This window comes from Dechloromonas sp. A34 (assembly GCF_026261605.1).
GTDB lineage: Bacteria > Pseudomonadota > Gammaproteobacteria > Burkholderiales > Rhodocyclaceae > Azonexus.
On sequence record NZ_CP102486.1, the window covers coordinates 392,892 to 449,501 of the forward strand.

General features: G+C 61.9%; 50 protein-coding genes, 4 tRNA genes and 3 pseudogenes (2 of these 57 running past the window's edge). 40 read left to right on the forward strand and 17 right to left on the reverse strand.

The window, feature by feature from the left end; all coding sequences use genetic code 11:
- A protein-coding gene (locus NQE15_RS01915; protein ID WP_265946031.1) for an NfeD family protein crosses the window boundary here: on the reverse strand, positions 1-259 show its 5' portion. The gene continues 182 nt to the left of window position 1, outside the view; 259 of the gene's 441 nt are visible here — the first part of the coding sequence; it begins with the start codon at positions 257-259; the stop codon falls past the left edge of the window.
- Between the two features lie 108 nt (positions 260-367).
- On the opposite strand from NQE15_RS01915, the gene NQE15_RS01920 reads away from it, so the two are divergent.
- Positions 368-1,264, forward strand: a complete 897-nt coding sequence (locus tag NQE15_RS01920; RefSeq protein WP_265946032.1) for an AEC family transporter — start codon at positions 368-370, stop codon at positions 1,262-1,264.
- Here NQE15_RS01920 and NQE15_RS01925 read toward each other — a convergent pair whose 3' ends face one another.
- A complete protein-coding gene (locus tag NQE15_RS01925) occupies positions 1,265-1,723 on the reverse strand; it encodes a PhaM family polyhydroxyalkanoate granule multifunctional regulatory protein (protein ID WP_265946033.1) in 459 nt (152 codons plus the stop codon).
- 182 nt (positions 1,724-1,905) lie between these two features.
- Between NQE15_RS01925 and NQE15_RS01930 the strand changes: the two genes are divergently transcribed.
- Positions 1,906-2,568 carry a response regulator transcription factor gene (locus NQE15_RS01930; RefSeq protein ID WP_265946034.1) on the forward strand — a complete coding sequence of 221 codons (663 nt, stop codon included), beginning with the start codon at positions 1,906-1,908 and terminating at the stop codon, positions 2,566-2,568.
- On the opposite strand, the gene NQE15_RS01935 is transcribed toward NQE15_RS01930, so the two are convergent.
- The 5 genes from NQE15_RS01935 to NQE15_RS01955 all read right to left on the reverse strand — a co-directional run bounded on the left by NQE15_RS01935 (position 2,538) and on the right by NQE15_RS01955 (position 11,682).
- Positions 2,538-4,628 carry an ATP-binding protein gene (locus NQE15_RS01935; RefSeq protein WP_265946035.1) on the reverse strand — a complete coding sequence of 697 codons (2,091 nt, stop codon included), beginning with the start codon at positions 4,626-4,628 and terminating at the stop codon, positions 2,538-2,540. The genes NQE15_RS01930 and NQE15_RS01935 overlap by 31 nt on opposite strands.
- A gap of 6 nt (positions 4,629-4,634) precedes the next feature.
- Positions 4,635-5,384, reverse strand: a complete 750-nt coding sequence (locus NQE15_RS01940; protein ID WP_265946036.1) for a class I SAM-dependent methyltransferase — start codon at positions 5,382-5,384, stop codon at positions 4,635-4,637.
- Positions 5,385-5,391: 7 nt separating this feature from the next.
- A complete protein-coding gene (locus tag NQE15_RS01945; RefSeq protein ID WP_265946037.1) occupies positions 5,392-8,841 on the reverse strand; it encodes an indolepyruvate ferredoxin oxidoreductase family protein in 3,450 nt (1,149 codons plus the stop codon).
- A 154-nt stretch (positions 8,842-8,995) separates the two neighbouring features.
- Positions 8,996-10,390, reverse strand: a complete 1,395-nt coding sequence (locus tag NQE15_RS01950) for an FAD-binding oxidoreductase (protein WP_265946038.1) — start codon at positions 10,388-10,390, stop codon at positions 8,996-8,998.
- Positions 10,387-11,682: a GNAT family N-acetyltransferase gene (locus tag NQE15_RS01955; protein WP_265946039.1), complete on the reverse strand. Its 1,296-nt coding sequence runs from the start codon at positions 11,680-11,682 to the stop codon at positions 10,387-10,389. The genes NQE15_RS01950 and NQE15_RS01955 overlap by 4 nt, the downstream gene beginning before the upstream one ends.
- A 121-nt stretch (positions 11,683-11,803) precedes the next feature.
- On the opposite strand from NQE15_RS01955, the gene NQE15_RS01960 reads away from it, so the two are divergent.
- The 6 genes from NQE15_RS01960 to NQE15_RS01985 all read left to right on the forward strand — a co-directional run bounded on the left by NQE15_RS01960 (position 11,804) and on the right by NQE15_RS01985 (position 17,378).
- A complete protein-coding gene (locus NQE15_RS01960) occupies positions 11,804-13,165 on the forward strand; it encodes a branched-chain amino acid ABC transporter substrate-binding protein (protein WP_265946040.1) in 1,362 nt (453 codons plus the stop codon).
- Positions 13,166-13,234: 69 nt separating this feature from the next.
- Positions 13,235-14,158 (forward strand): branched-chain amino acid ABC transporter permease, encoded by a 924-nt coding sequence (locus NQE15_RS01965; protein ID WP_265946041.1) that lies wholly within the window; start codon positions 13,235-13,237, stop codon positions 14,156-14,158.
- A complete protein-coding gene (locus NQE15_RS01970; protein WP_265946042.1) occupies positions 14,155-15,213 on the forward strand; it encodes an ABC transporter permease subunit in 1,059 nt (352 codons plus the stop codon). Before NQE15_RS01965 ends, NQE15_RS01970 begins: the two co-directional genes overlap by 4 nt.
- Entirely contained in the window at positions 15,213-15,974 is a 762-nt protein-coding gene (locus NQE15_RS01975; protein ID WP_265946043.1) for an ABC transporter ATP-binding protein, read from the forward strand. Before NQE15_RS01970 ends, NQE15_RS01975 begins: the two co-directional genes overlap by 1 nt.
- Entirely contained in the window at positions 15,967-16,671 is a 705-nt protein-coding gene (locus NQE15_RS01980; protein ID WP_265946044.1) for an ABC transporter ATP-binding protein, read from the forward strand. Before NQE15_RS01975 ends, NQE15_RS01980 begins: the two co-directional genes overlap by 8 nt.
- 86 nt (positions 16,672-16,757) lie before the next feature.
- Positions 16,758-17,378, forward strand: a complete 621-nt coding sequence (locus NQE15_RS01985) for a hypothetical protein (protein WP_265946045.1) — start codon at positions 16,758-16,760, stop codon at positions 17,376-17,378.
- Here NQE15_RS01985 and NQE15_RS01990 read toward each other — a convergent pair whose 3' ends face one another.
- Complete coding sequence (locus NQE15_RS01990; RefSeq protein WP_265946046.1) at positions 17,379-18,395, reverse strand: CDP-6-deoxy-delta-3,4-glucoseen reductase; 1,017 nt, start codon at positions 18,393-18,395, stop codon at positions 17,379-17,381.
- 34 nt (positions 18,396-18,429) lie between these two features.
- On the opposite strand from NQE15_RS01990, the gene NQE15_RS01995 reads away from it, so the two are divergent.
- From NQE15_RS01995 to NQE15_RS02020, 6 genes are all read left to right on the forward strand, one after another.
- Positions 18,430-19,323: an NAD-dependent epimerase/dehydratase family protein gene (locus NQE15_RS01995; RefSeq protein WP_265946047.1), complete on the forward strand. Its 894-nt coding sequence runs from the start codon at positions 18,430-18,432 to the stop codon at positions 19,321-19,323.
- Positions 19,311-19,727: a CopD family protein gene (locus tag NQE15_RS02000; RefSeq protein ID WP_265946048.1), complete on the forward strand. Its 417-nt coding sequence runs from the start codon at positions 19,311-19,313 to the stop codon at positions 19,725-19,727. The genes NQE15_RS01995 and NQE15_RS02000 overlap by 13 nt, the downstream gene beginning before the upstream one ends.
- Position 19,728: 1 nt before the next feature.
- Complete coding sequence (locus tag NQE15_RS02005; protein WP_265946049.1) at positions 19,729-20,871, forward strand: THUMP domain-containing class I SAM-dependent RNA methyltransferase; 1,143 nt, start codon at positions 19,729-19,731, stop codon at positions 20,869-20,871.
- Between the two features lie 105 nt (positions 20,872-20,976).
- A complete protein-coding gene (locus NQE15_RS02010) occupies positions 20,977-22,272 on the forward strand; it encodes an acetyl-CoA hydrolase/transferase family protein (RefSeq protein WP_265946050.1) in 1,296 nt (431 codons plus the stop codon).
- Positions 22,273-22,375: 103 nt separating this feature from the next.
- Positions 22,376-22,708: a hypothetical protein gene (locus tag NQE15_RS02015; RefSeq protein WP_265946051.1), complete on the forward strand. Its 333-nt coding sequence runs from the start codon at positions 22,376-22,378 to the stop codon at positions 22,706-22,708.
- A gap of 5 nt (positions 22,709-22,713) precedes the next feature.
- A complete protein-coding gene (locus tag NQE15_RS02020) occupies positions 22,714-23,307 on the forward strand; it encodes a YMGG-like glycine zipper-containing protein (protein ID WP_265946052.1) in 594 nt (197 codons plus the stop codon).
- Here NQE15_RS02020 and lipA read toward each other — a convergent pair.
- The 6 genes from lipA to NQE15_RS02050 are packed head-to-tail and all read right to left on the reverse strand — an operon-like array spanning position 23,260 to position 28,046.
- The gene (gene lipA, locus NQE15_RS02025) at positions 23,260-24,204 is read right to left on the reverse strand and encodes a lipoyl synthase (protein ID WP_265946053.1); all 945 of its coding nucleotides are present in this window, start codon (positions 24,202-24,204) and stop codon (positions 23,260-23,262) included. The genes NQE15_RS02020 and lipA overlap by 48 nt on opposite strands.
- Complete coding sequence (lipB, locus tag NQE15_RS02030) at positions 24,197-24,808, reverse strand: lipoyl(octanoyl) transferase LipB (RefSeq protein ID WP_416336524.1); 612 nt, start codon at positions 24,806-24,808, stop codon at positions 24,197-24,199. The genes lipA and lipB overlap by 8 nt, the downstream gene beginning before the upstream one ends.
- Positions 24,809-24,810: 2 nt before the next feature.
- On the reverse strand, positions 24,811-25,080 hold the full coding sequence (locus NQE15_RS02035) for a YbeD family protein (RefSeq protein WP_265946055.1): 270 nt from the start codon (positions 25,078-25,080) through the stop codon (positions 24,811-24,813).
- 1 nt (position 25,081) lies between these two features.
- Complete coding sequence (locus tag NQE15_RS02040; RefSeq protein ID WP_265946056.1) at positions 25,082-25,957, reverse strand: D-amino acid aminotransferase; 876 nt, start codon at positions 25,955-25,957, stop codon at positions 25,082-25,084.
- A gap of 5 nt (positions 25,958-25,962) precedes the next feature.
- The gene (locus NQE15_RS02045) at positions 25,963-27,102 is read right to left on the reverse strand and encodes a D-alanyl-D-alanine carboxypeptidase family protein (RefSeq protein WP_265946057.1); all 1,140 of its coding nucleotides are present in this window, start codon (positions 27,100-27,102) and stop codon (positions 25,963-25,965) included.
- Positions 27,103-27,137: 35 nt separating this feature from the next.
- On the reverse strand, positions 27,138-28,046 hold the full coding sequence (locus NQE15_RS02050; RefSeq protein ID WP_265946058.1) for a LysR family transcriptional regulator: 909 nt from the start codon (positions 28,044-28,046) through the stop codon (positions 27,138-27,140).
- Between the two features lie 106 nt (positions 28,047-28,152).
- Here NQE15_RS02050 and htpX point away from each other — a divergent pair, with 106 nt between their 5' ends.
- The 6 genes from htpX to NQE15_RS02080 all read left to right on the forward strand — a co-directional run bounded on the left by htpX (position 28,153) and on the right by NQE15_RS02080 (position 35,929).
- A complete protein-coding gene (htpX, locus tag NQE15_RS02055) occupies positions 28,153-29,031 on the forward strand; it encodes a protease HtpX (protein ID WP_265946060.1) in 879 nt (292 codons plus the stop codon).
- A gap of 75 nt (positions 29,032-29,106) precedes the next feature.
- Positions 29,107-30,306: a TolC family protein gene (locus NQE15_RS02060; protein WP_265946062.1), complete on the forward strand. Its 1,200-nt coding sequence runs from the start codon at positions 29,107-29,109 to the stop codon at positions 30,304-30,306.
- A complete protein-coding gene (locus NQE15_RS02065; RefSeq protein WP_265946064.1) occupies positions 30,303-31,442 on the forward strand; it encodes an efflux RND transporter periplasmic adaptor subunit in 1,140 nt (379 codons plus the stop codon). Before NQE15_RS02060 ends, NQE15_RS02065 begins: the two co-directional genes overlap by 4 nt.
- Positions 31,439-34,549 carry an efflux RND transporter permease subunit gene (locus tag NQE15_RS02070; protein ID WP_265946066.1) on the forward strand — a complete coding sequence of 1,037 codons (3,111 nt, stop codon included), beginning with the start codon at positions 31,439-31,441 and terminating at the stop codon, positions 34,547-34,549. The genes NQE15_RS02065 and NQE15_RS02070 overlap by 4 nt, the downstream gene beginning before the upstream one ends.
- Entirely contained in the window at positions 34,546-34,881 is a 336-nt protein-coding gene (locus NQE15_RS02075) for a P-II family nitrogen regulator (protein ID WP_265946068.1), read from the forward strand. Before NQE15_RS02070 ends, NQE15_RS02075 begins: the two co-directional genes overlap by 4 nt.
- Before the next feature lie 127 nt (positions 34,882-35,008).
- Positions 35,009-35,929 carry a GAF domain-containing protein gene (locus tag NQE15_RS02080; RefSeq protein ID WP_265946070.1) on the forward strand — a complete coding sequence of 307 codons (921 nt, stop codon included), beginning with the start codon at positions 35,009-35,011 and terminating at the stop codon, positions 35,927-35,929.
- Between the two features lie 23 nt (positions 35,930-35,952).
- Here NQE15_RS02080 and NQE15_RS02085 read toward each other — a convergent pair whose 3' ends face one another.
- The 3 genes and pseudogenes from NQE15_RS02085 to lgt form a co-directional block, all read right to left on the reverse strand.
- Positions 35,953-36,705 (reverse strand): hypothetical protein, encoded by a 753-nt coding sequence (locus NQE15_RS02085; RefSeq protein WP_265946073.1) that lies wholly within the window; start codon positions 36,703-36,705, stop codon positions 35,953-35,955.
- 7 nt (positions 36,706-36,712) lie between these two features.
- Complete coding sequence (locus NQE15_RS02090; protein WP_265946075.1) at positions 36,713-37,189, reverse strand: VOC family protein; 477 nt, start codon at positions 37,187-37,189, stop codon at positions 36,713-36,715.
- Positions 37,190-37,229: 40 nt separating this feature from the next.
- Positions 37,230-38,020, reverse strand: a pseudogene (lgt, locus tag NQE15_RS02095) (prolipoprotein diacylglyceryl transferase).
- A gap of 89 nt (positions 38,021-38,109) precedes the next feature.
- Between lgt and ilvD the strand changes: the two are divergent.
- The 20 genes and pseudogenes from ilvD to fusA form a co-directional block, all read left to right on the forward strand.
- Entirely contained in the window at positions 38,110-39,966 is a 1,857-nt protein-coding gene (gene ilvD / locus NQE15_RS02100; RefSeq protein WP_265946077.1) for a dihydroxy-acid dehydratase, read from the forward strand.
- On the forward strand, positions 39,963-40,319 hold the full coding sequence (locus NQE15_RS23765; RefSeq protein ID WP_323054941.1) for a LysE family transporter: 357 nt from the start codon (positions 39,963-39,965) through the stop codon (positions 40,317-40,319). Before ilvD ends, NQE15_RS23765 begins: the two co-directional genes overlap by 4 nt.
- Positions 40,232-40,582, forward strand: coding sequence for a LysE family transporter (locus NQE15_RS02105; RefSeq protein WP_323054942.1), 351 nt, complete (start codon positions 40,232-40,234; stop codon positions 40,580-40,582). Before NQE15_RS23765 ends, NQE15_RS02105 begins: the two co-directional genes overlap by 88 nt.
- Positions 40,583-40,744: 162 nt before the next feature.
- A pseudogene (locus tag NQE15_RS02110) lies at positions 40,745-41,052 on the forward strand (c-type cytochrome).
- Positions 41,053-41,148: 96 nt separating this feature from the next.
- A tRNA-Tyr gene (locus NQE15_RS02115) sits at positions 41,149-41,233 on the forward strand.
- A 40-nt stretch (positions 41,234-41,273) separates the two neighbouring features.
- A tRNA-Gly gene (locus tag NQE15_RS02120) sits at positions 41,274-41,347 on the forward strand.
- A 29-nt stretch (positions 41,348-41,376) separates the two neighbouring features.
- A tRNA-Thr gene (locus NQE15_RS02125) sits at positions 41,377-41,451 on the forward strand.
- 53 nt (positions 41,452-41,504) lie between these two features.
- The gene (tuf, locus tag NQE15_RS02130; RefSeq protein ID WP_265946079.1) at positions 41,505-42,695 is read left to right on the forward strand and encodes an elongation factor Tu; all 1,191 of its coding nucleotides are present in this window, start codon (positions 41,505-41,507) and stop codon (positions 42,693-42,695) included.
- A gap of 63 nt (positions 42,696-42,758) precedes the next feature.
- Positions 42,759-42,834, forward strand: a tRNA-Trp gene (locus NQE15_RS02135).
- A 24-nt stretch (positions 42,835-42,858) separates the two neighbouring features.
- Positions 42,859-43,212, forward strand: coding sequence for a preprotein translocase subunit SecE (secE, locus tag NQE15_RS02140; protein WP_265946081.1), 354 nt, complete (start codon positions 42,859-42,861; stop codon positions 43,210-43,212).
- A complete protein-coding gene (nusG, locus tag NQE15_RS02145) occupies positions 43,209-43,742 on the forward strand; it encodes a transcription termination/antitermination protein NusG (RefSeq protein WP_265946082.1) in 534 nt (177 codons plus the stop codon). The genes secE and nusG overlap by 4 nt, the downstream gene beginning before the upstream one ends.
- 109 nt (positions 43,743-43,851) lie before the next feature.
- Positions 43,852-44,283: a 50S ribosomal protein L11 gene (gene rplK, locus NQE15_RS02150; protein ID WP_265946083.1), complete on the forward strand. Its 432-nt coding sequence runs from the start codon at positions 43,852-43,854 to the stop codon at positions 44,281-44,283.
- Positions 44,284-44,285: 2 nt separating this feature from the next.
- Positions 44,286-44,981, forward strand: coding sequence for a 50S ribosomal protein L1 (gene rplA, locus NQE15_RS02155; RefSeq protein ID WP_265946084.1), 696 nt, complete (start codon positions 44,286-44,288; stop codon positions 44,979-44,981).
- A gap of 229 nt (positions 44,982-45,210) precedes the next feature.
- Complete coding sequence (gene rplJ, locus NQE15_RS02160) at positions 45,211-45,708, forward strand: 50S ribosomal protein L10 (protein ID WP_265946085.1); 498 nt, start codon at positions 45,211-45,213, stop codon at positions 45,706-45,708.
- Between the two features lie 37 nt (positions 45,709-45,745).
- Entirely contained in the window at positions 45,746-46,114 is a 369-nt protein-coding gene (rplL, locus tag NQE15_RS02165; RefSeq protein WP_265946087.1) for a 50S ribosomal protein L7/L12, read from the forward strand.
- A 206-nt stretch (positions 46,115-46,320) separates the two neighbouring features.
- Positions 46,321-50,604, forward strand: a complete 4,284-nt coding sequence (rpoB, locus tag NQE15_RS02170; RefSeq protein ID WP_265946089.1) for a DNA-directed RNA polymerase subunit beta — start codon at positions 46,321-46,323, stop codon at positions 50,602-50,604.
- A gap of 21 nt (positions 50,605-50,625) precedes the next feature.
- Positions 50,626-54,837, forward strand: coding sequence for a DNA-directed RNA polymerase subunit beta' (gene rpoC / locus NQE15_RS02175; protein WP_265946091.1), 4,212 nt, complete (start codon positions 50,626-50,628; stop codon positions 54,835-54,837).
- A gap of 156 nt (positions 54,838-54,993) precedes the next feature.
- Positions 54,994-55,370: pseudogene (gene rpsL, locus NQE15_RS02180) on the forward strand (30S ribosomal protein S12).
- Positions 55,371-55,480: 110 nt separating this feature from the next.
- Positions 55,481-55,951, forward strand: coding sequence for a 30S ribosomal protein S7 (rpsG, locus tag NQE15_RS02185; RefSeq protein ID WP_265946093.1), 471 nt, complete (start codon positions 55,481-55,483; stop codon positions 55,949-55,951).
- An 18-nt stretch (positions 55,952-55,969) separates the two neighbouring features.
- Positions 55,970-56,610 carry the start of an elongation factor G gene (gene fusA / locus NQE15_RS02190; RefSeq protein WP_265946095.1) on the forward strand. It continues 1,453 nt past the right edge of the window, so 641 of the gene's 2,094 nt are visible here — the first part of the coding sequence; its start codon is at positions 55,970-55,972; the stop codon falls past the right edge of the window.

Below are 56,610 nucleotides of genomic sequence, written 5' to 3' on the forward strand. Positions count from 1 at the left end.
TTACGTCGCCAGAGGCCGTGCCGGCCCGGGTCTTGATGAAACTCCGTTTGAAGACGCGGAACCAGAGCAGCACCATGGCCAGCGAAGTCAATGTCCAGGTCGCCAGCTGGGCGGTCAGCGAGAGTTCGAAGGCCAGGGCCAGCAAGCCGACCAGCAAGGCACCGAGTCCGAACCAGACGATGAAAAACGAGGGAATGAGCAGTTCGGCGAGAACCAGCACAATGCCGCCCACGATCCAGGCCCACCATTCGATATTCATACGTTTCTCCTTGTTGCGGCGAGTATTTCGAGTTTGCCGGTGGCGGTCAAGCCGGGCTGCGGTTTTCCACAGTTTGGCAGGGGTGGCAGCCGATCCTACAATGCGGCCATGAATACTGCATTGCTGCTGCTCCCAGATTTTGCGTTGATCCTGCTCGGTGCCGCTATCCGGCGCTGGATGCATCTCGGCGATCATTTCTGGAACGGGGTCGAGAAGCTGGTCTATTTCATTCTCTTCCCGGCGCTGCTGATCAATGCCATCGTCACGACCCGGCTCGATCTGGCGGCGGCGCTTCCGCTGCTCGCCACCGCTTTTGCCGTGATGGCCTGCGGCATGGTGCTCGGCATCGTTCCCAAGCTGTTAAGCCGGCTGCCGGCGTTGACCTACGCCTCAATGTTCCAGTGCGCCTACCGTTTCAATTCCTACATCGCGCTGGCAGTGGCTGGGATGCTGTACGGATCGCCGGGCATCGCCACGATGGGCTTGATCGTCGGCGCCGCGGTGCCGTTCGCCAACCTGGTCTCGGTCTGGATGCTCGCCCACCACGGCGAAGTCGGCCTGTGGCGAGAGGTCGCGCGCAATCCGCTGATCTGGGGAACGGCCGCCGGCTTCCTGCTAAATCTGCTCGGTTTCGTGCCGCCGGCGCCGTTGCAGGCCTTTCTCGGCCGCCTGGCCGATGCCTCGATCGCGCTCGGCCTGATTGCCGTCGGTGCCGCCCTGCGCCTGGAGAGTACGCCCGGCGTCCGGGGTTTTTCGGCCTGGCTGGTCGCGGTCAAACTGCTGGCCCTGCCGGCGATCGCCCTCGGCATCGGGGCCGGGCTCGGCCTCAGCGGCTTGAATTACCAGATAGTGGTTCTGTTCGCCGCGCTGCCGACGGCATCGTCGGCCTACATCCTGGCCATGCGCATGGGCGGCGACGGGCGCAGCGTCGCTTGGCTGATTTCGGTGACGACCCTGGGTTCCATGCTGACGCTGCCGTTCTGGGCAGCGTGGCTGGCGCGCTGACTATTTCTTGGTGCGTCGGCTCGGCTTGTCGGCCGGTGCTTCGTCGGCAGTAGCTGCGTGTACGGCGGCTTCGGCCGATTGCTGCATCTGCTCGCGCATCTGCTGCATCATCTGCCAGGGCCACATCGCGGCTTCGGAAAAGGCGGTCGTTGCCTGTTCTTCAGCCGCAGCCTCGGCGGCCGCTTCCGGGGACATCGATTTGGCCGCGGTGGTCGCCATCTTGCCCATGGCCTGCACGGTCGAAACGGTGGTACGCTGCATTTCCAGACCCTGGATGGTCATCTGGAGCATCGAGAGATTCATCCGCAACCAGCCTTCGACGGCCTTCATGTCCTTGATGCGCTTGTCGAGCTCGTCGAGGTCGAAGGTCGGGGCAACCATGCCGGGGAGGGTGAAGCCCATGTTCCCCCACAGATTGCGCATGAAATTGAGCGGATCGTGTACTTGATCGTTGGTCATGTCTCTCTCCTTCTTGTTGGGTACATTCATCATAAACCACTTTTCCGGGGCTTTTCCCGGTAATTGGCCTCTGAAGTGGCGAACGACGCCTTCAGGCCGGAAGGCTATGCCGCCGGTCAGATTCCATGAACATACCGACTGACAAAGTGATAAATTAGCGCCCGGTCGAAAAGGGGATCGTCATGTTGAAGTTGCTGGTGGTGGAAGATCATGCCTTGGTGCGCGAAGGACTGGCGCGCCTGCTCGGACAGATTGAGGAGGGGGCAACGGTTCTGGAGAGCGAGGATTTCGAATCGGCGCTGACCGTGCTCGACAATGAAGGCGAGTTCGATCTGGTGCTACTCGATCTGGCCCTGCCCGGGATCGACGGTTTCGCCGGGCTGGACATCCTGCGGCGGCGCTATCCGGCGATGCCGGTGGCCGTGGTCTCGGCCTTCGACGATACGCCGACCATCACCCGGGTGCTCAATCTAGGCGCCTCCGGATTCATTCCCAAGGCATTCTCCGGCGAGGCCTTGCTGGCAGCGGTACGCGAAGTGCTGGCCGGCAACATTTTCCGACCGAGTGGCCAGCAGGGCGCGCGCCTCGACGACGCGACACCGGTGCCGCCCTCGAAAATCAGCGTCCGGCCCGACGAAATAGGGATCACCGACCGCCAGGCCCAGGTTCTGGCCCTCATGGTGCGTGGCTTGTCGAATCGGGATATCGCCGATCAGCTTGAGCTTTCCGAAGGCACCGTGAAGATTCACGCGACGGCGGTTTTCAAGGCGCTTGGTGTCAATAGCCGGACTCAGGCCCTGGTTGCCGTGGCCCGTTACGGCATCGATTTCGCGGACGTCTTCTGAAGCTGATTCAGTAGCGCCCGCAGCTTGGCCGGACGAACCGGCAGCGGCAGCGCGTGGCTGCCATGCGGTAGTGGCGGGTTGCCCTCGGTGACCAGAACGATCAGTGGCGCGCCGGTTTCCCGTTCGGCGGCAACGGTAGCCGCCAGCTCGGCGTCGGTGACTAGAACGGCGGCGTGCGGTAGATGCAGGGGCGCCGTCCCGGCCTCGTCGCTGACCGCGAAGCTCCAGCCTTCGACGAGTTTCATGCAGCTAATCAAGGCATCCGAGTTGCCGATAAAATGGACCTTGCCGGCTGTCGGCGGGCGGCTTTCCGGTGGCTTGTGGCTGATCGGCTGGCCGAGCGGGATCTGAAGCGCGAAGGTCGTGCCTTCGCCGAGCCGTGAGTTCAGGCTGACCCTGATGTCCAAGGCGCGGGCCAGGCGATCGATGATCGAGAGCCCCAGGCCCAGACCACGACTTTGTTCACGGGCCGGATTCCCGATCTGGTAGAACTCGGCAAAGATCGCCGCCTGATGTTCCGGGGCGATGCCGACCCCACTGTCGCGGACTTCGATCTGTATCATCTCGCCACGGTGGCGGGCCGCCACCAGAACGCGGCCGCCGGTCGGGGTGTAGCGCAGGGCATTGGAGACCAGGTTGGCGATCATCCGTTCGATCATCACGGGGTCGGATGACAACCAGTGCTTGGTCGGCCGGAAACGCAGCGTAAGTTTGCGATCGACCGCGGCCCGCCGGAAGAAATTGTGCAGCCGTTCAAACATCGGGTTGAGCGGAAAGTCGCGAATTTCCGGCTTGATACCGGCGACGTCGAGCCGGGAAATGTCGAGCAGCGAATCGAGCAGTTCGCCGAGCACGGTGGTCGAGGTGGCGATCTGGTCGGCCAGGCGGGGCAGATCCTGTTGGTTGCCGGTCCGTACCTGGCGCCGGAGGTCGGCTGCGAACAGCGACAGGGCATGCAGTGGCTGCCGCAAGTCGTGGCTGGCGGCAGCGAGAAAGCGGCTCTTTGCCTTGTTGGCACGTTCCGCCGCATCCTTCTGTCCGGCCAGCTGTTCGGTGGCCGCCCGGACGCGCTCTTCCAGATTGTCGTGGCTGGCTGCCAGTTCGTCGGTCATCGCGCCCATTTCGCGCACCTGGCGGCGGACGAGGAGGGCGCCGACGAGCAGGACCAGGGTGACCAGCAGGCCGAGCGTGCCCAGTTCGAGCAGTCGGCTGCGCCAGCTGGCGAGCAGGGTATCTTCGGGGATGGCGGTGAGTATCCGCAGGTCGGAAAAGCCGGGCACTGGCGAGACCGATACCAGCAGTCCGTTGCCGCTGCTGAGACCGGTTTGCGGCAGCAGATCGCGCAGCCTGCCGGAAAACAGGACTTCAGTCGCCTGGGCACCGATTAGGGGTGATTGGCGACTGAGGTCGACCGGGCGACAGGAACCGACGACCTGGCCCTTGGCGTTGATCAGAACGGCCTCGAAGTCGTCGGAGAGGCGGTTCGACCAGCAGAAATCCTGAAGATAGGCCGGCTCGATGGCGCCGAAGGTGACGCCGGTGAAGCGCCCCTCCTCGCTGACGATGCGGTGGCCGATGGCATAGGTGTAGCGGCCGGAATTGCGGCCGATGTAGGGGCCGTACGATGCCGACTCGGCACCCCCTTCAAGGGCGACGAAATAGGGGCGATCCTTGACGTTGATGTGTGGTGCCGGGAAATAGGTGGAAATGAAGCGTTGGTTGCCGTGGTGATCGAAAATGATCAGGTCGCGCAGTTGCGGCATGGCGCGCGAATGGCGCTGGGCGACATATTCCCAGCCCTTGCTCGGCTCCCAGTTTTCCCAGTCGCGCCGGTTGTGCGAGAGGTCGGACGACATCTCGCGGAGCAGCACATCGATCGCCTCGAAGGAACGCGCCGTATGCTCGGCCATCATGATGCCGAAGTGCTGGAGCCGCTTTTCGCCAGCCTCGATGTCGCGCTGGCGGGCTAGCACCAGGTCGGTCAGAAAGACCGCAAGCACGCTCAGCGTACTGATCAGCGCGACAAACAGGGCGAGGGTTTCCGGCTTGCGGCGCAACATTGGGGTTCAGAGTTGGTAGCAGTAGAGCGGCCGGGGTGGCGTGCAATCGACTTCGATAATCTGGCTTGGGGTTGCGCCGGGAACCGGAAAACTGTTGCTGATCAGCAGGCTGCCGGGCTGCATTTCGGCTTGGGCCTTTGCCCAGAGCCGGGGCATCGGCACCGGCGAGAGGAAGGCATAGACCACGTCGTAATCGCCCAGATCGGCCTGCCAGAGATCGTCCCAGCGCCAGCGGATGTTGGTCCGGCCGAGGCTGAACAGACGGCCGAGCAGCCAGGTCAACGGTGCGTTCTCATAGCCGGTGAAATGGCTGTCTGGGAGCAGGTCGGCAAGCGGGACCGTGGTGCTGCCGATGCCCGAGCCGAGATCGAGAAAACGCGACGGGCCGCGTGCGGTCAGCAGTTCGGCCAGGCGGGTGACGGTCTGTTTGTTGGAGAGGTAGAGCGGCACCTGACCGGAGAGGGCGCCGCGATAGACCAGCAGCAGCAGGAAGAAAGCGAGCAGGAACCAACCCGGATCGATGGCGAGACGGTAGGTCGCCCAGACCAGCGGCATGAAGCCGGCATGGATAATCCGCCACCACCAGGGCTGGCGGGTTACCGTGGAAAAGATCAGGGCAACGCCGCCGATCGCGAGGCTGGTTTCGAACCAGGGCAGGGTTTGTGCCGTCCAGCCGAAATAGGGCCAGGCAAGGGACAGAACAAGGATGACCGCCGCCCCTTGCAGGGCAAACTGTCGGATCGGTGGCGAGGACATCCGCCAATTATGCCATCAGCGCCGCCCTCGCCGTTTCTCTGAGCGCTGTGGCCTTGGCCGCAGCCTGCGTCCGGATCGGCCCGAAGCCACGGACTTCGCTCGGCCAGTTGGCTAGTTTCAAGGCAGCTTCCGACGTGCCGTGCGCGCTGCCGAGTAGGTCGAGGTCGGCCTCGTAGTCAGCCAGCAGCTGGCGGTCGAGGGCCTTGTCGGGGCCATGGCGGAAGGGATCGAACCAGCTGCCACGCAGGCGGCGGGCTTTCGCCAGGACCTTCAGAACGCCAAGCAGCCAGGGACCGAAGGTGATCTTGCGTGGCCTGCCGTCCGGGCCGGGGCGGGCAAGTAGCGGCGGGGCGAAATGGAAGGTGAGGCGTGGGCTGCCCGCGAAGGATTCGCCTAGCTGGTGCAGGAAATCGCCCGTGGTATAGAGCCGGGCGACCTCGTATTCGTCCTTGGGGGCGAGCAGACGGGCGTACTGGGTGGCAATGCTGCGGCTCAGCGCTTCGTCGCCATGGGCGCGGATGCTGGCCAGTCGACGCTGATAGCGCTCGGCCAGGCTGGCGTCCTGGTAGGCGGTCAGGTGCTCGACCCGGCTGGCGATCAACTCGTCCAGCGTCGGTTCGACGAAGGGCGTGCCGTGCAGCGGGCCGGCGATAGCTGCCACCCGTTCCGGCACGACGGCGGCCCGGCGGCCCCAAAGGAAGGCTTGGCGGTTGGCGTCGACGGCCGTGCCGTTGAGGACGATGGCCTGGTCGAGTGCCGCCGCCGAGACCGGGACCAGGCCTTTTTGCCAGGCGTAGCCGAGGAGCAGAATGTTGGCGTAGAGTGCGTCGCCCATCAGCCGGGTAGCCAGGTGCTGGCTGTCGATGAACTCGACCTGCTGGTCGCCCAGCGTATCGACCAGGATTTTCTGCATGCCGGCCAGCGGGAAGCGCCAGTCGCGGTTCTTGGTGAATTCGGCGGTTGGCGTTTCGGTGCAGCTGACCACGGCCCGGGTGTGGCCTTCGAGCATTTTCGCCAGGGCTTCGGTGCTGGCGCTGACCACCAGGTCGCCGCCGAGGATGGCATGCGCCTCACCGGTGGCAATGCGCGCGGCGTGGATGTCTTCCGGCCGGTCGGCGATGCGCAGGTGCGAGAAGACCGCACCATACTTCTGGGCCAGGCCGGTCATGTCGAGGGTCGAGATGCCCTTGCCGTCGAGGTGGGCTGCCATGCCGATCAGGGCGCCCAGGGTGATGACGCCCATGCCGCCGACTCCGGTGATCAGCAGGTTGTAGGGCAGGGCGGTGGCCGGCAGGGTCGGTTCGGGCAAGGCTGTCCAGTCGTCGCCTCCCTGCGCGGCACTGCTTTTCTTCGGCTTGCCGCCTTCGATGGTGACGAAGCTCGGGCAGAAACCCTTGAGGCAGGAGAAGTCCTGATTGCACGATGACTGGTCGATCTGCCGCTTAGTGCCGAAGGTGGTTTCGACCGGCACTACCGACAGGCAGTTGGACTGCACCGAGCAGTCGCCGCAGCCTTCGCAGACCGCCTCATTGATATATACGCGCTGGCTGACCACCGGCATCTTGCCGCGTTTGCGGCGCCGCCGGGCCTCGGTGGCGCAGACCTGGTCGTAGATCAGCACCGTGACGCCGGGCTCCGCGCGCAGTTCGCGCTGAACGATGTCGAGCTCGTCGCGGTGGCGGACCGGCACGTTGGGGGCGAGATCGGTGACCTCAGCGTACTTGGCCGGGTCGTTGGTGACGATCACTGTGCGGTTGACGCCCTCTGCTTCGAGCTGGCGGGTCAGCCGGGCGACACTCAGGTTGCCGTCCACCGGCTGGCCGCCGGTCATCGCGACGGCGTCGTTGTAGAGGATCTTGTAAGTGATCGGTACCTTGGCGGCGATCGCCTGGCGGATGGCGAGCAGGCCGGAGTGGAAGTAGGTGCCGTCGCCGAGGTTGGCGAAAATGTGCTTTTCTTCGGTGAACGGGGCCTGGCCGACCCAAGGCACGCCTTCGCCGCCCATGTGGGTGAAGGTGGCCGTGCTGCGGTCCATCCAGGTCACCATGTAGTGACAGCCGATGCCGGCGACGGCGCGCGAGCCTTCCGGCACCTTGGTCGAGCTGTTGTGCGGGCAGCCCGAACAGAAATGCGGTTTGCGCTCGGCGAGGACGAGCGGCGTCAGGGCCGCCTTCTGCTTGGCTTCGATCAGCTGCAGGCGGGCGGCGATGGTCGGCGAGGTGAAGAAGCGGCCGATGCGTTCGGCGATGACGCGGGCGATGGTGGCGACCGGCAGTTCGCCGGTGGCCGGCAGCAGCCAGTTGCCTTCCGACCATTCACCAATTTCGTCGAACTTGCCGACGACGCGGGGCCGGACGTCTTCCCGCCAGTTGTAGAGCTCTTCCTTGAGCTGGTATTCGAGCAGCTGGCGCTTTTCCTCGACGACCAGGATTTCTTCCAGCCCCTCAGCGAAGTGGCGGACGCCTTCCGGCTCGAGCGGCCAGACCATGCCGACCTTGAAAAGCCGGATGCCGATCTCGGCGGCCAGTGCGTCGTCGATGCCGAGCTCGTCGAGCGCCTGGCGGACATCGAGGTAGGACTTGCCGGCGGTCAGAATGCCCAGCCGCGGGTTCGGCGAGTCGATGATCACCCGGTTCAGGTGGTTGGCGCGGGCATAGGCCAGCGCGGCGTAGAGCTTGTGGTTGAGCAGCCTTTCTTCCTGAAGCAGCGGCGGGTCAGGCCAGCGGATGTTGAGGCCGTCAGGCGGCAGGGTGAAGTCGGTCGGGATGACGATCTTGAAGGCGGCCGCATCGACGCGCACCGAGGCCGAGGTCTCGACGGTGTCGGCCAATGCCTTGAAGGCCACCCAGCAGCCGGAATAGCGGCTCATCGCCCAGCCGTGCAGGCCGTAGTCGAGGTATTCCTGGACATTGGCCGGGTAGAGAACCGGCATCAGCACCGCCTTGAAAATGTGCTCGGTCTGGTGCGGCATGGTCGACGACTTGGCGGCGTGGTCGTCGCCGGCAATCACCAGCACGCCGCCGTGCTGTGCCGTGCCGGTGGCATTGGCGTGGCGGAAGACGTCGCCGCAGCGGTCGACGCCCGGTCCCTTGCCATACCACATGCCGAACACGCCGTCGTACTTGGCGCCGGGAAAGAGGCCGACCTGCTGGCTGCCCCAGACGGCGGTCGCCGCCAGATCCTCGTTGAGGCCGGGCTGGAAGGTGATGTGATGGTCGGCGAGGTGCTGTTTGGCTTTCCACAGGCCGAGGTCGAGATTGCCGAGCGGGCTGCCGCGATAACCGGAAATGAAGCCGGCGGTGTTGAGCCCGGCGGCCAGATCGCGTTCGCGCTGCATCATGGGCAGGCGGATCAGGGCCTGGGTGCCGGTCAGGAAGACGCGGCCGGTCGTGCGGGTGTAACGGTCATCCAGTGCGGACGGATCGGCGCGTAGCGCCGGTTGAGCCAGATTGCTCATCGTTGTCTCCGGTTATGACGCCTTGTGGGCGTGGTTGATCAGTCCGCCGCCGGGGGTGGTGGCAACGGCTGTGTTGGAGATTGGATTGTGGCGGCCGGGCAATGTTCCGGCAAGTGGATTTATTCGCTGGCCGGGCCGGCCCGGCCGCTCCCGATCATTCGTGCGGCGGTGGCAGGATTTTTCCGGGATTCAGCAGGTTGGCCGGGTCGAGGGCCTTCTTGATGGCGCGCATCACGTCGACCGCGACTTCGCCGTGCTCGAGCGGCATATATTTGCGCTTGCCGAGGCCGATGCCGTGTTCGCCGGTGCACGTGCCTTCCATGGCGATGGCGCGCTCGACGACGCGCTGGCTGATCCAGGCCGCTTCGCCCATTTCCTCGGGGTTGGCGGTATCGACCAGAACGACGAGGTGGAAATTGCCGTCGCCGACATGGCCGAACAGCGCGATCGGGATGCCGACCCGGGCGATGTCCTCGTTGGTTGCGGCGATGCATTCGGCGAGCCGCGAAATCGGCACGCAGACATCGGTCGGGAAGCAGCGGCAGCCCGGCTTCAACTGCAGGCAGGCGAAGTAGGCGTCATGGCGGGCTTGCCACAGGCGGCTGCGATCCTCGGGGTGGGTCGCCCAGGCAAAGTTGGCACCGCCCAATTCGTCGGCGATGGCCTGCACCGTCTGCGCCTGCTCGGCGACCCCGGCCGGGCTGCCGTGGAATTCGAAAAACAGGGTCGGCGCTTCGGCGAGCGTGGTCTTGCTGAACAGGTTGATGGCTTTCAGCGACAGGGCATCGAGCAGTTCGATGCGGGCGACCGGCACGCCGAGCTGGATGGTCTGGATCACCGTCTGCACCGCCGAGTCGATGTCGGGGAAGGTGCACACGGCGGCCGAGATGGCTTCGGGAATCGGGTAGAGCTTGACGGTCAGTTCGGTCATGATGCCGAGCGTGCCTTCCGAACCGACCAGCAGCCGGGTCAGGTCGTAACCGGCCGACGACTTGCGGGCGCGGCCGCCGGTTTTCATGACCCGGCCATCGGCCAGCACGGTGGTCGTGGCCAGCACATTGTCGCGCATCGTGCCGTAGCGCACGGCATTGGTGCCCGAGGCGCGGGTCGCCGCCATGCCGCCCAGGGTCGCGTCGGCCCCGGGGTCGATCGGGAAGAAGAGGCCGGTCCCCTTCAGCGCATCGTTGAGCTGCTTGCGGGTGACGCCGGCCTGGACGGTGGCATCGCCATCTTCGGCATGGATGGCGAGCACCTGGTTCATGCCCGAGAGGTCGAGCGAGATGCCGCCGCTCGGGGCCAGGACGTGGCCTTCGACCGAGCTGCCGACGCCGTAGGGAATGACCGGCACGCCGTACTCGGCGCATAGTTTGACGGTCAGTGCGACCTCGGCGGTGCTTTCGGCGAGGACGACGCCATCCGGCAACTGCGGAGCGTGAACGGATTCGTCGCGGCCATGCTGGAGGCGGCTGGATTCGCCGCGCGAAAAACGCTGCTGGAAATGGTCGGCCAGTTGTCGGGCCAAGGCTTCGGGGAGGGTATTGTGGGTCACTGGAGGAAACGGGTGGCGTGGTCGAGATCGGAGTGAGTATGCCCTTCATAGAGGGCGGTGACGAATTTTCGCCAGACCAGGTCCGGTTCGCCGATGCGGAAGCCGCAATAATGGTGGTCGTTGGGTGCGGATTCCTGGACCGCCTGGACGGTGAGGCGCGAGACCTCGTTGGTGCCGAGCTGGATGACGGCGGTCAGCCAGACTTCGGTTGGAATCTTGCGCCCGATCCGGGCCCGGAAGCCGTAGCGAGAGACCTCGCTGACTTCGACCGGGATGGCCTTCTGGTCGGCGGCACCGATCAGGCGGGCTGGGCATTTGACGGAAAAGCGCTGGTGGCGGCGCACCTTGGCATCGGCCGGTTTGTCGGGTAGTGGCGGCAGGACGCTCTGGTACTCGGGCAGGTCGTAGATCAGGTGCATCAGGGTTTTCTTGCGGTCGCTGAGTTCGGCGAAGACATTGGTCCGCTGATTGAAAAAGTAGTCGATCAGTTTCGGCGTCAGGACCGGATCGTTGGTGGTAAAGAAGCGACGGTGCGGAATCTGGATGTTGGGCAGCGTCGTTTCCTTGAAGTAGTGGTACAGATTGCGCCGCAACGGCTTGCCGGCATAGGCCTGGCGCAGGATCTCGGGGGCGTGCTTGAGGTCGAGCGTGGCGCCGACCGCCGGGGCGCCATTAACGAAGTCGTAGCTCTCGACCACCGTGCTGGTTAGCCGGCGGAAGAAGAGCAGCGATTCATACATCTCGATGTGGCGAGGGTTGACCGCGATGACCAGGTGCCGAGTATCGAAAAAGGTCGTGCAGTACTCGTACATGAACTTCATCAGCGGAAAGAGGATTGTTCCGCCGGTGCGCCGAAAGCGCGGATGGACGGCCAGCGCCGAGACCTCGGCGATATTGCCTTCCTTTTCTCTGACGCTGGTCAGATCGAAGATGCGTTGTAGCGGAAAGCCGATGGCGCTCTCGCGGATCAGCGACAGCGTGCCGACCACCTGCTCGTCGTACTTGGCGCACAGCGTCGTCGTCGTCGGCAGGGCGTGGTAGATGGTGACCCGCATGCCGGAAGGGTCGGGGGTCATGAAGCCGCTGCTGACATAGGCGTCGTGCAGCAATTTGAAACAGGCTTCCAGTTCCTCGCGGGATTCGGCGATTTTCAGGACCAGGCGCTTGTTGGGCTCCGGGTCGCAATCGACAAAGGAGCGATAGACATTGTGCCGCTTGGCCTGCGGCAGCAGGGCAAAGAGTTTGCGCGCTAGCTGATGCAATGCGTTACGCAGGCGAGAAGTAGATGGCATTGGCAACACACTTTCCGAACGGTCGCGTTTTTCATCATAGCAGCTTGTTATTGACATGTATTCCGCCCCTCCGCACAATCGGCGGCCATTAATCAACCACCAGAGATCAGGAGAAACACCGATGCAAGCCAAGCTTTCCGTAGTTGCCCTCTCCGTAGTCGCCGCTTTTGCATTTTCCGCCTGTGGTCAGAAGGAAGAGCCGAAGCCTGTCGCTGCTCCGGCCGCACCTGCTGCGCCGGCCGCCAAGCCGGAAGTGGTGGTCAAGCTGGGTCATGTCGCACCGATGACCGGCCCGCAGGCCCACCTTGGCAAGGACAACGAAAACGGCGCCCGGCTGGCAATCGAGGAACTGAACGCTCAGGGCCTGGAAATCGGTGGCGCCAAGGTCAAGTTCGAACTGCTCGGCGAGGATGATCAGGCCGATCCGAAACAGGGCTCGATCGTCGCCCAGAAGCTGGTCGATGCCAAGGTCAATGGCGTGATCGGTCACCTGAATTCCGGTACCACGATCCCGGCCTCCAAGCTCTATGCCGACGCTGGCATCCCGCAGATTTCCGGTTCGGCGACCAATCCGAAATACACCCAGCAGGGCTTCGCCACCGCCTTCCGCGTGATGGCCAACGACGTCCAGCAGGGCAAGGCGCTGGGCGAGTTTGCCGCCAAGCAGGGGGTCAAGACCGTCGCCGTGGTCGATGACCGCACCGCCTACGGCCAGGGTCTGGCCGAGGAATTCAAGAAGTCGGCCACCGCGGCCGGTCTGAAGGTGGTTGCCGACGAATTCACCAACGACAAGGCGACCGACTTCAAGGCCATCCTGACCAAGATCAAGTCCAAGAAGGCCGATCTCGTCTTCTTCGGTGGCATGGATGCCCAGGGCGGCCCGATGGCCAAGCAGATGAAGGAACTCGGCATCAAGGCCAAGTTCCTCGGTGGCGACGGTGTCTGTACGCCGGAATTCATGAAGCTGGGCGGCGAAGCTACCGAGGGCCAATACTGCTCCCTGCCCGGCATGCCGCTCGAGAAGCTGGCCAAGGGTCCGGAGTTCAAGGACAAGTTCACCAAGAAGTTCGGCGCCGAAATCCAGCTTTACGCTCCGTATGTCTACGATGCCGTGATGGTGATGGCCGACTCGATGAAGCGCGCCAACTCGGTCGAGGCCGCCAAATACCTGCCGGAAGTCGGCAAGACCCATTACGATGGTGTGACCTCGATGATCGAGTTCGACCAGTTCGGTGACCTCAAGGGCGGTGCGATTTCCGTCTATCAGTACAAGGGCGGCAAGCTGGAGTACGTCGAAACCCTGGGTGGTGGTACGGTTGCCGCAGTCCAGTCGGACGTCAAGGAAGCCGTGGCCGAGGTCAAGGATGCCGCCAAGGCGGTTGCCGGTGCGGCGACCACGGCCGGAGCCGAGGCCGTCAAGGCCGGGGCCGACGCTGTCAAGAGCGCGGCTGAGGCGACCAAGGCAGCAGTCGAGAAGAAGTAAAACGTTTCAACGTGACGAGAACGGCGCCGCAAGGCGCCGTTTCCACATATTGCGGTCGACTTACGCTTAATGGATATTTTTCTTCAGCAGATCATCAATGGCCTCGTTCAGGGCAGCATCTATGCCCTCGTCGCGCTTGGCTACACGATGGTGTACGGCATCATGGGCCTGATCAACTTCGCGCATGGCGAAGTGGTGATGATCGGCACGCTGGTCACCATCACGGTGGCAGGCAGCCTGATCAAGGCTGGGATGCCGGTGGCGCTGGCCGGCCTGGCCGGGATCAGCGTCTCGGTGCTGGTCTGCATGGCGCTAGGCTGGGGGCTGGAGCGTATCGCCTATCGGCCGTTGCGCAATGCGCCACGCCTGACGCCGCTGATCACGGCGATCGGCATGTCGATCGTGCTGCAAAACCTGGCGATGATGATCTGGGGGCGCAATTACATGACTTTTCCGCCCTTGCTGCCGAAAGCCCACTTCGAATTTGCCGGCGCCAATTTCACCATGGTGCAGGTCATCATTGTCGTCGTTTCGGCCCTGACCATGGGCGGCCTGCTGCTGCTCATCTATCGCACCCGGCTCGGCATGGCGATGCGCGCCACGGCGCAGAATCCGGCGGTGGCCAGCCTGATGGGGGTCAATATCAACCGCGTCATTGCCGCTGCCTTCGTCATCGGCTCTGCGCTCGGCGCGGTGGCCGGGGTGATGGTCGGTTCCTACTACGAAATCGCCCATTACCAGATGGGCTTCATGCTAGGCCTCAAGGCCTTTACGGCGGCCGTACTCGGCGGCATCGGCAACCTCGGCGGAGCGATGGCCGGCGGCATCCTGCTCGGCCTGATCGAGGCACTGGGCGCTGGCTACATCGGCGATCTGACCGGTGGCTTCCTCGGTAGCCATTACCAGGACATCTTCGCCTTCATCGTGCTGATCGGCGTGCTGATGTTCAAGCCATCCGGCCTGTTCGGCGAAAAGACCGGAGACCGGGCATGAACAAGTGGCTGACTCCGCGTTCCGCGCTTGGCGTCGTCCTGATTGGCGCCGCCCTGATCGCCCTGCCGTTCGTCGCCGCGATGGGCGGTCAGGCCTGGGTGCGCATCCTGAATTTCGCCATCCTCTATGTCTTCCTGGCCCTCGGGTTGAACATCGTGGTCGGCTTTGCCGGCCTGCTCGACCTTGGCTATATCGCCTTCTATGCCGTGGGCGCCTATGTCTATGCCTTGCTGGCCAGTCCGCATTTCGGCCTGCACTGGCCGTTCTGGGTCATTCTGCCGATCGGCGCGATGGTCGCCTGCTTCTTCGGGGTGCTGCTCGGCTCGCCGACCCTGAAACTGCGCGGCGACTACCTGGCCATCGTCACCCTGGGCTTCGGCGAGATCATCCGCATCTTCCTGAATAACCTGAACGCGCCGATCAATGTCACCAACGGCGCCCAGGGCATTACGCTGATTGATCCGGTGGCGATCGGCGGCCTCAAGTTTTCCGGGACGACGCAGGTGCTCGGCATTTCACTGAGTGGTCCGCAGAAGTATTACTACCTGCTGGTACTGCTCGCCATCCTCGTCATCGTCATCAACCTGCGCCTGCAGCATTCGCGGATCGGCCGCGCCTGGCAGGCCATCCGCGAGGACGAGATCGCCGCCAAGGCTGTTGGCATCAACACCCGCAACATCAAGCTGCTGGCCTTCGCGATGGGCGCCAGTTTCGGCGGCGTCGCCGGCGGTATCTTTTCGGCCATGCAGGGTTTCGTTTCGCCGGAAAGTTTCTCGCTGATCGAATCGATCATGATCTTGGCCATGGTCGTCCTCGGTGGCATGGGCCACATTCCCGGTGTGATTCTCGGCGCAGTGCTGCTCAGCATCCTGCCCGAAGCCTTGCGCTACGGCGTCGGGCCGATTCAGATGGCGCTCTTCGGCAAGCTGCTGGTCGATCCGGAAAGCCTGCGCATGCTGATTTTTGGCCTCGCCCTGGTGCTGGTCATGCGCTTCAAGCCGGCCGGACTGTGGCCGTCACCCGAACGCAAGCGCGAACTGCAGGGGGATGCGTGATGGCTGAAACATTGCTCGAAGCCCGCGCCGTCGCCAAGCATTTCGGCGGCGTCAAGGCGCTGCGCGATGTCTCGCTGAGCATTCGGCACGGGGAAATCTACGGCCTGATCGGGCCGAACGGCGCCGGCAAGACGACCTTCTTCAACTGCATGACCGGGCTCTACATTCCTGATGGCGGCGGCTTCGTCTTCGACGGCGCACCGCTGGTCGCCGACGCGCCGCATCAGGCGGCCGAGCGCGGCATTGCCCGTACCTTCCAGAATATTCGCCTGTTCGCCAACATGACGGCCGTGGAGAATGTCATGGTCGGTCGCCACGTGCGGACCAGGGCCGGTGTGCTCGGTGCCATGCTGCAGACGGCGGCGACGAAAGCCGAAGAAGCGGCGATCCGCCAGCGGGCGATGGACCTGCTGCACTACGTCCGCATCGAGGAACGGGCCGACGACCTGGCCAAGAACCTGTCCTACGGCGACCAGCGCCGGCTGGAAATCGCCCGCGCCCTGGCCACCGAGCCCAAGCTGCTCTGCCTGGACGAACCGGCCGCCGGCATGAACGGCACCGAGACCGCCGAATTGCGCGAACTGATCGACGGTATCCGCCGCGACGGGACGACCATCCTGCTCATTGAGCACGACGTCAAACTGGTTATGGACCTCTGCGACCGCGTCGCGGTGCTCGACTATGGTGCCCTGATCATCGAGGACGTGCCGGCCGTGGTGCAGAAAGATCAACGTGTTATCGAGGCTTACCTAGGTGCTTGAAGTTACCGGACTCCGCGTCGCCTACGGCGGCATCCAGGCCGTGCGCAGCATTACCTTTCACGTCACCGAAGGCGAGATGGTCGCCCTGATCGGCGCCAACGGCGCCGGCAAGACCAGCACCTTGAAGGCGATCGCCCGGGTCATCGATGCCGCCGGCGGCGACGTCCATTTCGGCGGTGAAAAAATCAGCGGCATTGCGCCGCACCACATCATTCGCAAGGGGATCGCGCTGGTGCCGGAAGGGCGGGGCGTCTTCCCGCGGCTCTCCGTCGCCGAAAACATGGCGATGGGCGCTTTCCGGCGTCACGACAAGGCCGAGATCGCGGTCGATCTGGAGAAAATCTACGGCTATTTCCCGCGCCTCAAGGAGCGCGCCGCCCAGCTGGCCGGCACCCTGTCCGGTGGCGAGCAGCAGATGCTGGCCATCGGCCGCGCCCTGATGAGTCGGCCGAAGATGCTGCTCCTCGACGAGCCCTCAATGGGCCTGGCGCCGATCATGGTCCAGAAGATTTTCGAGGTCATCCGGATCGTTGCCGCCGAAGGGATGACGACGCTGCTCATCGAGCAGAACGCCAAGCTGGCACTGGAGTCCAGCCAGCGCGGCTATGTCATGGAAAGCGGCGAAATCACGCTGACCGGTGAATCGGCCAGCCTGCTCAACGACCCCAAGGTGCGCGCCGCCTATCTCGGCGAATAGTTGGCGGTATTTTCGGCTGGATCAAACGTTTGCCCAGACGGGCGGGGCACAATGGGCGCCTCGTCCAGACAGAGGAACGCCGCGCCATGAAGATTCGCCATTCACTTTCCGCGCTAGCCATTGCCTTGCTCGCCAGCGGACTGCACGCCGAAGAGGCCAACCCTGCTGTTAGTACGCCGAAATTTGCTTACGGCATGCTGTTGCAACACGATGGCCGGGTGATTTTTTCTCCCTGTCGCGACCGCAGCTACTCGATCATGGAAGACGTCTCGCCCGGTCATACCGTTACCCAGGCGCTGAACAGCATCGGGCTGGCTACCGGCAAAAAGCTCTATGTCGAATTGATGGCCGTCGTCGAAGGCGGCGCGCTGAAAGCCTCGGCCCTGAATCTGGCGCAGGTCGAGGGCCGTTGCCAATTGCCGGGAACCAGCGACGAGGCCTGGCGTGCGGCCGGCAACGAGCCAGGCTGGATACTGGCCGCCGGCGGCGAGCGCATCGTGCTCAAACGTCACGGCCAGGCCGATCTGAGCGCCCCTTATCTGGCTGCCAAACAGGACGGCAAGGCCGTCGTTTTCGCCGCGGACCATTTGTCCGTCCGCCTCGAAAACCTTGTCTGCAAGGACAGCACCGGCGCTGCCGTGTTTGGCTGGACGGCCAGTGTCACGGCCGATGATCAGGCGCTGCAGGGCTGCGCCTGGCAACGCTGATCAGTTGGTCGAGAAGGTAAAGGGGTCGGCGAAGAACTCTTCTTCCGGCAACCGGCAACGGGAGACGAAGTCGCTCTTGGCGACGTCGATCATCGTCGGCGAACCGCAGGCATAGACCTGGTAGCCGGAAAGGTCGGGGAAATCGGCGAGCACGGCGAGATGCACGAAGCCGGTGCGGCCGCTCCAGGCATCGTCGGCCGCCGGTTCGGAGAGCACCGGCACGTACTGGATGTTGCCGTGGGCGGCGGCCCATTGTTCGGGCAGGGCGTTCTGGTAGAGATCGACCCGCGCCTTGGCGCCCCAGTAGATATGGATCGGACGCTCGCACTTTTCGGCGATGGCATGCTCGACGATGGCCTTGATCGGCGCGAAGCCGGTGCCGCCGGCGAGCAGGATCATCGGTTTCTTCGAGTCCTCGCGCAGGTAGAAGCTGCCGTGCGGACCCTCGAAACGCAGGATGTCGCGGACCTTCATCGTGGTAAACACTTGCTCGGTGAATAGACCGCCCGGCACGTGGCGGATGTGGAGTTGCAGCAGGTCGTCGTTTTCCGGGCCGTTGGCCAGCGAGAAACTGCGGCGCTTGCCGTCCTTGAGCAGAATGTCGATGTACTGGCCGGCCCAGAACTGCAGGCGCTCGTTGGCCGGCAGGCGGAGATGCATCTCGATGATGTCGGGAGCCAGCTTCTCCATTTTCTCGATGCGCGAGGGCAGCATCTTGACCGGAATGTCGCTGACCGAGCCGAGCTGCTTGCATTCGATGACCAGATCGGACTTCGCCTTGGCGCAGCAATAGAGCGCCAGGCCGGCGGCTTTTTCCTCTTCCTTCAGGGCATGCAATTGCGCCGTGCCGTAATCGACGCTGCCTTCCAGCACTTTGCCCTTGCAGACGCCGCAGGCGCCGTCCTTGCAGCCGTAGGGCAGGGTCAGCCCTTGCCGTAGCGCGGCGTCGAGCAGGGTTTCATCGGCCTCCGCCGCAAACTCGCGGCCGCTCGGCTGGACAGTGATCTGGTAGCTCATGTGTTCCCCTTGGTCCGTCGGCTACAATGCCGGCGTGCAAAAAATCCTGATTGTCGGCAGCGGGGACGTGGCCCGCCGCACTCTCTCCCATCTTGCCCGCCGCTATCGCGTTTACGCCTTGTTGCGCGACGCCGGCCGTGCCGCCGCGTGGCGGGCTGCCGGTGCCATACCGCTGCTCGGTGATCTCGACGATCGCGCCAGCCTGCAGTGCTTGAGCGGCCTGGCCGATCTCGTCCTGCATCTGGCGCCACCGCCCGGCGAGGGCCGGCGCGACAGGCGTACCCGCAACCTGCTGGCCGCTCTGGGCAAGAGCAAAAGTCTACCACGGCACCTGGTCTACGTAAGCACGACGGGGGTTTATGGGGATTGTGGCGGTGCCCAGATCGACGAGACCCGGCGCCTGCATCCGGAAAGTCCGCGCGCGCTTCGTCGCGTTGATGCCGAGCGCTGTCTGCGTGACTGGGGCAAACGCAATGCGGTCAGCGTTGCCATCCTGCGTGCCCCCGGCATCTATGCTGCCGACCGTCTGCCCATCGAACGCCTGCAGAAAGGCCTGCCGGCACTGCTTGAAGCGGATGACGGCTACACTAATCACATCCATGCCGATGATCTGGCGGCGGCCTGCATTGCCGCGCTGGCTCGGGGGCAGGCGAACCGCGTCTACAATGTCGTCGATGATTCCGATCTGCGCATGGCCGATTATTTCGACCGGGTCGCCGATGCCTTCGCGCTGCCGCGCCCGCCACGCATCTCGCGCGGGGAGGCCGAAAGGACACTGCCGCCGGTACAGATGTCCTTCATGCGCGAATCGCGCCGGATCGGCAACGACCGGATCAAAAAAGAACTTAAATTGCGTCTCGCATACCCGACGGTCGACGCCGGGATCGCCGAGGCCGTTCGCTCTAGGAGAAACGCATGCTTGTCGTGAAAGCCTTACACATTTCGCTGGTGGTCGCCTGGTTCGCCGGCTTGTTCTATCTGCCGCGGATCTTCGTCAACCTGGCGATGGTCCCGGCCGATAGCGCGGCGGAACGCGACCGCCTGCTGTTGATGGCCAACAAGCTGTTCAAATTCATGACGCCACTCGGTGTATTGGCGGTGGCGACCGGCCTCTGGTTGTGGCTCGGTTTCGGGTTCGCCGGCGGTTGGCTGCATGCCAAGACGGCGCTGGTGCTGCTGCTGGTGATCTACCACTGGCATTGCAGCCGCGTGCTCAAGGCTTTCCTGGCCGGTACCAACAAGCGCAGCCACGTCTGGTTCCGTTTTTACAATGAAATGCCGGTCCTCGTGCTGTTCGCCGTGGTCTTTCTCGTCGTCCTGAAACCTTTCTGACATGAACAAATATTTCGCGATCTGCCCGCGCGGGCTGGAAGAATTGCTGGCTGATGAACTGCGGGGTGTCGGCGCCGAAGAGCTGCGCCCGACCCACGGCGGCGTTTTTTTCTCCGGCGACTGGAGTGTCTGCTACCGCGCCAATCTCGAGTCGCGCCTCGCGACCCGTATCCTCTGGCACATCGTCAAGGGGCCGTACGCCAAGGAAGAGGACATTTACCGGCTGGCCGTCCGCCAGCTCTGGCCCAATCATTTCGCGGTGAGCCGGACGATGCGCGTCGTGACGACGGCGATCAAGTGTCCGCTCAAGTCGCTCGACTTCGTCACCTTGCGCGTCAAGGACGCCGTCTGCGACCGCTTCCGCGAGGATCGCGGCGAAAGGCCGAATATCGAGACGCGCAACCCGGACGTCAGCATTCATGTCTTCCTCAGCGAAAACGAGTGCACCCTGTATCTCGATACTTCCGGCCAGCCGCTGTGGCAGCGAGGTTTCCGCAAGGCCAGCGTCGAGGCGCCACTGAAGGAAAACCTGGCCGCCGGCATCCTGACAATGACTGGCTGGCAACCCGGAATGTCGCTGGTCGACCCGATGTGCGGTAGTGGCACCTTCCTGCTCGAAGCCGTGCAGATGGCGCTCGACCGGGCGCCCGGTCTGGATCGCGGCTTCGCCTTCGAGATGCTAGGCAACTTCGAGGCACTGAACTGGGCCGCCATCCGGCAGGCCGCCGAAGCACGCGTCAAGCCAGCCGAGCCGCTGGCGATCCGCGGTTACGACATCGACGACAAGGCGGTGCGGGCGACCCGGCGCAATCTGCAGGAAGCTGGTTTTGGCGGCATCGTCACGGTCGATCATGCCGATATCCTGGAACTCGAACCGCTGACCGAGCAGGGCATCCTGGTCACCAACCCGCCCTACGGCGAACGGATCGGCGAGCAGGATGAACTGGCAGCCCTCTATCCGCAACTCGGTTCGGCCCTGAAAAAGCACTGGGCAGGCTGGAACTGCTTCTTCTTCACGGCCGACCTGCGCCTGCCCAAGCTGGTCGGCCTCAAGCCCAGCCGCAAGACGCCGCTGTTCAACGGACCGCTGGAGTGCCGGCTGTTCGAAATCCGCATGGTGGCGGGCAGCAATCGCAAAGCCTGATGGCGGCGATGTAATTTGAATACAATCTTGATTTTGGTCAGCCACGTGGGCTGACCATCGTGCGAGCATTTGCCCTTTATATAAAACAATGAGGAGATAGCAAGAATGTCCGTCCAGGCTCTTTACCAGCAAAAGCGCATGTCTGCCGCCGATGCCATTCGCGTCGTCAAGAACGGCGACACCATCGTCGTGCCGACCGCGGTGGGCGAACCGCCCGCCTTGCTGACCGCGCTCTCCGAAGCGCGCCGCGATTTTCGTGACGTCAAGGTGTCGCAGATTCTGCCGGTGCGCAAGTATGCTTATTTCGATCCCGAAACCGCCGAGCACGTCCGGCACACCGCCTACTTTTTCAGCGGTGCTTCACGGGCCGGCGGCCAGGAAGGCTGGATCGATTTCATTCCGGCCTATTTCTCCGAACTGCCGGGGCTGATCAACCGCGATCTGACGCCGGCCGATGTCGTCTTCTCGATCGCCTCGCCGATGGACGAGCACGGGTACTTTTCGTTGTCCTTGGCCGCCGACTATACGATGGCGGCCATCGAAAAGGCGCGCGTCGTGGTCCTCGAGGTCAATCCCAACGTTCCCTTCGCCAATGGCGACTGCCATATCCACGTTTCCCAGGTTGCCGCGCTGACCGAGAGCGAAGATCCGATCCTTGAAGTCGGCCTGCCCAAGATCGGCCCGGTGCAGGAAGCGATCGGCAAGTACGTCGCCGACATGATTCCGCACGGCGCCACGCTACAGATCGGCTATGGCGGCATCCCGGACGCCGTGGTGATGCAGCTGACCGACAAGCACGATCTCGGCATCCATACCGAAATGGTCGGCGACGGCATCATGACCCTGGTCGAAGCCGGCGTCATCACCAACCGCAAGAAGAACTACCACCACGGCAAGATGCTGGCCACCTTCGCGCTCGGCTCGAAGAAGCTCTACCAGTTCATGCACCGCAATCCGGCGCTCGAAATGCATCCGGTCGATTTCACCAACGACCCCTATCTGGCTGGCCAGAACGACAACCTGCATGCCATCAATGCCACCATGCAGATCGATTTCATGGGCCAGTGCGGCTCGGAAAGCCTAGGTTTCGCGCCGTATTCCGGCACCGGCGGCCAGGCCGACTTCGTGCGGGCCGCGAATCGCTCGAATGGCGGCAAGTCCTTCATCGTGCTGCCATCCACCGCCAAGAACGACACCATCTCGCGCATCGTTCCGACGCTGTCGGCCGGTACCCACGTGTCGACCAGCAAGAACGACATCAACTACGTCGTCACCGAGTTCGGCGTTGCTCAACTGCGTGGCAAGACGGCCAAGCAGCGCTGTGAGGCCCTGATCGGCATTGCCCATCCGGACTTCCGCGGTGAACTGCGCGATGCGGCCAAGAAGATGAGGCTGCTCTGATTTCAGCACGGCCCAGCGCTTACAAAATGTAGCAATTTAGTTCGCCCGGTCTGCCGATAATTCGCTATCTTGAAAGCGATTATCTGGAAGATCGGGTGTAGCAATGAGAGCGCAAAAAATCCTGGTGGCGCTGCTGGTTATGATGATCGTCGGGACCGGTGGCGCCTTGGCGCATGGCGGTCGGGCGCGGGTCGGCGTCTACTTCGGCCCGATGTGGAGCCCTTGGTACTATCCGCCGCCCTATTACTATGAGCCTCGGGTCGTGGTCGTGCCACAGGCACCACCGCCGGTCTATATCGAGCAGTCCGATGCGGCCGCGGCCCCCGCCTCGGGGCAGCAATACTGGTACTACTGCAAGAGTGCCAAGGGCTACTACCCGTATGTCAAGGAATGTCCAGATGGCTGGCAGAAGGTCATGCCGGAGCCGGCGAGGTGATCAAAGTGAATCTCAGCAAATCATTCAGGCTGCGGGCCTGCGCCATTTCCGGCGGGCTCCTGCTCGGCGCCTGCACGGTGATGCCGACCGGCCCCAGTGTCATGGTCCTGCCCGGTACGGGCCAGACCTTCGAACGTTTTCGCGATGACGACGCGACGTGCCGGCAATATGCCTACTATCAGGTCGGCGGCAAGAGCGCCGATCAGGCAGCGAAGCAGTCAGCGGTGACCAGCGCCGTGGTCGGCACCGCAGTCGGTGCCGTAGCCGGTGCTGCGATCGGCGGCGGCCGGGAAGGTGCGGCGGTAGGTGCCGGCGCTGGATTGCTGCTCGGTAGCGCTGTGGGCTCCGATACCGCCCGGAGTTCAGGAATAGGCACCCAGAACCAGTACGACAACGCCTACATCCAGTGCATGTATGCCCGCGGGCACCGCGTTCCGGTACCTGGCAACATGACCTATTCGAAACCGGTAAGGGCAACCGATGCCGGCATTCCGCCGCCGCCCCGGGCGCTCCACCCCCACCGCCCCCGACGCGGTAAGGGCGGGCCGAGATCAGGCGACGCCGGCGCTGTGCGCCTGCTGATCCGCCCAGTAGCTTGAACGCACCATCGGTGCGCAGGCGGCGCCAGTGAAGCCCATTTTCTTGGCTTCTTCTTCGTACATCTTGAAGATGTCGGGATGGACGTAGCGCGACACCGGCAGGTGATGGCCGGTCGGCGCCAGGTACTGGCCGATGGTCAGCATTTCGACGTCGTGGGCGCGCAGGTCGCGCATGACGTCGAGGATTTCCTCGTCGGTTTCGCCGAGGCCGACCATCAGGCCGGACTTGGTGGAAGTCTTCGGGTAGCGCGCCTTGAACTGCTTGAGGAATTCCAGCGAGTGCTTGTAGTCGGCGCCGGGGCGCGCCTGCTTGTAGAGGCGGGGCACGGTTTCCATGTTGTGGTTCAGGACGTCGGGCAGGGCGCCGCCGAGGACTTCCAGGGCCACTTCCATGCGGCCGCGGAAATCGGGAACCAGGGTTTCGATGGTGGTGCTCGGCGACAGTTCGCGGGTATAGCGGATGACGTCCACGAAGTGTTGGGCGCCGCCGTCGCGAAGGTCGTCGCGGTCGACGCTGGTGATCACGACATACTTGAGTTTCAGGGCGGCGACCGATTCGGCTAGTTCGCGTGGCTCGTCCGGGTTCGGCGGCAGGGGCTGGCCGTGGCCGACGTCGCAGAACGGGCAGCGCCGGGTGCAGATGTCGCCGAGGATCATGAAGGTTGCCGTGCCGCGGCCGAAGCATTCGCCGATGTTGGGGCAGGTGGCTTCCTCGCAGACGGTGTGCAGCTTGCGCTCGCGCAGCATGGACTTGATTTCGCCGAAGCGCCCGGCGCTATTGCCGGCCTTGACGCGAATCCAGTCCGGTTTTTTCAGGGGCTGGTCGACCGGCACGATCTTGATGGGGATGCGTGCGGTTTTCAGTTCGCCTTTTTGTTTGACGCCTTTTTCAGCCATGTTGTTTATCCAGTTGCTGTAGCAAGTAATGAGAGAGTCGCTCGCCGGCCTCGTGAGCGGTGAGCGGAATGTTGAGATCGGCGGTCTGCACGACTTTCAGGCCAGCATAGCCGCAGGGGTTGATCGCCGTAAATGGGGAAAGATCCATATCGACATTGAGCGAAACGCCGTGGTAGCTGCAACCGTTGCGGATACGCAGTCCGAGCGCGGCCACCTTGGCATCGCCGACATAAACGCCGGGAGCTCCGTCGCGGCGCTCGGCGATGACGGCGTATTCGGCCAGCAGATCGATGACCGCCTGCTCGATGGCGGTGACCAGTTCCCGCACCTTGATCTTCAGGCGCGGCAGGTTGAGTAGCAGGTAGATCACGACCTGGCCCGGACCATGGTAGGTGACCTGGCCGCCACGGTCGATCTTGACGATGGGGATGCCGACATCCTTGAGAATGTGTTCCGGCTTGCCGGCCTGGCCGAGCGTATAGACCGGCGGATGTTCGACGATCCACAGTTCGTCCGGCGTATCGGCCGTCCGCCTGGCCGTGAAGTCCTGCATGGCCTGGAAGGTCGGCGCATAGTCGACTTGACCGAGCCGTTTGACCAGCAGATTCACAGCACTACTTTGATCAGCGGGTGACCACTGAGGTCCGTATATAGCGCATCGAGTTGTGGCTTGGAGCGGGCGATGACCGTGCACGTCAGGCTGACGTAGTTGCCGCCCGAACTGGCGCGCATCTCCATGGTGGCACCGTCGAAATCGGGCGCGTGCAGGGTGACGATCTCGAGCACCACCTGGGCGAGCGTGTCCTCCGCCTTGCCCATGATCTTCAGGGGAAATTCGCAGGGAAATTCGAGGAGCGTGTCCTTGTACGAAGCCATCTCAGCCTTTGCGCATTACGGTGTTCTTGAAGTCCTGGTACCACTGCCACATCCGCTCGCCGACCGGTCCGGGCTGGCCGGTGCCGACGAGGGCGCCGTCGAGGGTGGTGATGGCCAGGATTTCCTTGGTCGATGAGGTCATCCAGACCTCGTCGGCGGCGCGAAGTTCCCCTTCGCTGATTTCGCGAACCACCAGCGCCTGGCCATGCTGCTCGGCCAGTTCGAGAATCACGTCGTACGTGATGCCGGGCAGCATCTGCTGGGTCTTGGGCGGGGCCAGCACGACGCCGTCCTTGACGACGAAGATGTTCGAGGCAGCCCCTTCTTTCAGAAAGCTGTCACGGATCAGCAAGGCTTCGGCGCAGCCTTCTTCCACCGCTTGCTGGCGAGCCAGGACATTGGCCAGCAGCGAGATGACCTTGAGGTCGCAGCGCGCCCAACGCTGGTCGGCGACGGTGATGGCGGCGACGCCCCGGGCCCGGACGTCGGCCGGCGTGGTCACCAATGGCGAGGCGAAGGCGAGGCTGGTCGGGGTGACCGAGGCCGGCGGGAAGGCGTGGTCGCGCTTGTCGTCGGCGCCGCGCGTGACTTGCAGGTAGATCGACTGATCTTCCCAGGGTGCTGCCGCGATCAGTTTCTCGACGACGGCTTTCCAGTCGCCAAGGGAGAGCGGGTTGGCCAGGCGGATGCCGGCCAGGGTCGCCTCCAGTCGCCGCAGATGTTCCTCGATCCGGAACGGCTGCCGGGAATAGACCGGAATGACTTCATAGACCCCGTCGCCATAGAGAAAACCCCGGTCGAGCGGCGAAATGCCGGCCTCGGCCAGCGGCAGGAACTGGCCGTTCAGATAAACGGGATCGGCGACGAATGGGGTCATCAGTCTCAGTTGAACCAGAGTTTCACGGAATCGACGGTACGTCCGAAGATGCCGGCGAGCGGCACATTTTCAAGAGCGGCAACCGGATATTCGCTGTAAACCTTGCCGTCGATGCTGACTTTCACAATGCCGACTTTCTGGCCGGCCTGAACCGGCGCCATCAACGGTTGCTGCGCGATGAACTGGGCCTGGATCTTGTCAGCGTAGCCTTTCGGCACGGCAATGATCAGGTCAGCGTTGAAGCCGGCCTTGACTTGGCTCTGCGCGCCCTTCCAGACGCGCAAGGTCGAAACGGCCTGCTCCTTGGTATACAGCGAGACGGCATCGTAGGACAGGAAGCCCCAGTTGAGCAGCTTCAGCGATTCGGTGGCGCGGGCGGAATCCGAACTGGTGCCGAGCACCACCGAGAGCAGGCGGCGTTTGTCGCGCATGGCCGAGGAGATCAGGCAATAGCCGGCGGCCTCGGTGTGGCCGGTCTTCACGCCATCGACCGTGGGGTCGATCCAGAGCAGGCGGTTGCGGTTGGGCTGGGTGATGTTGTTGTAGCGGAATTCCTTCATCGAGTAGTACTTCTTGTAGTCCTCGGGGAAGTCGCGGATCAGCGCACTGGCCAGGATCGAGAGGTCACGTGCCGTGGTGTAGTGCTGCTGGTCGGGCAGGCCGGTGGAGTTCATGAAGTGGCTGTTTTTCATACCCAGGCGTTGGGCTTCGCGGTTCATCATCTGCGCGAAGTTTTCCTCGCTGCCGGCGATGCCCTCGGCCAGCGTGACGCAGGCGTCATTGCCGGACTGGACGATCATGCCCTTGATCAGGTCTTCGACCGGAACCTGGGTGTCGACCCGGACGAACATCTTGGAGCCGCCGGTCTTCCAGGCTTTTTGCGAGACGGGCAGGGACTGGTTGAGGGCGATGGTCTTCTGGCGGATGGCCGAGAAGGTCAGGTAGGCGGTCATCAGCTTGGTCAGCGAGGCCGGTTCCAGGCGCTCGTCCGGCTTTTCGGCGCTGAGCACCTGGCCGGAGCCGATTTCGAGCAGCAGCCACGATTTGGCGGCCAGTGACGGGGGAACGGGCAACTGCTGGGCAAGGGCCTGAGCGGCGAAAAAGTGGCTCACGGCAAAGAGGAAAATCAGGCGAAACAGCGACATGGAATTTTTGCTTTGGAATGCGTTGGGGGGTGAAATTATACCCCCGGCTCGCTGGCACCCTGGGGCTCCGTGGCGCAAAGGACCTCGATGGCCGGGTGGCGAATGCGCCGTTCGTTGGAGATGGCGTAGATCTGTTCGCTGACGCCGCTCATCGGGCCCAGGGGCTGGGCATTGAGCTGGCTGGCGATCTGGTCGGCCAGGGCCAGCGGGGCGGGAAAAATGCCAAGCCCCCCACGGCCGAAGGTGTTGAGCAAGGCACTGTCCTCGAATTCGCCGACGATTTTCGGGCGAACACCGGTACTTTCCAGCCAGCGGTCGATCCGGTTGCGTAGCGCGTTGTGCCGGGTCGGGAGCAGTAGCGGGGCGCCATCCAGGCTTTTCGGAAATTCCTTGCTGTAGCGGGCGACCAGTTGTGGCGCGGCGAACAGGCCGGTGGCGAAATCGCCCAGCCGCGAGCTGAATACCTTCAGGTTGCCGCCGACCGGTGCTGCACGGTCGGTCAGCACGACATCGAGGTGGTGTAACGCAAGGTCGGCGAGCAGGGTTTCGAACTCACCCTCGTCGCAAATCAGCCGGACATCGGCTGGCATCTCGGTGACTTTCGAGAGCAGACGATAGGCGAGCAGCTTGGGAATGCCGTCGGAGATGCCGGCACGCAGCCGCAGGGTCGATTCGCTATCGCTGCTCTGTACGGCATCGACCAGAGCGTCTCCCAACTGGAAGATCTGGTCGGCGTAACCGAGCGCCACCCGCCCGGCTTCGCTCAAGACCAGCCCCCGCCCCTGGCTGTTGAACAAGGCCTTGCCGAGCTGGCGTTCAAGGACGGAGAGTTGGCCGCTGATTGTCTGCACGGCAACGCCAAGGCGTTCGGCGGCGCGCGTAATGCTGCCTTCCTGGGCGACAACCCAGAAGTAGTGGAGATGCTTGTAATTGAGTGGTGTCATTTGTTCAGCAGAAAAAACCGAATGATTATTCAATTTTCCTACGGTTTTTCGGGTTTGTGCAATGCAATACCATGACGCCCGTTTTCTTCATTCAATGGAGTTCGCCATGAAACGCGTTTTACTCTTCCTTGCTACCAACCTGGCCGTCATGCTGGTCCTCAGTGTGGTCACCAGCCTGCTCGGCGTCAATAAATTCCTTACCGCCAACGGTCTCAACCTTGGCATGCTGCTCGCCTTCTCGGCGGTGATCGGCTTCGGCGGCTCCTTCATTTCGCTGCTGATGTCGAAGACCATGGCCAAGTGGAGCACCGGGGCGCGTGTCATCGAATCGCCGAGCAGTTCGACCGAAGTCTGGCTACTCGATACCGTCGCCCGTCTGGCCGAGCGCGCCCAGTTGCCGATGCCGGAAGTGGCGATCTACGACGGCGAGCCGAACGCCTTCGCTACCGGGGCGAGCAAGAACAGCTCGCTGGTCGCGGTGTCCACCGGCCTGCTGCAAAGCATGACGCGCGAGGAAGCCGAGGCCGTGCTGGCGCACGAGGTTGCTCACATCGCCAACGGCGACATGGTGACCCTGACCCTGATCCAGGGTGTGGTCAATACTTTCGTGATCTTCCTGTCGCGGGTCGTCGGCTACCTGGTCGATTCCTTCCTGCGCCGCAACGATCAGGAAAGCAGTGGCCCGGGCATTGGCTACATGGTGACCAGCTTCATCTGCGAAATTGTCTTCGGCATCCTGGCTAGCATCATCGTTGCTTGGTTCTCTCGCCGTCGCGAGTTCCGCGCCGATGCCGGCGCCGCCCAACTGATGCGTTCGCCGTTGCCGATGCAGAACGCGCTGCGTCGTCTGGGCAGCCTGCATACCGAGCCGCTGCCGCAAAGCATGGCGGCCTCCGGCATTGCCGGCGGCCAGGGCTGGATGGCCTTGTTCTCGACCCACCCGCCGCTCGAAGAGCGGATTGCCGCGCTTGACCAGGCGCGATGAGCGACGCGTGGCATGGGGTTTGCTGAACGACAACTTATGATGCATTGCACAAAAATTATCACGCTGGCTTGCGGCTTGAGCGCCACGCTGGCGTTTGCTGAACCGACCTACGACCTGGCCGGGCTGGAAACGCTGGCCATGGCGTCCAGCCGCTCGGTGCTGGCGGCACGCGACCAGATCACGGCGGCGCGCCATGCGCTCGATAGCGCGGCTGCCTTTCCCAATCCCGAATTGGAGTATTTGAGCGGTACGGCGCGCGGGCGCAATCCCGGTGCCGCGACCGGCGATGCGCGCAGCCTGGCGCTGACCCAGCCGCTCGACATGCCGTGGCGGCGGACTGCCCGGATCGGTAGTGCCGAGGCCGGGCTGGAGGCGACGACGGCAACCGTTCGCGCTTTCGAGGCCGACCTCCTGGCCCGCCTGCGCAGCCGCTATTTCGAGGTGCTGCGCCGTGAGGCGGAGGTGAAGAACGCTCGTGAAGACGTTGCCTTGGTCGAGAGTGTGCGCTCACGTATCGCATTGCGGGTCGAAACCGGTGACGCTGCCCGTTTCGAACTGATCAAGGCCGATGCGGAGTTGCTCAACGCCCAGAAAACGGCGCAGGCGGCGGGTTTTCGCGTCGAACAAGCGCGCTCCCAACTGCGTCAGGCGGTCGGTAATGCGTTACCCGCCGAATTCGCACTGACCGGCCGTCTCGGCCAGGTGCCGGAGGTGCCGCCGCTGGCCAGTCTAAGCCAGCAAGTGGGTCAAATGAGCCCGGACTTGGTGCGCGCCCGCGCCGAAACGGTGCGGGCTCAACGCCAGCTCGATCTCGAAAGGGCGCAGCGCTGGCCGAGTGTAGCGCTCAAGGCAAGCATTGATGAGGATCCGGATGTTCGTGCCTCGAAGCTCGGCGTCGTCGTTTCGATTCCGCTCTGGGATCGCCGGCGCGGCCCGGTTGGTGAAGCGGCAGCGCAGCTGGCACGGGCCCGCAATGAACTGGCCGCCCAGGAGTTCTCGCTCGGCCAGACCCTGGAAGTCGCCTACCAACAGTACGAAATTGCCGAGGCCATGGTGACCGCGCTCGAATCGGGCATCGTCAAGCAGGCGGAGTCGGCGCTGAAAGTGGCGGAGGCCGCCTATCGCTTCGGCGAGCGCGGCTTCCTCGACGTGCTCGATGCCCAGCGCGTGTATCGGGCGGCACGTGCGGAACTGATTGCCGCCCGCTATGAACTGGCCACGGCCTGGGTGGATATCGAAAGACTACGGGCGACCCCCGGTGGAACAAAAGAATGAAAAAAACTCTGATCATGATTCTGGCCGCAGCCCTGCTGGCCGGGTGCAACAAGGACGATAGCAAAGCCGCGGCCCCGCAAGTCGCCGATCCGGCCCTGGTGACCCCGGCCCCCGAGTTGCTGGCCCAACTCAAGCTGGCCGAAGTCAGCAGCCAGCCGATTGGTGAGACCTTGCGTGTCGCCGGCCATATCGATTTCGACGAGCAGCGTCTGGCCCGTATCGGGGCGACCGTTACCGGCCGCGTCACCCAGATCGACGCCCTGCTCGGCAAGGAAGTGCAAAAGGGCGAAGTGCTGGCCCGTCTGAACAGCAGCGAGCTGTCCAGCCAGCAGCTGGTCTACCTCAAGGCGCGGGCGCAACTGGAGCTGAACCGGCGCAACGCCGAGCGGGCCAAGGCGCTGTTCGATGCTGACGTGATCGGCGCCGCCGAATTGCAGCGCCGCGAAAGCGAATACCAGATCTCGGTTGCCGAGACGCGGGCCGCGGCCGACCAGCTGCAATTGCTGGGTGTCAGCCCGACCGCGATCGATCGTCTGGGCCGACATGGCGCTGTCGATTCGGTGACCCCGGTCGTCGCGACACTCAGTGGCGTGGTCGTAGAGCGCAAGCTGGCCCAGGGCCAAGTCGTGCAGCCGGCCGATGCCCTGTTCGTCGTCGCCGACCTGTCGCGACTGTGGGCAGTGGCTCAGGTCCCGGAGCAACAGGTCAGCCAGGTCAAGGCCGGGCAATCGGTCAGTATCGAAGTGCCGGCGCTGGGTAATGAAAAATTGGTCGGCAAGCTGATCTACGTTGGTCAGACGATCAACCCGGAAACGCGGACCGTCCTCGTCCGCACCGAACTCGATAATCGCGATGGCCGCCTGAAACCCGCCATGCTGGCTTCGATGTTGATCGAGGCGAAGCCGGTCGAACGACTGGTTGTACCGGCTGGAGCCGTGGTTCGCGAAAACGATGAAGACCATGTCTTTGTCGCCGAGGGGGAGGGGGTCTTCCGTTTGCTCAAGGTCAAGCTCGGTGTCGAGCAGGGTGGCCAGCGTGTCGTGCTGTCCGGGCTCAAGGGCAAGGAAAAACTGGTCGTCGACGGCGCCTTTCATTTGAACAACGAGCGTAACCGCAAGGAAATGGAGGGCGCGTGATCGAGTCACTGGTTCGTGCGGCGCTCAAGCAGCGCCTGATTGTCGCGGTGATTGCCACCGTCCTGCTCTTTTTCGGGTTGGATGCGGCGCGCAAGCTGTCGGTCGACGCTTTCCCGGATGTCACCAATATCCAGGTCCAGATTGCCACCGAAGCGCCGGGTCGTTCGCCGGAAGAGGTCGAGCGCTTCGCCACCGTGCCGCTCGAAGTGGCGATGACCGGCCTACCCGGGCTGGAGGAAATGCGCTCGCTGAACAAGCCGGGCCTCTCCCTGATCACGCTGGTTTTCAACGACAAGACCGATCTCTATTTCGCCCGGCAACTGGTGATGGAGCGTCTGCTCGAAGTCGGCTCGCGCATGCCGCAGGGCATTACGCCGGTGCTCGGGCCGGTTTCGAGCGGTTTGGGCGAGGTTTATCAATACACCCTGGAGCGCCCGGATGATGGCGATCGGGCGCTGACCGAGGATGAACTGATGCAGCGGCGGACGGCCCAGGACTGGGTGGTACGGCCACTGTTGCGCTCGATTCCCGGGGTGGCCGAAATCAATTCGCAGGGCGGCTTTGCCAAGCAGTACCAGGTCCTGGTCAATCCGGACCGCCTGCGCCATTTCGGGGTCAGTATTGCCGATGTCTATCAGGCGGTCGGCCGCAATAACGCCAATGCCGGCGGCGGCGTTCTGCCGCAGTATGCAGAGCAATACCTGATTCGCGGCGTCGGCCTAGTCAAGGATCTCGACGACTTGCGCGCCATCGTGCTCAAGGAAAAGGACGGCGTACCGGTTTACGTGCGCGACGTCGCTGAAGTGAAGATCGGCCATGAAGTGCGCCAGGGGGCGGTGATCAAGAACGGTACGACCGAGGCGGTCGGTGGCGTCGTGATGATGATGACCGGCGGCAACGCCAAGGCGGTGGTCAGCAGGATCAAGGCGCGGGTCGATGAAATCAACGCCAAGGGCATGCTGCCCGACGGCCTGAAAATCGTCGCCTATTACGACCGGTCGGAACTGGTTGATGCCGCCTTGTGGACGGTCACCAAGGTCTTGCTGGAAGGTGTCGTGCTGGTCATCGTCGTCCTTTTCCTGTTCCTCGGCGATGTCCGCTCCTCGCTGATCGTGGTCGCGACGCTGGTCCTGACGCCCCTTCTGACCTTCGTTGCCATGAACAAGCTGGGCATTTCCGCCAACCTGATGTCGCTGGGTGGCCTGGCCATCGCCATCGGCCTGATGGTCGACGGTTCGGTGGTGGTCGTCGAAAACGCCTTTCTGCAACTCGGGCGCCATACCAAGTCCGGCGAGAGCCAGTTGCGGATCATCCTGCACGCCGTGGTCGAGGTTGCGACGCCGGTGATTTTCGGCGTCGGTATCATCATCCTCGTCTTCCTGCCGCTGATGACCTTGCAGGGCATGGAAGGCAAGATGTTCGCACCGCTCGCCTACACGATCGCCATCGCGCTGGCCATTTCGCTGGTTCTCTCGCTGACCCTGACGCCGGTGATGTCCACCTACCTGCTGAAGCCGCCGGCCCACGATGGGGACCACGACACGCGCCTGATCGCCGCGATGAAGCAGCGCTATCTGAAGATGCTGCACTGGGCGCTGGGCAACGAGAAGAAAACCGTGATCGCGGCCGTCGGGGTCTTTCTGCTGACCGTCGGCACGCTGCCTTTTCTCGGTACCGCCTTCATTCCGGAGATGAAGGAGGGCTCCGTCGTGCCCGGTATCAACCGGGTGCCGAACATCTCCCTCGACGAGTCGATCAAGATGGAAATGGAGGCCATGCGCCTGGTCATGCAGGTGCCGGGCGTCAAGTCGGCCGTTTCCGGGGTCGGTCGTGGCGAATCGCCGGCCGACCCGCAGGGATCGAACGAGTCGACCCCGATCGTCAGCCTGAAGCCGCGCAGCGAATGGCCGTCCGGCTGGAGCCAGGACGATATCCAGGATGCCATGCGCGAGAAGCTGAAGGCCTTGCCCGGCGTCCAGGTGGTGATGGCGCAGCCGATTTCCGACCGGGTCGACGAGATGGTGACCGGCGTGCGTTCGGATATCGCGGTCAAGGTCTTTGGCGATGATCTCGATCAGTTGAAGAAGATCGCCGGTCAGGTCGGCAAGGTCGCGCAGGCCCTGGAAGGCGCGCAGGATTTGCGCATCGAGCGGATCAGCGGGCAGCAATACCTGTCGCTCGAGATCGACCGGCAATCCATCGCCCGCCTCGGCCTCAATGTCTCGGATATCAACGATGTGCTGGAAACTGCCATCGGCGGCAAGGTGGCGACCGAGATTTTCGAGGGCGAGCGTCGCTTCCCTGGCGTCGTCCGACTGCCCGAGGCTTTTCGCAATAATGTCGAGGCGATCTCCAATGTGCTGATCACCTCGCCGAACGGTGCCCAGGTACGCCTGACCGATGTCGCGAAAATTCGCATCATGGATGGTCCGGCGCAGATCTCGCGCGAACTCGGCAAGCGCCGTATCGTGATCGGGGTCAACGTCAAGGATCGGGACCTCGGCAGCTTCGTGGCCGAGTTGCAGCAGAAAGTCGAGGCGCAGATCAAGTTGCCGGAGGGCTATTACCTGGAGTGGGGCGGTCAGTTCCAAAACATGGAGCGGGCCTTGGGGCACTTGACGGTGATCATCCCGATCACGATCGCGGCGATCTTCTTCCTGCTTTTCCTGCTTTTCAATTCGCTGCGCTATGCGACGCTGATCATTACCGTGCTGCCCTTTGCATCGATCGGCGGCATCATCGGGCTCTTCATTTCCGGGGAATATCTTTCGGTGCCGGCTTCGGTGGGCTTTATCGCGCTGTGGGGGATCGCCGTGTTGAATGGGGTCGTGCTGGTATCCTATATTCGTGGCTTGCGCGAAGACGGGCGCACCGTACAGGAGGCCGTGATCGAAGGGGCAACCCTGCGTTTCCGGCCGGTGATGATGACGGCAACCGTCGCCATGCTCGGCTTGATCCCCTTTCTGTTCTCGGATGGGCCGGGCTCGGAAGTGCAGCGCCCGCTGGCGATCGTCGTGATCGGCGGCCTGATCACCTGCACCCTGCTGACGCTGCTGGTCTTGCCGACCATTTATCGCTGGTTTGACGAGGAGAAAGTGGAAGCATGAAAGAGATCAAGGCAGTCATTCGCCCCAACAAGCTCTCGGCATTGCGCGACGCGCTGGTCTCCCTGCCCGGGTTTCCCGGCATGACGGTGACCAAGGTCGACGGTTGCAGCGCCCCAACCCGCCATGTTGCGCGGCACACCATCAAGGACGAGCTGACCGATTACACGGCCAAGGTGCGAGTCGAGATCGTCGCCCCGGACGATGTCGCCGAGGCCATTTTTCAGCGGATTACCGAGGTGGCAAAGACTGGCCATTACGGTGACGGCCTGGTCTGGATGACCGAACTGGAGAAAGCCGCTTTTATTTTCAAAAGCACGCCAGGTCCGGATTGAGCGAGGGAATGGAGTTCTTCTATTACTTAAGTAAAGCGTGAGGGATTTCACGGCGGGAATTTGTCATTTTTCCTAGAATCGATACTTATAAGCTGTGTCATCTGGTACAGCGATTTGTCGAGGGTTCATGGAATCTGTGCTCAATCCCGCTGCCGGCATTACGCTGATGTCGCCGGTCGAACTCCAGGAGGGGGTGGCCAGCCTGTCGCGCGGAGCCTATTTCAAGGAGGCGTCGCTCGACATGACGCTGAGCATCCTCACCGAGTCGGCGGCCCGGATGGCGGGGGTCGAGCGGGTCAGCATCTGGGCCTTGACCGACGATCAAAGCGAGTTGCGCTGCCTGGAGCTCTACGAACTGACGACGGGGCAGCACAGCTGTGGCGGCGAGATCGGCGCCAATCGTTATCCCGCATATTTTCGGGCCTTGCGTAGCGAGAACTGTATAGCGGCCGACGACGGCTATCTGCATCCGTCGACCTTCGAGTTTGCGGTCGACTATCTGCCGCAGCACAAGATTACCGCCATGCTCGATACCCCCATCCACATTCGTGGCGAGCTGCAGGGCGTGCTCTGCCTTGAGCAGGTCGGATCCCGCCAGCCGTGGACGACTTCGCATCGTCTCTTCGCGCACGCCGTGGCCAATCTGGTGACCCTGGCGCTGGTCGAGTACGAGGCGGAAGAGGCACGGCGCCTTGCCTTGAAGGCGAATGAACGCCTGAAAGCCGTGTTCGATGCCTCGCGCGATGCCTTGTTGCTGACCGATGGCGACAGCGGCGTGGTGCTCGATGCCAATCGTCAGGCCGAAAGCCTGTTTGGCTGCACCCGGCGCGATCTGGTTGGCAAACGCCAATCCCAGCTCTATCCGGAATCCATCGGGAGCGAGGTCGTCCGGAATTTTCGCCAGGTGGTCGACGGGCAGCGGCATTCCGATCTGGTCAGCGAAATTCAGCGCAGTGACGGTACGCTGCGGACGGTCGAAATCACCACCGAGGTGGCCGATCTGAGCGATGGCCAGCGTCTGGCGCTGGAGATCTTTCGCCCGCTCTAGTGCCAGCAGTTGATTTTATGGTACTAGGCGTCGACCACGGCAATGGCTGCGGCCAGGTTGTTCAGGCGTTCTTCGATGCCATGGCGCATTTCCGGATTGTCTAGATCGAGAGCTGCATTGACGATGCCGGCCAGTTGGCGGGCCTGATCCATGATTCCATAAAGTTCGAGATGCTCTGCCTGCTGCGCGATCTGGGCGGCTTCGGATTTCAAGGCATAGGCGTCCGGCGGCAGCACGAGCAGGGCATCGCGCATATGTTCGATGTGCTCACGGGCTTCGTCGGCGAACAAGTGATCGAGCACCGGCGACCGTTCGCTGGTACCCGGATGTGGCGCCAGGGCCGCTTCCAGGCGCTGGGCGAAATGGTCCACGCGGCTGGCAAAGGCCTCGTGTTCAAGGCCGCCCGGCTCGACCAGGCATTCGATGCTGGCGCTCAGCGCGGCGATCAGGCGCGGCGGCATCTCGTGCTGTTCCAGGTGGTCGGCGGCGCTCGCCAAAGCTTCGCCGAGGCGCAGGCAACCGCCGTCGGCGGCCTCCAAGGCCACGCCATAGAGAGCGAAAATGGCCGGACGTACGTAATCGATGCCCTGGCTATGGCGATTCGACCAAGCCGTGGCCAGCCGTTGCCCGGCGTCCATCCAGCGCTGATTGAGCGCACTGTCGAAACGGGGCCGTCGGGGCTTGGCCAGCCAGGGCAGGATGGCGGCAGTCGCCTCGAGGGTCGGGGCGAGCGCCGCACGAGTTTCCTCGAGATCGTCCTCGGGGATGTCGGCCATGCTTGTCTTACTGAGCGGCCAGCTTGGCGAAGGCCGAGACGACTTCCGGCGGGGCCTGCACCAATTCGATCAGCACGCCTTCGCCGCCGATCGGAAATTCTTCGTTGCCCTTGGGGTGCAGGAAGGTGATGTCGAAACCGGCCGCCCCCTTGCGGATGCCGCCGGGGGCGAAGCGTACGCCATTGGCCGACAGCCATTCGACGGCCTTGGGCAGGTCGTCGATCCACAGGCCGACGTGATTGAGCGGCGTGGCATGGACGGCCGGCTTCTTTTCCGGGTCGAGCGGCTGCATCAGGTCGACTTCGACCTTGAATGGTCCGCTGCCCATGGCGCAGATGTCCTCGTCGACGTTCTCGCGCTCGGAAACGAAGGTGCTGGTGATTTCGAGGCCGAATTTCTCGACCCACAAAGTGCGCAGCTTTTCCTTGGAAGGGCCGCCGATGGCGATTTGCTGGATGCCGAGAACCTTGAACGGACGTGTCATGAGTGGATTCCTGTCGGTGATTGAAAGACGTAATCCATAATTATAGAGGCTTCCTGCGGTGTGCCGTCACCAGCAGGCCAAGGCCGATCAGGATCATCGGCAGCGATAGCCACTGGCCCATGCTGATCGTGTAGGACTGGCCAAAAATGCCAGCGTCCGGTTCGCGGAAAAATTCGGTGATGAAGCGGAAGGCGCCGTAGCCGATCAGGAAAATGCCCGACGCCGCGCCGCGAGGTCGGGGGCGGGCGGTGTACAACCAAAGGATGGCGAACAGCGCCAGCCCTTCGAGTCCAATATGGTAGAGCTGCGAGGGGTGGCGTGGCGTCATGTCGCCGGCCTGCGGGAAGATCATTGCCCACGGCAGGCTGGGATCGGCGATGCGCCCCAGAGTTCGCCATTGATGAAATTTCCGAGGCGTCCGGCGGCCAGGCCAAGCGGCACCAGCGGCGCGACGAAATCCATGATATCGAGCCAGGCGAAGCCATGCTTGCGCGTCCATAGGGTCATCGCCAGCAAGACGCCGAGAAAGCCACCGTGAAAGCTCATGCCGCCTTTCCAGACGGCGACGATTTCCAGCGGGTGAGCGAGGAAGTAGGCCGGCTCGTAGAACAGCACCTGGCCGAGTCGGCCGCCGATGATGACGCCGAGCATGCCGTAGAAGAGCAGGTCGTCTAGTTGCTCGACGCTGAGCAGGCCAGGGCGGGTTTTGATCCGGTAGCGGCCGAGCAAAATAAATTGAACGAAGGCGACGAGATACATCAAACCGTACCAACGCACCGACAGGGGGCCAAGCGTGAAAGCGACGGGGTCGAACTGGGGGTGAAGAAGCATTGGGGGCGCAGAGTGGGCTAGAATTGCCCGATTATAGTTCGCGCCTTTCGTTACAGAATTTCGGCGCACAGTTTCAGACGGAGAGAGTCATGCCCCAGTACCGTTCCCGCACTTCCACCCATGGTCGCAACATGGCCGGCGCGCGCTCCCTGTGGCGCGCCACTGGCATGAAGGATGGCGATTTCGGCAAGCCGATCATCGCTGTGGTCAATTCCTTCACCCAGTTCGTGCCGGGCCACGTGCACCTCAAGGACCTCGGCCAGATGGTGGCCCGCGAGATCGAGGCGGCCGGCGGCGTCGCCAAGGAATTCAATACCATCGCGATCGACGACGGCATCGCCATGGGCCACAGCGGCATGCTGTATTCCCTGCCGTCGCGCGACCTGATCGCCGACTCCGTCGAGTACATGGTCAATGCCCATTGCGCCGACGCGATGGTCTGCATCTCCAATTGCGACAAGATCACCCCGGGCATGCTGATGGCCGCCATGCGCCTCAACATCCCGGTGATCTTCGTTTCCGGCGGCCCGATGGAAGCCGGCAAGGTCACGGTGCAGGGCCAGGTTGTTCACCTCGATCTCGTCGATGCCATGGTCAAGGCGGCCGACGCCGCTGTTTCCCAGGCTGACCTGGACGAGATCGAACGTTCGGCATGCCCGACCTGCGGTTCCTGTTCGGGCATGTTTACCGCCAACTCGATGAACTGTCTGACCGAGGCGCTCGGCCTCAGCCTGCCTGGCAACGGTACCGTTGTCGCCACCCACGCCGACCGCAAGCAGCTTTTCCTGCGCGCCGGGCGCCAGATAGTCGAACTGTGCAAGCGCTACTACGAGCAGGACGATGCCTCGGTGCTGCCGCGTTCGATCGCCACCAAGGCTGCCTTCGAAAATGCGATGACCCTCGATGTGGCAATGGGCGGTTCGACCAATACCGTGCTTCACATCCTGGCCACGGCGCAGGAAGCCGGGGTTGATTTCACGATGGCCGATATCGATCGCATCTCGCGTTCGGTGCCCTGCCTGTGCAAGGTGGCGCCGATGACCGACAAGTACCACATCGAAGACGTCCATCGCGCCGGTGGCATCATGGGCATTCTCGGTGAGCTCGACCGGGCCGGCCTGCTGCATCGCGACGTGCCGAACGTCCATGCCAAGACGCTGGGCGAGGCGATCGATCGCTGGGATGTCGTGCGTGAACACGACGTCAAGGTGCATGATTTCTACAAGGCGGCGCCGGGTGGCGTGCCAACCCAGGTCGCCTTCTCGCAGGATCGCCGCTACAACGAACTCGATCTCGACCGGACCCATGGCTGTATCCGTAACAAGGCCAACGCTTATTCGCAGGATGGCGGGCTGGCTGTGCTCCACGGCAACATTGCGCTTGATGGCTGTATTGTCAAGACGGCCGGGGTCGATGAGTCGATCTGGAAATTCACCGGCAAGGCGCGGGTTTTCGAGAGCCAGGATACTGCGGTCGAGGGCATCCTGGCCGGGAAAATTGTCGCCGGCGATGTCGTGGTGATCCGCTATGAAGGTCCCAAGGGCGGCCCCGGCATGCAGGAAATGCTCTATCCAACCTCGTATCTGAAGTCGATGGGGCTGGGCAAGGAATGTGCGCTGCTGACCGATGGTCGTTTCTCGGGCGGCACCTCGGGCTTGTCGATCGGTCACGCCTCGCCGGAAGCAGCGGATGGCGGAGCCATCGGTTTGGTAGAGGAGGGCGACACCATCGAGATCGATATCCCGAACCGCCGCATCCATCTGGCCGTTTCCGATGCCGAACTGGCGCGCCGGCGGGCCGCCATGGATGCCAAGGGCGATGCCGCCTGGCACCCGGTCAACCGCGAGCGCGTCGTTTCGGCTGCCTTGCAGGCCTACGCCCTGATGGCTACCTCCGCCGACAAGGGAGCGGTGCGCGACGTGACGCTAATTCAACGGCGTAAATGACTCTGGCCATCTGGCTGGCTTTCCTGCTGGCGGCGGTCCTGATCGCCGTCACGCCAGGGCCAGGGGCAGCCATCAGCATGAGCACCGGCATGCGCCATGGCTACCGGGCGGCACTGGTCGTTATTCTGGGCTTGCAGGCCGCCCTCCTAGTTCAGATCATCATAGTCGCCATCGGTTTCGGCACCTTGCTGGCTGCTTCCGAGACGGCCTTTGCAGTAGTCAAGTTCGCCGGTGCGGCATATCTGGTCTGGCTGGGTATCCAGAAATGGCGGGCGCAGCCCTGCCGGTTGATGGCGGCGCCGCAACGGTGGCGCGTCGGGGGCTTTTTCTCCAGGGATTGTTGGTTAACCTGACCAATCCCAAGGCGGTCATTTTCATTGGCGCCCTTGTCCCACAGTTCATCAATCCGACGAATCCCTTGTTGTCACAGTACGTGACCATCGCCATTACGCTTTGCCTGACCGACCTCGTCGTGATGTCCTGCTATGCGCTGACTGCGGCTCGCCTGGGGCGCTGGCTGCACGATCCCAAGTTGCTACGCCTGCAGAATCGGGCCTTTGGTGCCCTGTTTGTTTCGGCCGGTGCCGCGCTGGCTGTTTCGTCGCCAACTTCTTGAGCAATCGAGGTCAACGCCTGAGGCCGTCGGGCGTTAACTAAGGGCGGATGCTGTACTCCTCGTTTTCCCCTGATTCAGTGCGATGCCTGGTTTGCAAGGGCGGAAAAGGGCTTTATCATCCGCCGCTGTATTATCAACCAACCTGACAATCGGAGCGAGAGAATGAAGTCTGTTTATGTTGCCATGATGGCTGCCGCTGGTATCGTGATGGCAGGCCAGGCGCACGCCGACGAAGCGCTGGCCAAAGCCAAGAATTGCATGTCCTGCCACGCCATCGACAAGAAGCTGGTTGGCCCATCCTATAAGGATGTCGCTGCCAAGTACAAGGGCGATGCCAAGGCTCCGGCAGCACTGGCCGCCAAGGTAAAGGCTGGTGGCAAGGGCGCCTGGGGCGAAATCCCGATGCCCCCAACAACGTCACCGACGACGAGGCCAAGAAACTGGTTGCCTGGGTTCTTTCCCAGAAGTAAACACTTCCGCTTCACCGAAAAGCCGGCTTTTGCCGGCTTTTTTATTGTTAAAGTGTTGACAGGGTTTTAATAGGCCCGGATAATCTTGCGTTCCCTGGAGGGGTACCCAAGCGGTCAACGGGAACAGACTGTAAATCTGTCGGCTCTGCCTTCGAAGGTTCGAATCCTTCCCCCTCCACCAGATTTTTGCTGTAGCGGCCTGTGTTGCGGGCGAAGGATAAGCGGGTGTAGCTCAATGGTAGAGCTGAAGCCTTCCAAGCTTAAGACGAGGGTTCGATTCCCTTCACCCGCTCCATGCACGGTACGGCCGGAGTTTTAAGGTAGGCCCATGTGGCTCAGTGGTAGAGCACTCCCTTGGTAAGGGAGAGGTCGGCAGTTCGATCCTGCCCATGGGCACCACCGATTAGCTTGGATTCTGGATTTTTGACTTATTTGATTATTGAGGAACTGGAATGGCTAAGGAAAAATTCGAGCGTACGAAACCGCACGTCAACGTTGGCACGATTGGTCACGTTGACCATGGCAAGACGACGCTGACTGCTGCGATCACCACCGTGTTGTCCGCCAAGTTTGGTGGTTCGGCCAAGAAGTATGATGAAATTGACGCGGCGCCGGAAGAAAAGGCTCGTGGTATTACCATCAATACCGCCCACGTCGAATACGAAACCGCCAACCGTCACTACGCCCACGTTGACTGCCCGGGCCACGCCGACTACGTCAAGAACATGATTACCGGTGCCGCCCAGATGGACGGTGCTATTCTCGTCTGTTCCGCCGCTGACGGCCCGATGCCGCAGACCCGTGAGCACATCCTGCTGGCCCGTCAGGTCGGCGTGCCGTACGTGCTGGTGTACATGAACAAGTGCGACATGGTGGACGACGCCGAACTGCTCGAACTCGTCGAAATGGAACTGCGCGAACTGCTCTCCAAGTACGACTTCCCGGGCGACGACACCCCGATCATTCATGGCTCCGCCCTGAAGGCCCTCGAAGGTGACCAGTCCGAAATCGGCGAACCGTCGATCTTCCGTCTGGCCGATGCCCTCGATACCTACATCCCGAATCCCGAGCGCGCCATTGACCAGCCCTTCCTGATGCCAGTTGAAGACGTCTTCTCGATCTCCGGTCGCGGCACCGTCGTCACCGGTCGTGTCGAGCGCGGCATCGTCAAAGTTGGCGAAGAAATCGAAATCGTCGGTATCCGCCCCACCGTCAAGACCATCTGTACCGGTGTCGAAATGTTCCGCAAGCTGCTTGACCAAGGTCAGGCCGGCGACAACATCGGCGCCCTGCTGCGCGGCACCAAGCGTGAAGACGTCGAGCGCGGCCAAGTCCTGTGCAAGCCGGGTTCGGTCAAGCCGCACACCCACTTCACCTCGGAAGTGTACATCCTGTCCAAGGACGAAGGCGGTCGTCACACCCCGTTCTTCAACGGTTACCGTCCGCAGTTCTACTTCCGTACGACCGATGTGACCGGCTCCATCGATCTGCCGGAAGGCGTCGAGATGGTGATGCCGGGCGACAATATCGCCATGACCATCAAGCTGATCGCACCGATCGCCATGGAAGAAGGTCTGCGCTTTGCCATCCGTGAAGGCGGTCGTACCGTCGGCGCCGGTGTCGTCGCCAAGATCATCGAGTAATCGATAGGTAGCAAAAGTTCAGAGGCGCTCCGGAAAACCGGGGCGCCTTGATGTTTCTGCAGCAGGGGTGTAGCTCAATTGGTAGAGCAACGGTTTCCAAAACCGTAGGTCGGGGGTTCGATTCCCTCCGCCCCTGCCACTCTCTTTAAAGATCGCGAACGTAATGGCTGACAAGATCAAGTTTGCGCTGGCGCTGGTTATTCTGGCAGCTGGCGTGGCTGGCTTCTACCTGCTCTCTGAGCAGGCAATGATTTTGCGCGTCCTGGCGGTCCTTGTCGGGTTGGCGCTGGCAATTGTCGTGGCCTGGAAAACCGAGCCGGGGCAACGCTTTTTCGTGTTTGCCAACGAGGCGGTGGTCGAAGCCAAGAAAGTCGTCTGGCCGAGCCGCAAGGAAACCATGCAGACCACTGGGGCGGTTTTCGCCTTCGTGGTGGTCATGGCGGTCTTCCTGTATCTGACTGACAAGAGCCTCGAGTGGGTTCTCTATGACCTCGTGCTGGGCTGGAAGAAATCATGAGCAAACGCTGGTATGTCGTACACGCCTATTCCGGCTTTGAAAAAAGTGTGATGCGCGCCATTCAGGAGCGCATTACCCGTTTGGGGATGCAGGATAAATTCGGCCGCATCCTGGTGCCGGTCGAAGAGGTCGTCGAAATGAAATCCGGCCAGAAGTCGATTTCCGAGCGCAAGTTCTTCCCGGGCTATGTGCTGTGCGAAATGGAAATGGACGACGATTCCTGGCACCTAGTGAAAAACACCCCGAAGGTCACCGGTTTTGTCGGTGGCACTGCCACTAAGCCAACTCCGATTTCGGAAAAGGAAGTCGAAAAAATCATGCAGCAAATGCAGGAAGGTGTTGAAAAACCCCGTCCCAAAGTGCTGTTCGAGGCTGGCGAAGTGGTGCGGGTCAAGGAAGGTCCGTTTACCGATTTCCATGGCTCGGTCGAAGACGTCAATTACGAAAAGAATCGCCTGCGTGTTTCCGTGACCATCTTTGGTCGGGCAACCCCAGTCGAGTTGGAGTTCGGTCAGGTCGAGAAGGCCTGAGCGCTGGTTTCAGGGCAAGCCGAGAGCCCTTCGTCTCGGCAAGAGGAGCGTTGGTAATGGGCAGCAATGTCTGTGAAAGCGCGCTACCACTCATCAATTAGGAGCCATTATGGCCAAGAAAATTGTTGGCTACATCAAGCTGCAAGTGCCGGCAGGCAAGGCGAATCCGTCGCCCCCAATCGGTCCCGCGCTGGGTCAGCGCGGTCTGAACATCATGGAATTCTGCAAGGCTTTCAATGCCCAGACGCAAGGCGTCGAGCCGGGCCTGCCGATTCCGGTTGTGATCACCGCCTTTGCGGACAAGTCTTTCACCTTCGTGATGAAGACCCCGCCGGCCACCATCCTGATCAAGAAGGCTGCCGGCATCAAGTCCGGTTCGGCCAAGCCGCATACCGACAAGGTCGGCAAGATCACACGCGCCCAGGCTGAGGAAATCGCCAAGACCAAGCAGCCGGATCTCACCGCTGCCGACCTTGAAGCGGCTGTTCGCACCATCGCCGGCTCCGCCCGCTCGATGGGCATCACGGTGGAGGGTTTGTAATCATGGCTAAGCTCACGAAAAAGCAAAAGGCTCAGGCCGGCAAGATCGTCGCCCAGAAGCTGTACCCGGTTCAGGAAGCCCTGACCCTGGCCAAGGAAACCGCAACTGCTAAATTCGACGAGTCGATTGACGTTGCCGTTAACCTCGGCGTCGACGCACGCAAGTCCGACCAAGTCGTTCGTGGCTCGGTCGTGCTGCCGGCTGGCACGGGCAAGTCCGTTCGCGTCGCTGTCTTCGCCCAAGGCGAAAAGGCCGAGGCCGCCAAGGCTGCCGGTGCTGAAGTCGTCGGTTTCGACGACCTGGCTGCCGAAGTCAAGGCCGGTAACCTGAACTTCGACGTCGTCATCGCTACCCCGGATGCCATGAGGGTCGTCGGCCAACTCGGCCAGATCCTCGGCCCGCGCGGTCTGATGCCGAACCCGAAGGTCGGTACTGTGACCATGGATGTCACCACCGCCGTCAAGAACGCCAAGGCCGGTCAGGTTCAGTACCGTACCGACAAGGCCGGTATCGTGCACGCGACCATCGGTCGTGCTTCTTTCTCGGTCGAGAATCTGGAAACCAACCTCAAGGCGCTGATCGAAGCGCTGCAGAAAGCGAAGCCTGCCTCCTCCAAGGGGCAGTACCTGCGCAAGGTTGCCGTTGCCGCCACCATGGGCCCCGGCGTTCGCGTCGATCAGGCCACCCTGGTTGGTTAATTAAGTACTTTGGGTCGTTGATTGCCGCTTTGTCGGCAATCAGCGAATCGTCAAAGACCGCAGGCGCTCCGGTAACGGCGCTTAATCGCGAAAGCACCCTGCGCAGACGGTGTCCCAGAACAAGATTTTCTGCCGACCGGCAACGGGCGGCATAGCTTCTGGTTCAGGTCGCCGTAGGTGCGGCGGGAATGTTTCCCGTCGTGTTATGACTTGAAAGGAGGAAAGACCTGTGGGTCTCAATCTGAACGACAAAAAAGCGGTTGTAGCTGAGGTGTCGGCACAAGTGGCCAACGCACAGACCATCGTGATTGCCGAATATCGTGGCATTGGGGTCGTCGACCTCACTGTGCTGCGCAGGAAGGCGCGCGAGTCTGGTGTGTATCTGCGTGTGTTGAAGAATACCTTGGTTCGTCGCGCGGTCGCGGACACCCCGTTCGCTGGCCTGGCTGACCAAATGGTCGGGCCGCTGATTTATAGCGTCTCCGCCGACCCGGTTGCTGCTGCGAAGATTCTTAGCGATTTCGCAAAATCCAACGACAAGCTCGTGCTGAAAGCCGGTTCTTACGCCGGCAAGGTGCTCGACAAAGCCGGTGTGCAGGCGCTTGCCTCCATCCCGAGCCGCGAAGAGCTGCTCTCCAAGCTACTGTATGTCATGCAAGCTCCGGTCGCCGGCTTTGTCCGCGGCTTGGCTGCACTGGCCAAGCAGCGCGAAGAAGCCACTGCTTAACCGTACCGCATACGAACTGATTTAGGAGTTATTTGAAATGGCAATTAGCAAAGAAGACATTCTGGAAGCCGTTGGCGCCCTGACCGTTATGGAACTGAACGACCTGGTCAAGGCGTTCGAAGAGAAGTTTGGCGTTTCCGCCGCTGCCATGGCCGTTGCCGGCCCGGCTGCTGCCGCCGCTGCTGTCGAAGAACAGACCGAATTCACCGTCATGCTCAATGCTGCCGGCGACAAGAAGGTTGAAGTCATCAAGGTCGTGCGTGCAGTTACCGGTCTGGGCCTCAAGGAAGCCAAGGATCTGGTTGATGGCGCTCCGAAGGCTGTCAAGGAAGGCGTTTCCAAGGCCGATGCCGAAGCCCTCAAGAAGCAACTGGAAGACGCAGGCGCCAAGGTCGAAGTCAAGTAATCGACTTTTGCAATTCGGGCTGGCGGTTTTTCCGCCAGCCCTTTTGTGCTTTGTACTACAGGTTTCATTGAACCAAAAGCGAACTTGAATAACGCCAAGCGGCAAACGCAAACGATGCTTTCCTCTTCCTGTCAAGGGAGGAGAGCTTGTTTGCGTTTGCCTGTTTCGACAGGTTCTATGTTTGATTTTATCCTCACGGAGTTACCATGACTTACTCCTTCACCGAGAAGAAACGCATCCGCAAGAGCTTCGCCAAGCGCGCCAGCGTGCTGGACGTTCCCTACTTGTTGGCGACCCAATTGCAGTCCTTCAAGGACTTCCTGCAAGATGAAGTCGCTGCCGAGAAACGGAAAAATGAAGGCCTGCAGGCTGCATTTACCTCGATCTTTCCGATTGTTTCCCACTCTGGCAATGCGCGCCTCGAGTTCGTGAGCTACCTTCTGGGCGCTCCGGCATTCGACGTCACCGAGTGCCAGCAACGTGGCCTGACCTTTGCCTCATCCCTGCGTGCCCGGGTGCGACTGGTCATCATGGATCGCGAAGCACCGGACACCGTGAAGGAAGTTAAGGAGCAGGAAGTCTATATGGGCGAGATTCCGCTCATGACGACCAATGGTTCCTTCGTGATCAACGGCACCGAGCGGGTCATCGTTTCCCAGTTGCACCGCTCTCCTGGCGTCTTCTTCGAGCATGATCGGGGTAAAACCCACAGCTCGGGCAAACTGCTGTTCTCAGCACGCATCATTCCTTACCGCGGTTCCTGGCTGGATTTTGAATTCGATCCGAAGGACACCTTGTTCTTCCGCGTCGACCGTCGCCGCAAGATGCCGGTGACCACGCTGCTCAAGGCGATCGGCATGTCGTCCGAGGAAATCCTTGACCAGTTCTTCGACTTCGATACCTTCCTGCTCGGCAAGGAAAAGGTCGAGTTCACACTGGTTCCCGAACGTCTGCGCGGTGAAGTGGCGCGCTTCGATTTTGTCGCCCCCGATGGCAAGGTTATCGTTGCCAAGGACAAGCGCATTACCGCCAAGCATATCCGCGATATCGCCGCCGCTTCGATGCAGCAGCTCGTCGTGCCGGAAGACTTCATCATCGGCCGCGTTGTGGCGCGTAATCTGATCGACAAGGCGACGGGCGAAGTCGTTGCCAATGCCAATGACGAAATTACCGAAACGCTGCTCGCCAAACTGCGCGAAGCTGAAATCACCACTATCGAGACGCTGTATACCAACGAGCTCGACCGCGGTGCCTTCATCTCCAATACGCTGCGGGCCGACGAAACGGCGACCCGCCAGGCTGCACGCGTCGCCATTTACCGCATGATGCGTCCGGGTGAGCCGCCGACCGAGGAAGCCGTCGAGATCCTCTTCAACGGCCTCTTCTACTCGGACGAGCGTTACGATCTTTCCGGCGTTGGCCGGATGAAGTTCAATCGCCGTCTGACCCGTCCGGATGTCATTGAATACAAGGTTACGGTCAAGAATCTGGCTTCGCGTGCCGAAGCTGCGCTGAAGAACCTGGCCGAAGGCTCGGGCTTTCCGCTGCCGGTCATCCAGGATCTGGTCGGCCTGCTGCCGTATGGCCCGCGTGCCTTCTCCGAGAACCTGACGCTGGCCGAAGCCGAAGCCCTGGCTGCCAAGATCAAGCCGCTGGGCGCCAATGCCGAAGTGCGGGAACAGTTGACCCTGTCGCCGCGCGACATCGTCGAAGTCATCAAGATTCTCGTCGATCTGCGCAATGGTCGCGGTGAAATCGACGACATCGATCACCTTGGCAATCGTCGCGTCCGTTCGGTCGGCGAACTGGCCGAAAACCAGTTCCGTGCCGGCCTGGTTCGTGTCGAGCGCGCTGTCAAGGAGCGCCTGTCGCAAGCTGAATCCGACAACCTGATGCCGCACGACCTGATCAACGCGAAGCCGATCAGTGCCGCGATCAAGGAATTCTTCGGGTCCAGCCAGTTGTCGCAGTTCATGGACCAGACCAATCCGCTGTCCGAAATCACCCACAAGCGCCGCGTTTCGGCTCTTGGCCCGGGCGGTCTGACTCGCGAACGTGCCGGCTTCGAAGTGCGCGACGTGCATCCGACCCACTACGGTCGCGTCTGCCCGATCGAAACGCCGGAAGGCCCGAACATCGGTCTGATCAACTCGCTGGCCCTGTTTGCCCGCGTAAATGACTACGGCTTCATCGAAACCGCTTACCGCAAGGTGAATGGCGGCCAGGTGACCAATGACATCGAATACCTGTCGGCCATCGAGGAAGGCAACTACGTCGTTGCCCAGGCCAATTCGTCGCTCGACGAAGCGGGTCGCCTCTCCGATGACCTGGTGACCTGTCGCGAAAAGGGTGAAACCATCCTCGCCGAACCGGCACGCGTTCAGTATATGGACGTGGCACCTGGTCAGATCGTCTCGGTGGCCGCTTCGCTGATTCCCTTCCTTGAGCACGATGACGCGAACCGCGCCTTGATGGGCGCCAACATGCAGCGTCAGGCCGTCCCCTGTCTGCGTCCGGAAAAGCCGCTGGTTGGCACCGGTATCGAGCGTACCGTTGCGGTCGACTCGGGTACCGCTGTTGTCGCATTGCGCGGTGGCAAGGTCGACTATGTCGATGCCGGCCGCGTCGTGGTTCGGGTTAACGACAATGAAACGATTGCCGGCGAAGTCGGCGTCGATATCTACAATCTGGTCAAGTACACCCGTTCCAACCAGAACACCAACATCAACCAGCGCCCGCTGGTCCGCGTTGGCGACATCATCGCCAAGGGCGATGTGGTGGCCGATGGCGCTTCTACCGACAAGGGCGAACTGGCTCTCGGCCAGAATATGCTGATCGCCTTCATGCCGTGGAACGGCTACAACTTCGAAGACTCGATCCTGATCTCCGAACGCGTCGTTGCCGAAGACCGTTACACCTCGATCCATATCAAGGAACTGACGGTCGTTGCCCGCGACACGAAGCTCGGCCCTGAAGAAATCACCCGCGACATCGCGTCGCTGGGCGAACTTCAGCTCTCCCGTCTGGATGATTCCGGCATCGTCTATATCGGCGCCGAAGTCGAAGCCGCCGACGTTCTGGTCGGCAAGGTTACCCCCAAGGGCGAGACCCAGCTGACGCCGGAAGAAAAGCTGCTGCGCGCCATCTTCGGCGAAAAGGCCTCCGACGTTAAGGACACCTCGCTACGCGTTCCCTCGGGCATCGCCGGTACTGTCATCGACGTCCAGGTGTTCACCCGTGAAGGCATCGAGCGTGACAAGCGCGCCCAGTCGATCATCGACGAGCACCTGCGTCACTACAAGCTCGATCTGGCCGACCAGATGCGGATCGTCGAACGCGATGCCTTTGAGCGGGTTGGTCGTCTGATTCTCAACAAGAAGGCCAATGGCGGCCCGAAGAAGCTGGCCAAGGGCTCGGTGATCGATCAGGCTTATCTCGACGGGATGGATCCGCACCACTGGTTCGACATCCGTCTGGCCGACGACGACGCCGCGCTGCAACTGGAACAGGTCAAGGATGGCCTGGAACAGGCGCGCAAGGACTTCGATCTGGCCTTTGAAGCCAAGCGCAAGAAGCTGACCCAGGGTGACGAACTGCCGCCGGGTGTGCAGAAGATGGTCAAGGTCTATGTCGCGGTCAAACGTCGCCTGCAGCCCGGCGACAAGATGGCCGGCCGGCACGGTAACAAGGGTGTGGTTTCCCGCATCCTGCCGGTCGAAGACATGCCGCACATGGAAGATGGCAGCCCGGTCGATATCGTGCTCAACCCGCTCGGCGTACCGTCCCGGATGAACGTCGGTCAGATTCTCGAAGTGCACCTCGGCCTCGCCGCCAAGGGCCTCGGTCACAAGATTGGTGCCATGCTGCGTGCCCAGTCCAGCGTCAAGGAAATGCGCGGCTTCCTGGACACGGTCTACAACTCCAGCGGCAAGGCCGAGAACCTTGAAGAGCTGACCGATGTCGAAGTGATGGAGATGGCCGGCAATCTGCAAAACGGCGTGCCGTTCGCCACTCCGGTGTTCGACGGCGCCAAGGAAGAGGAAATCAAGGCGATGTTGGCCTTGGCCGGCATGCCCTCCTCGGGCCAGATGACGCTGTTTGATGGCCGGACCGGTGAAGCTTTCGAGCGTCCGGTTACGGTTGGCTACATGCACTACCTGAAGCTGCATCACTTGGTTGACGACAAGATGCACGCCCGTTCGACTGGCCCGTACTCCCTGGTTACCCAGCAGCCGCTGGGCGGCAAGGCACAGTTCGGTGGCCAGCGCTTCGGTGAAATGGAAGTGTGGGCGCTGGAGGCTTATGGTGCAGCTTACGTGCTGCAGGAAATGCTGACCGTGAAGTCCGATGACGTGAATGGCCGTACCAAGGTGTACGAAAACATCGTCAAGGGCGAGCACCGTATCGATGCCGGCATGCCGGAATCCTTCAATGTGCTGGTCAAGGAAATCCGTTCGCTGGCGATCGATATCGATCTGGAACGTTACTGATTTAGGGCTGGGAGTTAAACGATGAAAGCATTGCTCGATCTATTCAAGCAGGTAACCGCCGAAGAGGAATTCGACGCGATTACCATTGGCCTCGCTTCGCCCGAAAAGATCCGTTCCTGGTCCTACGGCGAAGTCAAGAAGCCGGAAACCATCAACTACCGGACCTTCAAGCCCGAGCGCGACGGCCTGTTCTGCGCCAAGATCTTTGGCCCGATCAAGGACTACGAGTGCCTGTGCGGCAAGTACAAGCGCCTCAAGCACCGTGGCGTGATCTGCGAGAAGTGCGGCGTCGAAGTGACGCTGGCCAAGGTTCGCCGTGACCGCATGGGTCACATCGAACTGGCCTCGCCGACCGCCCACATCTGGTTCCTGAAGTCCCTGCCGTCCCGTCTCGGCATGGTGCTCGACATGACGTTGCGCGATATTGAGCGCGTCCTGTACTTCGAAGCCTATGTCGTGACCGATCCCGGAATGGTCAGCAACCTCCAGCGTGCCCAGCTGCTCACCGAAGAGCAATATCTGGAGATGATGGAAGAGCACGGCGACGAGTTCACCGCATTCATGGGGGCCGAGGGCATCCGCGAACTGCTGCGCAACCTCGACCTCAACAGCGAAGTCGAATCGCTACGCGCCGAACTCGAAGTCACCGGTTCCGAAGCCAAGAACAAGAAGCTGGCCAAGCGTCTGAAGATTCTCGAAGGTTTCCAGAAATCTGGCATCAAGCCGGACTGGATGATCCTCGAAGTCCTGCCGGTCCTGCCGCCGGACCTGCGTCCGCTGGTCCCGCTGGACGGCGGCCGCTTCGCGACCTCCGACCTCAACGACCTCTATCGTCGCGTCATCAACCGCAACAACCGTCTGAAGCGTCTGCTCGAGCTGAAGGCCCCGGAAATCATCGTCCGCAACGAAAAGCGCATGCTGCAGGAGTCGGTCGACTCCCTGCTCGACAACGGCCGCCGCGGCAAGGCGATGACCGGTGCCAACAAGCGTCCGCTGAAGTCGCTGGCCGACATGATCAAGGGCAAGGGCGGTCGTTTCCGCCAGAACTTGCTCGGTAAGCGCGTCGACTACTCCGGCCGTTCGGTCATCGTGGTCGGTCCGCAGCTCAAGCTGCATCAGTGCGGCCTGCCCAAGCTGATGGCGCTCGAACTGTTCAAGCCCTTCATCTTCCACAAGCTGGAAGTGCTCGGCTACGCCACGACCATCAAGCAAGCCAAGAAGATGGTCGAAGGCCAGGAACCAGTGGTTTGGGACATCCTCGAAGATGTCATCCGCGAACATCCGGTCATGCTGAACCGGGCGCCGACCCTGCACCGCCTCGGTATCCAGGCGTTCGAACCGACCCTGATCGAAGGCAAGGCCATCCAGCTGCACCCGCTCGTCTGCGCCGCCTTCAACGCCGACTTCGATGGTGACCAGATGGCTGTTCACGTGCCGCTGTCCCTCGAAGCCCAGATGGAAGCCCGCACCCTGATGCTGGCCTCGAACAACGTGCTGTCGCCGGCCAACGGCCAGCCGATCATCGTGCCGTCGCAGGATATCGTGTTGGGTCTGTACTACGCGACCCGCGAGAAGATCAACGGCAAGGGCGAAGGCATGTACTTCGCTGACATCGCCGAAATCGAACGCGCCATGGCGGCCAAGGAACTCGACGTCCAGTCGCGGATTTCGGTTCGTCTGACGCAATACGAACCGGCTGCCGTCGATGGCGAATGGACCGAGAAGATCGTCCGCGTCGAAACCACGGCCGGTCGTGCCCTGCTCTCGAAGATTCTGCCGAAGGGCCTGCCCTTCAAGGTCATCGACCGCGCCCTGAAGAAGAAGGAAATCTCCAAGCTGATCGACGAATCTTTTCGTCGTTGCGGCCTCAAGGAAACCGTCGTTTTCGCCGACAAGCTGATGCAGAACGGTTACGCGCTGGCGACCCGGGCTGGTATTTCCTTCTGTTCGGACGACATGCTGGTGCCGAGCAAGAAATACGAAATCATTTCCGCCGCCGAAGCCGAGGTCAAGGAAATCGAGACCCAGTACACGAACGGTCTGGTTACCCAGGGCGAACGTTACAACAAGGTCGTCGATATCTGGGGCCGTACCGGTGACCAGGTCGCCAAGGTGATGATGGACGAACTCGGCCACGAGGATACCATCGACCGCCATGGCAAGAAGGTCAAGCAGGAGTCCTTCAATTCCATCTACATGATGGCCGACTCCGGCGCCCGCGGTTCGGCTGCCCAGATTCGCCAGCTGGCTGGTATGCGCGGCCTGATGGCGAAGCCGGATGGTTCGATTATCGAAACCCCGATTACCACCAACTTCCGTGAAGGCCTGAACGTTCTTCAGTACTTCATCTCAACCCACGGCGCGCGTAAGGGTCTGGCCGATACCGCACTGAAGACCGCCAACTCGGGTTACCTGACCCGTCGTCTGGTCGACGTGACTCAGGATCTGGTGATCACCGAGGACGACTGCGGTACCCAGAACGGTTTCGCCGTTAAGGCTCTGGTCGAAGGCGGCGAGGTTATCGAGCCGTTGCGCGAGCGTATCCTTGGTCGCGTCACGGTCGACGATCTGGTCGATCCGGAAACCCAGGAGACCGTCATCTTCGCTGGCACCATGCTGGATGAGGATCTGGTCGACCTGATCGACAAACTCGGCATCGACGAAGTCAAGGTGCGTACTCCGCTCTCCTGCGACACGCGTTACGGCCTGTGCGCCAAGTGCTATGGCCGCGACCTCGGCCGTGGCATGATGGTCAATGCCGGTGAAGCGATTGGCGTTATCGCTGCGCAGTCGATCGGCGAACCAGGCACCCAGCTGACCATGCGTACCTTCCACGTCGGCGGTGCCGCTTCCCGTGCCGCTGTTGCGTCGCAGGTCGAGGCCAAATCGGCCGGTACCGTCCGCTACACCTCCAACATGCGTTACGTGACCAGTGCCAAGGGCGAGAAGGTTGTCATCTCCCGCTCCGGCGAAGTGCTGATTACCGACGACCACGGCCGTGAGCGTGAGCGCCACAAGGTGCCTTACGGTGCCACGCTGGCTGCTGACGAAGGCAAGATCGTCAAGGCTGGCGCCAAGCTGGCCAACTGGGATCCGCACACCCGTCCGATCGTCACCGAATACGCCGGTACCGTCCGCTTCGAGAATGTCGAAGAGGGCGTCACCGTTGCCAAGCAGGTCGATGATGTGACCGGCTTGTCTACGCTGGTCGTTATCGACCACAAGCGCGGTGGCAAGGCAGCGACCAAGGGCGTGCGTCCTGTGGTCAAGCTGCTCGACGAAAACGGTATGGAAGTCAAGATTGCCGGTAGCGATCACCACGTCTCGATCGCCTTCCAGGTTGGTTCGATCATTTCGGTAGTTGATGGCCAGCAGGTCGGTGTCGGCGATGTCCTCGCCCGCATGCCGCAAGAGTCCGCCAAGACCCGCGACATCACCGGCGGTCTGCCGCGTGTCGCTGAACTGTTCGAAGCGCGCACCCCGAAGGATGCTTCCGTGCTCGCCGAGGTCACCGGCACCATCAGCTTCGGCAAGGACACCAAGGGCAAGCAGCGTCTGGTCATCACCGACCTCGACGGCAATGTCCACGAGTTCCTGATTCCGAAGGACAAGCATGTGCTGGTGCACGACGGTCAGGTGGTCAATAAGGGTGAGAAGATCGTCGAAGGTCTGCCCGATCCGCACGACATCCTGCGTCTGCAAGGTGTCGAGTCGCTGGCTCGCTACATTACCGACGAGGTGCAGGACGTCTATCGTCTGCAGGGTGTGAAGATCAACGACAAGCACATTGAAGTGATTGTCCGCCAGATGCTGCGCCGTATCACCATCGTTGAGGCGGGCGACACCAAGTTCATCAAGTCCGAACAGGTGGAGCGTGCTGAACTGTTGGCGGAAAATGATCGCGTGATCGCCGAAGGCAAGCTGCCGGCTACTTTCGAGCACATGCTGCTGGGTATTACCAAGGCTTCGTTGTCGACCGACTCGTTCATTTCCGCGGCGTCCTTCCAGGAAACCACGCGTGTTCTCACCGAGGCTGCCATCATGGGTAAGCGCGATGAGCTGCGTGGTCTCAAGGAAAACGTGATCGTCGGGCGCCTGATCCCGGCCGGTACGGGGCTTGCCTACCACCGCAGCCGCAAGGCCCAGATGGCCGGCGAAGATATTGCCGCGACCCGGCCGATCGAAGCGCCGACTGCGGAGAATGCAACGCAGGAAGTTGATCAGGGTCTGTAAGTCAATAGCAACCCTCATGTCTCGTTGACATGGGGGTTGATCAACCATAGAATCTATGGTCTTTGTCGGCAGAGGCTAATCATTGTCTCTGCTTTGGATAACAAAATTGCCGTCGCGCACCTTCTGTTGGTGCCCGGTCGTTGAAGGAAGTTCGATATGCCGACTATCAATCAGCTCGTGCGCAAGCCGCGCGTTGCCGAGGTCACCAAGAGCAAGGTTCCTGCTCTGGAAAAGTGCCCGCAGAAGCGTGGTGTTTGTACCCGCGTCTATACCACCACCCCGAAAAAACCGAACTCCGCACTGCGTAAGGTGTGCAAGGTTCGTCTGACGAATGGCTTTGAAGTCATTTCCTATATCGGTGGTGAAGGCCACAACCTGCAGGAGCACTCTGTGGTCCTGATCCGTGGTGGCCGCGTCAAGGATTTGCCTGGTGTGCGTTACCACACCGTGCGTGGCTCCCTGGACACCCAGGGCGTCAAGGATCGTAAGCAGTCCGTTCCAAGTACGGGGCCAAGCGTCCGAAGGCTGCTTGATTTATCAAGTGGCTTAAGTAAGTGGCCGTCCCTTTGGGCGGTCGGGAGGAGCCGGGAGGGTATAACCCTAGCCCGGCTTTTCAACTGAATCGTGTTTAATTGAGGTCAATATGCCCCGTCGTCGTGAAGTACCCAAGCGTGACATCCTGCCGGATCCCAAGTTCGGTAGCGTCGAAGTTTCCAAGTTCGTTAACGCCATCATGCAAAGCGGCAAGAAGTCTGTCGCCGAGCGCATCGTCTATGGCGCGTTCGAAATCATTACCACCAAGGGTGGCAAGGACCCGCTGGAAGTGTTCAGCGCTGCCATGGGCAATGTACGCCCGATGGTCGAAGTGAAGTCCCGTCGCGTCGGCGGTGCGAACTACCAGGTTCCGGTTGAGGTTCGTCCGGCTCGTCGCGCTGCGCTGGCTATGCGCTGGCTGCGTGAGTCTGCCCGCAAGCGTTCGGAAAAGTCGATGGGCCAGCGCCTGGCCGCCGAAATGCTGGAAGCTGCCGAAAATCGCGGCGGTGCTGTCAAGAAGCGTGACGAAGTGCACCGTATGGCCGAAGCCAACAAGGCTTTTGCTCACTTCCGCTTCTAATTTTCAAAGGGCTCTAACGTGGCACGCAAAACCCCCATTGAGCGCTACCGTAATATCGGTATCAGCGCGCACATCGACGCCGGCAAGACGACGACGACCGAACGTATCCTCTACTACACTGGTGTTAACCACAAGATCGGTGAAGTGCATGATGGCGCCGCCACCATGGACTGGATGGAGCAGGAGCAAGAGCGCGGCATTACCATTACCTCGGCCGCCACGACCTGCTTCTGGAGCGGTATGGACAAGCAGTTCCAGCCGCACCACATCAACATCATCGACACCCCGGGACACGTTGACTTCACCATCGAAGTTGAGCGCTCGATGCGCGTTCTGGATGCCGCCTGTATGGTTTACTGTGCTGTGGGCGGTGTTCAGCCCCAGTCCGAAACCGTCTGGCGTCAGGCCAACAAGTACGGCGTGCCGCGCCTGGCTTTCGTGAACAAGATGGATCGTTCCGGTGCCAACTTCTTCCGCGTGGTCGATCAGCTGAAGCTGCGTCTGAAGGCCAACCCTGTGCCTATCGTCATCCCGATCGGTGCCGAAGACAAGTTCGAGGGTGTGGTTGACCTGATCAAGATGAAGGCCATCTACTGGGACGAGGCTTCGCAAGGCATGAAATACGATGCCCGCGACATCCCGGCTGAGCTGGCTGCCGA

What these genes read in the sequence shown, in the direction of transcription:
- rpoB (WP_265946089.1), top strand. Translation starts at nt 46,321, where the DNA reads ATGACTTACTCCTTCACCGAGAAGAAACGCATCCGCAAGAGCTTCGCC.
- NQE15_RS01965 (WP_265946041.1), top strand. Translation starts at nt 13,235, where the DNA reads ATGGATATTTTTCTTCAGCAGATCATCAATGGCCTCGTTCAGGGCAGC.
- NQE15_RS02065 (WP_265946064.1), top strand. Translation starts at nt 30,303, where the DNA reads ATGAAAAAAACTCTGATCATGATTCTGGCCGCAGCCCTGCTGGCCGGG.
- rpsG (WP_265946093.1), top strand. Translation starts at nt 55,481, where the DNA reads ATGCCCCGTCGTCGTGAAGTACCCAAGCGTGACATCCTGCCGGATCCC.
- lipA (WP_265946053.1), bottom strand. Translation starts at nt 24,204, where the DNA reads ATGGCTGAAAAAGGCGTCAAACAAAAAGGCGAACTGAAAACCGCACGC.
- NQE15_RS02005 (WP_265946049.1), top strand. Translation starts at nt 19,729, where the DNA reads ATGAACAAATATTTCGCGATCTGCCCGCGCGGGCTGGAAGAATTGCTG.
- NQE15_RS01985 (WP_265946045.1), top strand. Translation starts at nt 16,758, where the DNA reads ATGAAGATTCGCCATTCACTTTCCGCGCTAGCCATTGCCTTGCTCGCC.
- NQE15_RS01920 (WP_265946032.1), top strand. Translation starts at nt 368, where the DNA reads ATGAATACTGCATTGCTGCTGCTCCCAGATTTTGCGTTGATCCTGCTC.
- nusG (WP_265946082.1), top strand. Translation starts at nt 43,209, where the DNA reads ATGAGCAAACGCTGGTATGTCGTACACGCCTATTCCGGCTTTGAAAAA.
- rpoC (WP_265946091.1), top strand. Translation starts at nt 50,626, where the DNA reads ATGAAAGCATTGCTCGATCTATTCAAGCAGGTAACCGCCGAAGAGGAA.
- NQE15_RS02105 (WP_323054942.1), top strand. Translation starts at nt 40,232, where the DNA reads ATGGCGGGCGCAGCCCTGCCGGTTGATGGCGGCGCCGCAACGGTGGCG.
- tuf (WP_265946079.1), top strand. Translation starts at nt 41,505, where the DNA reads ATGGCTAAGGAAAAATTCGAGCGTACGAAACCGCACGTCAACGTTGGC.
- htpX (WP_265946060.1), top strand. Translation starts at nt 28,153, where the DNA reads ATGAAACGCGTTTTACTCTTCCTTGCTACCAACCTGGCCGTCATGCTG.
- NQE15_RS01955 (WP_265946039.1), bottom strand. Translation starts at nt 11,682, where the DNA reads ATGCCATCTACTTCTCGCCTGCGTAACGCATTGCATCAGCTAGCGCGC.
- NQE15_RS02035 (WP_265946055.1), bottom strand. Translation starts at nt 25,080, where the DNA reads ATGGCTTCGTACAAGGACACGCTCCTCGAATTTCCCTGCGAATTTCCC.
- NQE15_RS02000 (WP_265946048.1), top strand. Translation starts at nt 19,311, where the DNA reads ATGCTTGTCGTGAAAGCCTTACACATTTCGCTGGTGGTCGCCTGGTTC.
- secE (WP_265946081.1), top strand. Translation starts at nt 42,859, where the DNA reads ATGGCTGACAAGATCAAGTTTGCGCTGGCGCTGGTTATTCTGGCAGCT.
- rplL (WP_265946087.1), top strand. Translation starts at nt 45,746, where the DNA reads ATGGCAATTAGCAAAGAAGACATTCTGGAAGCCGTTGGCGCCCTGACC.
- NQE15_RS01945 (WP_265946037.1), bottom strand. Translation starts at nt 8,841, where the DNA reads ATGAGCAATCTGGCTCAACCGGCGCTACGCGCCGATCCGTCCGCACTG.
- NQE15_RS01970 (WP_265946042.1), top strand. Translation starts at nt 14,155, where the DNA reads ATGAACAAGTGGCTGACTCCGCGTTCCGCGCTTGGCGTCGTCCTGATT.
- NQE15_RS02015 (WP_265946051.1), top strand. Translation starts at nt 22,376, where the DNA reads ATGAGAGCGCAAAAAATCCTGGTGGCGCTGCTGGTTATGATGATCGTC.
- ilvD (WP_265946077.1), top strand. Translation starts at nt 38,110, where the DNA reads ATGCCCCAGTACCGTTCCCGCACTTCCACCCATGGTCGCAACATGGCC.
- NQE15_RS02075 (WP_265946068.1), top strand. Translation starts at nt 34,546, where the DNA reads ATGAAAGAGATCAAGGCAGTCATTCGCCCCAACAAGCTCTCGGCATTG.
- rplK (WP_265946083.1), top strand. Translation starts at nt 43,852, where the DNA reads ATGGCCAAGAAAATTGTTGGCTACATCAAGCTGCAAGTGCCGGCAGGC.
- NQE15_RS02010 (WP_265946050.1), top strand. Translation starts at nt 20,977, where the DNA reads ATGTCCGTCCAGGCTCTTTACCAGCAAAAGCGCATGTCTGCCGCCGAT.
- NQE15_RS02045 (WP_265946057.1), bottom strand. Translation starts at nt 27,102, where the DNA reads ATGTCGCTGTTTCGCCTGATTTTCCTCTTTGCCGTGAGCCACTTTTTC.
- rplA (WP_265946084.1), top strand. Translation starts at nt 44,286, where the DNA reads ATGGCTAAGCTCACGAAAAAGCAAAAGGCTCAGGCCGGCAAGATCGTC.
- NQE15_RS01990 (WP_265946046.1), bottom strand. Translation starts at nt 18,395, where the DNA reads ATGAGCTACCAGATCACTGTCCAGCCGAGCGGCCGCGAGTTTGCGGCG.
- NQE15_RS01975 (WP_265946043.1), top strand. Translation starts at nt 15,213, where the DNA reads ATGGCTGAAACATTGCTCGAAGCCCGCGCCGTCGCCAAGCATTTCGGC.
- NQE15_RS01925 (WP_265946033.1), bottom strand. Translation starts at nt 1,723, where the DNA reads ATGACCAACGATCAAGTACACGATCCGCTCAATTTCATGCGCAATCTG.
- NQE15_RS02090 (WP_265946075.1), bottom strand. Translation starts at nt 37,189, where the DNA reads ATGACACGTCCGTTCAAGGTTCTCGGCATCCAGCAAATCGCCATCGGC.
- NQE15_RS01930 (WP_265946034.1), top strand. Translation starts at nt 1,906, where the DNA reads ATGTTGAAGTTGCTGGTGGTGGAAGATCATGCCTTGGTGCGCGAAGGA.
- NQE15_RS01960 (WP_265946040.1), top strand. Translation starts at nt 11,804, where the DNA reads ATGCAAGCCAAGCTTTCCGTAGTTGCCCTCTCCGTAGTCGCCGCTTTT.
- NQE15_RS02040 (WP_265946056.1), bottom strand. Translation starts at nt 25,957, where the DNA reads ATGACCCCATTCGTCGCCGATCCCGTTTATCTGAACGGCCAGTTCCTG.
- NQE15_RS02050 (WP_265946058.1), bottom strand. Translation starts at nt 28,046, where the DNA reads ATGACACCACTCAATTACAAGCATCTCCACTACTTCTGGGTTGTCGCC.
- NQE15_RS01935 (WP_265946035.1), bottom strand. Translation starts at nt 4,628, where the DNA reads ATGTTGCGCCGCAAGCCGGAAACCCTCGCCCTGTTTGTCGCGCTGATC.
- NQE15_RS01940 (WP_265946036.1), bottom strand. Translation starts at nt 5,384, where the DNA reads ATGTCCTCGCCACCGATCCGACAGTTTGCCCTGCAAGGGGCGGCGGTC.
- NQE15_RS02080 (WP_265946070.1), top strand. Translation starts at nt 35,009, where the DNA reads ATGGAATCTGTGCTCAATCCCGCTGCCGGCATTACGCTGATGTCGCCG.
- NQE15_RS02085 (WP_265946073.1), bottom strand. Translation starts at nt 36,705, where the DNA reads ATGGCCGACATCCCCGAGGACGATCTCGAGGAAACTCGTGCGGCGCTC.
- NQE15_RS23765 (WP_323054941.1), top strand. Translation starts at nt 39,963, where the DNA reads ATGACTCTGGCCATCTGGCTGGCTTTCCTGCTGGCGGCGGTCCTGATC.